Source organism: Paeniglutamicibacter quisquiliarum (assembly GCF_019084045.1).
Taxonomy (GTDB): Bacteria; Actinomycetota; Actinomycetes; order Actinomycetales; family Micrococcaceae; genus Paeniglutamicibacter; species Paeniglutamicibacter quisquiliarum.
This window is the reverse complement of record NZ_JAHRED010000001.1, coordinates 567385-624317: the sequence shown is the minus strand read 5'-3', so window position 1 is coordinate 624317 and position 56933 is coordinate 567385. Positions and strand designations below refer to the sequence as shown.

The window sequence follows — 56933 nt, the reverse complement described above, 5'->3', positions numbered from 1 at the left end:
TGCGGGTCGTTGGACCGCAGCAGGTAGGGGATCACGGAAACCAGCAGGGCCGCGGCGCAGATGATGTAGCCGACGGCGATGTTGCCGGTGATGGCGAAGCCGACCACCGCGCCCAGCAGGATGCCCACGGTCTGGCCCATGGCGGCCAGCCCGCCGATGCCCCCGCGCCGGCGCTCCGGCACGCGGTCCGGGATGGTGGCGGTGACGGCCGAATAGGCGGCGTTGGCGCCGGCCTGCAGGCCGCACCAGCCCAGCAGCATCAGCGCGACGGTCGTGGCCCCGGAGAGCATCAGCAGCGAGGCGGCGCCCAGGATGGCCCCGGCCAGGATCCACGGCGAGCGGCGCCCCATCTTCGAGACAGTGCGGTCGGAGAGCGCCCCGAAGAGCGGGTTGGCCACCAGCGCCACCGACGCGCCGCAGGCGGTGACCAGCGACAGGATGGCTTCCTTCGACCCGGGGTCGATGGACGTTGCCTGCAGCCCGAGCAGCACGTTGATGGGGGCAAAGAAGACAATGTTGATGCCGATGTTGATGGCGACAACCGAGGCGACCCAGCCGCGCTTGACGTCGACGCTCGGCGCGCGCAGGGCCTCGGGAAGCCCGGCCTCGCCGCCGCCGGCCACGGCCGTGGGGTCCTGTGAGTCGGCGGCCATCTAGAGCACGCCCGACAGCATGCCGGCACCGGTGCCGACGACCAGGGAGGCAATAAGCAGCCAGGTGATCAGTTTTACACGTTTGCGAATCGATTCCATGATGCGTTTATCGTAGGCCAGAATTGGCCGCGGTGCCCCCTTGAAGAAGGCGGCTTGCCGCGGTGTGTAGCGGCTTTCACCCTGCGCGCGGCTTAGGCTGGGAGCATGAGCGAAACCGGTTCCAGGGCAGCACTGTGGGCGCCGCGCCACAGCGGCTGGAAGCTGGCGCACCACCTCCTGCCGTCATTTGTGTTGTTTGCCTTCCTGGCCGGCACGGGGGTCTATGCGGCGCTGCATGCCAGCCCGGTGCTGGCCACCGCCCTGGTGGCCAGCGCACTGGCGGTGCTGCTGGGAGTCGCCGCGGCCTTCCGCCGCCCCGCGGCGGATCGTGCCGCGGCCACCGAGGCGGTGCTGACCTCCACGGGGCAGCGCGCCGCGACCCTGTTCCCGATATTCCGGACCTCGGCGCAGTGGGCTGCGGTGGTGATGGGGCTGGCGGTGGTGATCCTGGTGGCCACCGTGGCGCTGGGCGCCAGGCTGCTGATCATGCACAACTACGACCCGATGGTGCTCATCGTCCTGCTGACGATCTTCCTGCTGGGCGTGGGCGTCTACGTGCTCAACCGCGGGATCCGGCTGGCGCGCATTGCCGCGACCGCCCAGGAACCCGGCGTCTACCTCACCCGCAGCCGCATTGTGCTCCACTCCTCGCGCGGCCCGCGGGAGATCTACTGGAACGATGTCGCGGGCATCGAGGCGACCGATCCGGCGCGGCGCCGGCCCCTGGGCAGGCGCGGACCGGCCTGGATCGTGGTGCACCCCCGGACGGCCCCGAACCCCGGGCGGGAAAAGGCCGGGCGGATGGTGATCCTGGTCCACGAGCTCACGGCCAACCCGGATCTGCTGCTGCACACCCTCGAACACTATTGGACCCACGCCGCGGACCGGGCCGAGCTGGGCACCGATGAGGCCCTGGTGCGCGTGGCGAAGTTCCGTCCGGGTTCCTGACCGCGGGATGGCGGCGGCGGGCATTCCGCGGTCGCGGATTCCTCAGGCAGGGGTTCCCGGGTAGAGGAGCACCCGGCCGTTTGCCACCTCGACCCGGTGGGTGCGGGCGTCACTGGTCGCCGGGAGGCACAGCACCTTGCCGTCGCGTAGTCCAAAGCGGGAGGAATGCAGCGGGCACTCGATCTCCTCCCCCTCGATCCACCCCTCGGACAGCGAAGCAACCTCGTGCGGGCATTCGTCGTCAAGCGCGAAGTAGTCCCCGTTCTCGGTGCGAAAGAGGCCGATGTCATCGGGGTGCCCGCTGGTTTCGCTCCCGATAAGCAGCGCGGTGCCCGGTTCGAGCATCTCCGTGTCCCCCAGGTCCACCGCGCGCCGGCCCGTTGCAGCTGCGCCGCCCGTGGAATCCATGCCTTCCCCCGCCCTGTCCGGTTGCGTGCTTCTCCAGTCTGGCCCTGCCCGGGGCGGCGGGGCAAGGGGCAGAGGCCGCTAGCGGGCGAGCTTGCGCAGCGGCACCCCGGGATCGGCGAGCGCCTCGGCCGGGACGATGATGCCCCGGTCGATGATGCGCCGCGCCGCCTTGATGGTCAGCCCGCCGTCGAGGGCCGCGGCCCCCAGCATCGTCCCGTCGGCGGCCACGCGGAAGGCGGCCACCGGCTCGCCGTCGTGGATCCGCAGGATCGTGGTGCCGTCCGCGTTCATGTCCCCCACGCCCTCGACGTGGGTGCCGTGCCGATCCGACCAGAACCAGGAGGCGCCGTGCACCGGCGGCTCCTGGGCGAGTATCGCGGCAGCCGCGGTTGCCCCGGTGTTCATGGCGTGTTCCCAGTGCTCGCCGCGCCGGGCCAGCGTCCCGTCGGGCCTTCGGGTGCGGGCCATGTCCCCCACCGCGTAGACGCCGGGGCGGGAGGTGCGCTGGTTTTCATCCACCAGCACCCCGTTGTCGGTCTGCAGCCCTGCCGCCTCGGCCAGGGCGGTGTTGGGGGTGATGCCGATGCCCACCAGCACCTCGTCGCACTCGATCACCCGGCCATCGGCCAGCTCGATCCGGTGGCCCGTCCCGGTCCGCGTGATGCCCGCGGGCGTGCCGTGGATGACGGTGATGCCGGCGCCGGCGTGCATGGCGTGCAGGCGCCGGGCCAGCTCCGGGCCCACGGCGGGGACCAGCGGCGTCTCGACGGGGTCGATCAGCGTGACCTCGGCACCCAGCGCGAGCGCCGAGGAGGCGACCTCCGCGCCGATGAGACCCGCCCCGACGATGGCCAACCGCGTCCCCGGGGCGATGCTTGCCCGCAGCCGGTCCGCGTCCTGGCGGTCGCGCAGCACCAGCACCGAGTCAAGCTCACCGCCCGGGATCGGCAGCGGGCGTGCGGAGCCGCCGGTGGCCAGCACCAGGCGGTCCGCTTGCAACACTGCGCCGTCCTCCAGCTCCACCCCCAGGGGCTCGAGCGCCAGGGCACGGACCGTGGCCGGGACGAGCCCAATGCGGTGTTCGGCGAACCAGGAAGCGGGGGCCAACTCGATGGCCGCGGCGTCCTTGTCCCCCAGCAGGTAGCCCTTGCTCAGCGGCGGGCGGTCATACGGGATCCCGGCCGGGTCGATGATCTGCAGGCTCCCCGCGTAGCCGCGGGCGCGCAGGTTCTGTGCCACGGTGAACCCGGCCAGGCCGCCTCCAACGATCAGGATGGATTCAATGCTCATGGGTGCTGCCGTTCGGTCGGAGGTCAGTGGCCAGGGAAGCCGCAGGTCTCCCGGAGCGCCGCTTCACCCTCCCATCATCCCGCGCGGGCACCGCGGGACACAAAGCCACACCGCGGCGCGGGGCCAGCGATTCGGCCGCCCGCTAAGACCGGCCAACGGGTACTGGCTCCACGCAATGGGCGGCAATGTCTGGGACCGGTGCAACGGCTGGCTTCCTGCCGAAGTACCAGCGCAATTCTCCGGCGGAGAATCCGCCATCCGACGTGGGCGGGTGATGCGCGGAGTTTCCTCGTAATCTGCCACGATTGGTCCGGCAACCGAAACAGCGTAGCCGCCCGACGCTCCACCACCCCGGAGTCCTCCCGCGGCCCTTGCGGCATTCGCACCGTTTCCCACGCGCTTTCGCCGCGGGGAAGCCCCACCGGCCAGTGGAAAATAGTTGCACCAATGCAAGTCTTGGTGGACGATGGTCAAGTTTTGTGGAGACTACGGTTCCCGCGACCTCCGATTTCGTGCCGCTGGTCGGCACAGGCCATCCCGCGGTCCCCGGGCCCGCGTCTAGGGTGGAGCTAAACCGCCTTAAGGCTCACCGACTGACTCAGGAGTTCCACGATGACCGTCACCCAGATCCCCGACTACACGACCGACGCCTTCTTCGGCCTCGAAGACAAGTGGCTGGAAACGGCCCCGGGCGAAATCACCCACTACCACGAGCTCGGCGAGGGCACCCCGATCCTCTTCCTCCACGGCTCCGGCACCGGCGTCACCGCCGCCGCCAACTGGTGGCTGAACCTCCCCGAACTGGCCGAGTCCGGCCGCTGCATCGCCATCGACTCCGTCGGCTACGGCCAGACCGTCGTGCCCGAGGGCATCGAATACGGCATCAAGGAATGGGTCCGCCACTCCGTCCGTGTCCTGGACGCCCTGGGCATCGACAAGACCTGGATCGTCGGCAACTCGATCGGCGGCTGGGTCGCCATGCAATTTGCCATCGACTTCCCCGAGCGCCTGCTCGGCATCGTCTCCATGGGCACCGGCGGCGCCAAGAAGACCGCGGCGCTCTCCGGCCACGCCAAGCCCGAGCTCTCCGAGGCCGGCATCCGCCGCACCCTGGAGCAGTTCGTCGTGGACAAGTCCCTGGTCACCGACGAACTCGTCTCCCTGCGCTACGCCTCGGCGCTGAACGACACCGCCTCCGACCGCCTCGTCGAGGTCGTCACCGCCCGCGACCGCGACCGCGACGCCCTGCCGCTGGACTTCGAGGTCCTGGGCAAGCTCGAGATCCCGGTGCTCCTGGTCCACGGCATGCAGGACGTCGTCATCCCCGTGAGCCGCACCCACGAACTGCAGGCCGTCATCCCCACCGCCGATGCCCACATCTTCAACCAGTGCGGCCACTGGTCCCAGGTCGAGCGCGCCCACGAGTTCAACCTGGTCATCAAGCAGTACCTCGCACTGCACATGGCCAAGTAGTTTCCCCAGGCAGCCGCCCGCAAGCCCCGCCCGTCCATACCAGGACCGGCGGGGCTTCCGCCTGCCCGGCACCCGCCCGAAACGGGGCCCACATCGCGGCGCCCGTGGGGAAGCAGACCCGCCAGGGTGCGCATCCCCGGTGTTTGACCCACCCGAACTTCCCCGGGACACTTGTAACACGCCCAAACTCGTGGCAATTCATCCGGGCGGAAACGTTGGAGGTTCCCAAACATGTCATTGAGCACAGCACCGCAGCGAGATGAACGCACCGCCGTGGACAAGGCCATGTCACTGCTCAATGCCTTCGGGTCGGATTCGGTGAGCGGTGTTGGTGTCAGCGAGCTAGCCCGGCGTGCAGATCTTTCCAAGTCCACGGCGTTCCGCCTGCTGGGGATGCTTCAGCGCAACGGCGCCGTGGAGCGGGCGGGCAACGCCTACCGCCTGGGCAAGATGATCCTAAGCCTCGGCGATACCCAGGAATCGGCCACGCACGGACGGATGCGCGACGTGCTGACCCCCTATCTCGCCGATCTGTATGAATTGACCAAGCAAACCGTGCACCTGGCGGTGCTGCAGGGCACCGACGTCATTTACCTGAACAAGCTCTACGGGCACCTCCAAGTCCGCAGCCCCTCCCGGATCGGCGGGAAGGCGCCTGCCTACTGCACCGCGGTGGGCAAGGTCCTGCTCGCCTTCGACCCCACGAGCGCCGACGAGGTGCTGCGCGGCGAACTGCCGGCCTGGACACCGCACACCATCACCGACCCGGAGGTGCTCCGCCGGGAACTGTCCACGATCCGCCAGGAGCATGTGGGCTTCGACAGGGAAGAAATACTGACCGGCCTGAACTGCATCGCCGCGCCCGTGATGGGCCCGGCAGGCAAACCGGTGGCGGCGCTGTCAATCTCCGGCCCCACCGGAAAGTTCGTGCCCGATTCCCAATCCGAGGTCTTGCGCAAGGTTTGCTACGCGGCCTCGCGTGCCGTCGCCGCCGTCAGCGCGCGCCAGCGCCAGCAACTGCGCCACGCGCAAACGGCCTAGACGGTCGACTCCGGCTCCTGCCGTTCCCCGCGAACGAATCGCTTCTGCCGCCAGCCTTCGATTGCATGTGTTCTGAATAACGTTCCGCCTGACGGAACGCCGTTTTGGTGCGCCCGATCACAGCGGCCATGGTTGTGTCATCCCCCTCAGCAATTTTTCTTTTTTCGGAGACACGTTGACCCAGACCACGCATCCCGTTCATTCACCGGCCGCAGCAGGCACTTCCGGCAAGGACTCCCGCCGTGCCCTGGTCTCCAGTTTTCTGGGCTCGTCAGTGGAGTACTACGACTTCCTCCTCTACGGCTCGGCCGCCGGACTGGTATTCCCCTACCTGTTCTTCCCCGAGACCATGGACCCCGCCGTGGGAACCGCCCTTTCCTTCGTGATCCTGCTGGCCGGCTACGTCGCCAGGCCAGTGGGCGGCATCATTTTTGGTCATTTTGGTGACCGCTTCGGTCGGAAGAACATCCTTTTCATCACGCTGATGATGATGGGCCTGGTGTCGGTCTGCATCGGGTTGATGCCCACCTACCAGACCATCGGCATGGCCGCCCCGGTCGCCCTGGTGCTGCTGCGCATCATCCAGGGCCTGGCCGTGGGCGGTGAATGGGCCGGCGCCACCCTGATGGCAGCCGAGCACGTCGGGGAAAAGAACCGCGGCATTGCCGCCTCCGTCGCAGTCTCCGGCGGTCCGGCCGGCGCGGTGCTCGCCACCCTCGTGCTTGGACTTTTTGCCGGTTTGCCGCGCGAGGAGTTCCTGGCCTGGGGCTGGAGGATCCCGTTCCTCTTCTCCGTGGTGCTGGTCATCATCGGCCTGTACATGCGCTACCGCGTGACAGAGTCCCCGGACTTCCTCAAGGCCCAGGGCGAGAACGCCGCGCCAACCGGCGCCCCGATCCTCCGCGTGCTGCGCGAGTACCCGCGGGAAACGGTCCTGGGGATTCTCGGCATCGCCGGTCCGCTGTTCATGCAGGCCTTGATGGGTGTCTTCATGGTCCCGCACGTGGTTGCCACCGGTGCCATGACCCAGCAACAGGCCCTGATGATGTTGACCGCCTCGAACTTCCTGCACATCTTCGCCATCCCGTTCTTCGCCTGGCTCTCGGACCGGTTCGGCCGCCGCCCGGTGATGCTCGCCGGGGCCGTGATCTCGGTGGTCTTGGTATTCCCGATGTTTGCCCTGTTCAATTCGGGCAGCTTCTGGCTGATCGCCCTGGGCTTCATGGTCGGCAACCCGATCATCCAGGCCTCGATGTATGGACCGGTCGGCGCGTTCCTGGCGGAGAAGTTCGACACCAACGCCCGCTATACCGGCGTCTCCCTGACCTACCAGGTCGGATCGGTCCTCGGGGCGGGCACCGCGCCTCTGATGGCCCAGTGGCTGATCGCCCTGGACAACGGCGGAGGCACCAACAACATCGCGTGGTACTTCATCTTCCTGATCGTTGTTGCCGCAGTGTGCGTTTACCTGTCCAAGGAGACCCGAAGCAGGGCCGCGAGCGACTAGGCGCTCCAGGCTCCAGGCGGCGGCATCCCGACACGACGATTCGTTCTCGGGGGGCCGCCGCTTCTGCACATGGACTCATTTCCGGCGGATTAGCGCGATACAGGATGCAGCAAGGCGCCGAAAATCGCACTGGCCCGGATCACTGCCGATTGCCAGTCGCGCGCGAATTCCTCCGGGTCCTCGGTGAACGCATAGCGGGTGATGGTCCCGGCCAGCAGCACCAGGGCGTGCTGCGCGCCGGGATCGTTCGGCAGTTCGTGGGCCAGCAGCGCCGCCTGGTGGGGCTTGAGCCGCTCGATCAGCGCGGTGGAAACCAGCTGCTCGGCCGCCTGCACGTGGACGTGGGTGCGCCGGCGCAGCTCGGGAAAGGCGCGCACCATTTCGCGCCGGCGCCTAAATCCCTCCCCCGCCTGCGTGCTGGTGTTCAGCACGGCCGCCAGCAGTTTGGCGGTGCGCGGCAACACCGCCAAACTCGAGGAAACAAAATCCTCCCAGTCGGCCTCCGGGAGCCACGGATCGCGGGTGCCCAGCACCGCATCCTCCTTGGTGGGGAAGTAGTTGAAGAAGCTGCGCCGCGAAACACCGGCCGCCGCGGCCACGGCATCAATGGTCGTCGCCGCCAGGCCCTTTTCCAGCACCAATGCCACCGCCGCCTCGTGGATTTGCGTCCACTGACGGCCGCGCCGGGCGGAGCGGACGCCCTCGTTGATCTGTTCCATGCCTAAATTATGCACTAGTGCACGCTTTTGCTCGATGAACCAGAGCGCAATTTTCGCGGGATTCAATGGCGCTGCCCGCAAGACAACAAATGTTTCGTGCCGCTGAATGGAACATCGGCGTGCCTTCGTGCGGCGCATGGGATGGAATGAATGCAAGCAAGATCTTCTAGCCGCCGATCGAATGGAGCGCCAGGAATGCAACAAGCACTGATCGCCATGTCGCACTCGCCCCTGCTGGGGCACACGAATCCGCCCGAAGACGTCAAGGCAGCGGTCAACGCGGCCTTCGAGCAGGTCCGTGCCTTTGCCAAGGACTTCAACCCGGATCTGGTCGTCAATTTCGGCCCGGACCACTACAACGGCTTCTTCTACGACCTGATGCCGCCGTTCTGCGTGGGCTACGAAGCGCTGGGCACCGGCGACTACGACTCCTGGGCCGGGCCGATCAACGTCCCGACGAACGAGGCCGAGAAGCTGGCCCAGTACATCATCGACCAGGACATCGACACCGCAATCTCCCGCAAGATGGAGGTCGACCACGGGGCCGTGCAGCCCATGGAAATCATCTTCGGCGGGCTGGACACCGTCCCGGTGATCCCGATCTTCGTCAATTCCGTGGCCCGCCCCTTCACCAAGGTCTCCCGCGTGCGCAAGTTCGGGCAGGCCGTGGGCGAATACTTCAAGGACTCCGACAAGAAGGTCCTGTTCATCGGTTCCGGCGGCCTGTCCCACGACCCGCCGGTCCCGCAGATCGCCACCGCCACCGAGGCACAGCGCGCCATGCTGACCAACGGCCGCAACCCCACCCCGGAGGCCCGCGCCGCCCGCCAGGCCAACACCATCAACACGGCCATCAAGTTCGCCGCTGGCGAGGCAGACATCATGGATCTGAACCCCGAATGGGACCGCGCCTTCCTCGAGGTCTGCAAGTCGGGGAACGTCGAGGGCTTCGACGCCTACACCGCCGACGAGATGGACGCGGTCGCCGGGCACTCCTCGCACGAGGTCCGCACCTGGGTCGCCGCCTACTCGGCGCTGCGCGCCTGCGGCGAATACGAGGTCAACTACGAGTTCTACAAGCCGATCAAGGAATACATTGCCGGCTTTGGCGTCACCACCGCGGTACTGAAGAAATGAGCGAAACCACCATGGGCACCGAACGCACCCAACTCCTCGAATCCCTGGCCGCGGACCTGCTGACCGCCACCCAAACGCTTGAACCCATCGCCCCGCTGCGCGACCGCGTGGAAAACATGGACGTCACCGATGCCTACCGCATCCAGGACTCCCAGCTGCGCGCCCACCTCGCCGCCGGCCGCGTGCTGGCAGGGCGCAAGGTCGGGCTGACCTCGCTGGCCATGCAGAAGCAGCTCGGCGTGGACTCCCCGGACTTCGGCTTCTTCTTCACCGACATGGTGCACCACGAGGGCGCGCAGATCGCCGCCAACACCTTCATCTCCCCCAAGGTTGAACCCGAATTCGGCTTCGTCCTGAAGGAAACCCTGACCGGCCCGGGCGTGACCCGCGAGCAGGCGGCCGCCGCGATCGGCGAGGTCTACGCGGCCATCGAGATCATCGATTCGCGCGTCGCCAACTGGGACATCCGATTGGTCGACACCGTCGCGGACAACGCCTCCTGCGGCGCAATCGCCGTGGGCACCACCCCGTTGGATGTGAAGGTCGAGGACCTCGGCTCGATCGAGTGCTCGCTGCTCATCGACGGCGAAGTGCGTTCCACCGGCACCGGCACCGACGTCATGGGCGATCCGGTGGCCCCGCTGGCGTGGCTGGCCAACGTGCTGGGAGAGCAGGGCGTCTCCCTGGAAGCCGGACAGCTCGTCCTACCCGGTTCCTTCACCGGCGCCCTGCCGGTGATCGCCGGACAGTCGGCCACCGCCGATTTCGGGCCCCTGGGCTCGCTGAGCATCAACTTCGTCTAACCCCCACCCTTTTTTCTTCGATACCTTTTCTCAGGAAGTAGCAACCCCATGGCCAAGAAAACAGCCGCCATCGTCGGCTCCGGCAACATCGGCTCCGACTTGATGTTCAAGATCATGCGCCGCTCCACCAACGTCGAGGTCAAGTACATGATCGGCGTCGACCCCAACTCCGACGGGCTGGCCCGCGCCAAGCGCCTGGGCATCACCACCTCCGCCGAGGGCGTGGACTGGCTGCTGGCCCAGGACGAGCTGCCCGACTTCGTCTTCGAATGCACCTCCGCCAAGGCCCACGAGGCCAACGCCCCGAAATACAAGGCCGCCGGCATCCACGCCATCGACCTGACCCCCGCCGCAGTGGGTCCGTACCTCGCCCCGGTGGTGAACCTGGAAACGCTCACCGACACCATGAACGTGAACATGATTACCTGTGCCGGCCAGGCCACCACCCCGATCGTCGCCGCCGTTTCCTCCGTGGTTCCCGTTGAGTACGCCGAGATCGTCGCGTCCATCGCCTCGAAGTCGGCAGGCCCGGGCACCCGCGCCAACGTGGACGAATTCACCGAGACCACCGCCAAGGCCCTGGAGGTCGTGGGAGGTGCCAAGCGCGGCAAGGCCATCATCATCATCAACCCGGTGGAACCACCGATGATGATGCGCAACACCATCTACTGCATGATCCCCGCCGAAGCAGCAGCACCCGGCGCCACGCAGGACGCCATCCGCGCGGCCATCGATGAGGCAGCCGCCTCCATCCGCGACTACGTCCCCGGCTACGAGCTGCGCCTGGAACCGCAATTCGACGAAGCCCGCGAGGACTGGGGCGGCTTTGGCCGCGTCGGCATCTGGGTCCAGGTGGCGGGCGCCGCCGACTACCTGCCCGAATACGCCGGCAACCTGGACATCATCACCGCAGCAGCCACGCGCACCGCGGACCTGCTCTCCGACAAAATCGACGCCGCGCGCACCAACGCGCTGGCCAACTAGTAGGAACGGGGAAGCACATCATGACTGCACCCATGAACACCACCTTCGACATCCGCCTCACCGACACCACGCTGCGCGACGGTTCGCACGCCATGAGCCACCAGTTCACCGAGGAACACGTCCGCTCCGTGGTCCGCGCGCTGGACGACTCCCGCGTCGAGGTCATCGAGGTCACCCACGGCGACGGCCTGGGCGGATCCTCCTTCAACTACGGATTCTCCAAGACCCCGGAACTTGACCTGATCAAGGCAGCGGTTGACGAGGCCAAGCAGGCCAAGATCGCCGTGCTGATGCTCCCGGGCCTGGGCACCATCCACGACCTCAACCAGGCGTACGACGCCGGAGCCTCCGTGGCCCGCATCGCCACCCACTGCACCGAGGCGGATGTCTCCATCCAGCACTTCCAGCACGCCCGCAAGCTCGGCATGGAAACCGTCGGCTTCCTGATGCTCAGCCACCGGGTCACCCCGGCGGAGCTCGCCAAGCAGGCACGCATCATGGCCGACGCCGGCTGCCAGTGCGTCTACGTGGTCGACTCCGCCGGCGCACTGATCCTTGACGATGTCTCGGACCGCGTTGCAGCATTGGTCGCCGAGCTCGGCGACGACGCGCAGGTCGGCTTCCACGGCCACCAGAACATGAGCTTCGGCGTGGCCAACTCGGTGTTCGCCGTACGTGCAGGTGCCAAGCAGATCGACGGCACCCTGATGGCGCTGGGCGCCGGTGCGGGCAACTCCCCCACCGAGGTCCTCGCCGCAGCGTTCGACCGCCTGGACATCAAGACCGGCGTCGACATCCAGGGCGTCATGGCCGCGGCCGAGGACGTCGTCAAGCCGTTCATCACCCGCATGCCGGTCATGGACCGCGCCTCCATCATGCAGGGCTATGCAGGGGTCTACTCCTCCTTCCTGATCCACGCCGAGCGCGCGGCAGAACGCTATGGCGTCCCGGCCTACCGCATCCTCGAGGAAATCGGCAAGGCTGGCTACGTCGGCGGCCAGGAAGACATGATCGTGGACGTCGCCGTGCAGCTGGCCGGCGCCCGCTAAGCACCACCGACACGCACGGGTCCGCCCTGTGGGATGCCATCATTGGTGGCACCCCGCAGGGCGGACCTTTTTGCTGCCCGACTCTCGCCGGGCCTCTGCCCGGCAAGGGGCCGGCCTCCCGCAATGCCGGCAACGAGGTCTTTCCCCGCCGGTTCACCGGCGCAAGGTGCCCGGATCGGGCGTAGGATTCGACCATGTTGGAATGGCGCCGAGATGTTCCCTTCCACCATGGATGTATCACCGCCGAGCCAAGCCCCTCCTAAGTCTCAGGAACACGATCTTGAGAGGACCACCATGACCGAGCCCATGGCTGTCGCCAGCAATCCCTTCCCGCAGATCGACCCGCTGGTCGCAGCGGCCTGGAACCTTCGCGCGGTGGTCCCGCCCGGAGGTGGGGCGAGCGCTTACGTGGCGGATTCCCTGTTGATCTCCGCGGAGCCGGGCGAGCTCGCCGGCCGTCTCGACACCATCAACAAGGTGGCAGGGGAGCTGGGGATCAAGGTGGAGGCCACGCCGCTGGGCATCGCGCCCGGGGATGAGCGGGCCCCGGTGAAGCTCGCGCCGCCGATCGGCCGGCTCGTCCTGCACGGCGAACCGGAGGACGTCGACGCCTGGCAGGTGCTCGGGAGGCTGCGCCGGGCAGGGGCAGAGGCCGGCGTGGCCCTGGACCACGCGATGGTCGCCACCCCGTACTACGCAGGGGTGCCCTACTACGCGGGCGTTCCCTACTACGCAGGCGTCGCCGGTGCCCCGGCCACCAGCTACGGATCGCCCGGCATGGGCGGCCGGACCCCGGTGTCGGTGGTGCTGCCGGACCCGCTCGTGGGCCGCCCGCGCACCAAACGGGCGCCCGTGGTGGTCGTGCCCGACACCGGCCTGGAGCAGCACCCGTGGTTCCAGGACCCGGCGACCGCGACCGCCGAGGTCCACGTCGACGGGCACCTGCTCGGGCGCCACGGGACGGTCCCCGGATCCGCGGTCCCCGAACCGGTGCGCAACCCGCTGGACGGCACGCTGCCGCCCTTCGCCGGCCACGGGACGTTCATCGCCGGGATCATCCGCCAACGCTGCCCCGAGGCCCGCATCCTCGGCATCCCCGTCATGGCAGACGACGGCGTGGTTTCCGAATCGTGCCTGATTGCAACGCTCCAGTCGCTGCGCACGCGCCAGCTCTCCGCCCTTGCAACAGGCGACCAGGAAAGCCCCATCGACGTGCTCAGCCTCTCGCTCGGCTACTACCACGAGACCCCGGCCGACCGGCTCGCCGACGCCCCGCTGCGCGCGCTGCTCGAGGACTTTGGCCGCTTCGGCGTCCTGGTCGTCGCCTCGGCCGGCAACAACTCCACGACCGCCCCGATGTACCCTGCCGGGTTCGCCGCCGGACCTGCGGCCGCCGGGCTGCTGCCGATCGCCGGCGTCGGTGCGCTGAACCCGGACGGCACTGTCGCCTACTTCAGCAATGCCGGGCCGTGGGTGAGCTGCCACCGGCCAGGAGCGGCACTGGTCTCCACGATGCCCACGCACTTGCGCGGGGACAGGCAGATGATCGCCGCGCTGGAGAATTCCGGGCTGCCGCGTGCCACGCTTGACCCCGACGACTTCTCCGGCGGCTTCGGGGTCTGGAGCGGCACGTCCTTCTCGGCCCCGGTCCTCGCGGCCGAACTCGCACGCGCCCTGGCCGGATCCGCCGCACCGGATCTTGCCGAACGCCTCGAGAGCGCCTGGGCGGCGCTGGGGAGCACGCTGGGATGGAAGCGGCCATGACCGGGGCCACGGGCCTCGTCGAGGAGGCCGCAACGCTGTTCGAGGAGTTCCGCAACGGCGGGCGCGGCCGGATTGAACCCCTCGTGAGGCTGCTGAACCCCACCCTGTGGCACCTGGCCCGCGCCTGCCGGCTCGAGCCCACCGATGCCGAGGACGTCGTCCAGACCGCCTGGCTGAGGCTGGTGGACCGGGCGGACACGATCCGGGACCCGCAGACGGTGCTCGCCTGGCTGGGCACCACCGTCAGGCGCGAGGCATGGCGCGTGGCCCGCGAGCGCGGGCGCACCCTGCCGTGGGAGGAGCCGGACCCCGGAACCGGACCCCGCGATCCCGGACCCGGACCGGCCGAGGCCCTGCTGCGCGACGAGGCCCAGCGCACGCTCTGGAACCACGTTTCCCGGCTAAACCCCCGCTGCCAGGCCATCCTGCGCGTCGTCAGCCGCGGCGGACCGCCCGACTACGCCGCCCTCTCCGCGGCGCTGGGCATCCCGGTCGGGTCCATCGGCCCCACCCGCGGCCGCTGCCTGGACGCGCTGCGCACTTTCCTCGCCTCCGACCCCACCTGGAGCACACCATGAACGAGAACCACGAGCAACCCCTGGACGGGCTGGACGCCGCCATCCTGGAGAGTGTCGCCGAGCTCTTTGACGCGATGGACCCGCCGCCGCCCACGCTGGACGACGGCGTCCTGTTCGCGCTCTCCCTCGCCGCCCTGGATGCGGAGCTCGCCACGGCGCTGGAGGAAAACCTGCCGGCGCTGCGCGCCGTGGATGCCAGCCCCACCGACTCGATCACCTTCACCAGCTCGGCCCTGCAGCTGATGGTGCGCAGCACTGAGGACCAGGACGGCGGGCTGCGCGTGGACGGCTGGGTCACCGGCGGCGGCCTCCGTGTCGCCCTCTACGCGGACAGGACCGCCCACTGGGCCACCTCGGATGCGCACGGGCGCCTGCTCTGGCGCTCGATCCCCCACGGCCCGATCCGTTTCCTCCTCCAGCCCGACGACCCGGAGGCCAAGCCCGTCCTGACTCCGGTGGTCGAGTTCTAGGGATGCCCGCACCGGACCATCTCACGGCAGCAGCCGGCGCGTACAGCGACGCCCGGGCGGCCATCGCCGCGTACCGGCTGGCCGAGGCACGCCGGAAGATCGAGACGGCCCGGCACCACCTGGGCCAGCTGCCCCGGGATGAGGGGTTCGAGCTCGGCCTGAGGATCCGGCTCACCGAGTCGTGGTTGACCTGCGATGACCACGGGTTGCCCGCGGCCCTGGCCCAGATCGACGCGGTGCTGCGCGAAGCCGTCGCGGCGGGACGGGATGACATCCGGGCGCTCGCCCACATCCAGGCCGGGGTGCTCGGCGCCCGCGCCGGGAACTTCGACGAGGCGCTGGAACAGCTGCGGCCCGCCGTGAAGTACTCGGCTGCGTTCCCGCTCGATGACCGCGTCCGGCTGCTGCTGAACAAGGGCACGATCGGTTCACGGACCGGATCACTGGACGAGGCCGCCGGGGACCTGCGGGCCGCGGCGCACCTGGGGAGCGGACTGCCCGCGTACCGGTTCATGGCGCTGCACAACCTCGGATTCGTCCAGTACCTGCGCGGGGACCTGCCGGCGGCCCTGCGCCTCATGGCGCAGGCCGACGAGCTCGAGGCCGACGTGGACCGCTCCGTCGCCCGGCACGACCGCGCCCGCGTGCTGCTGGAGGCGGGCCTGATCGAGGAGGCCGCCGAGCTCTTCGACACGGCCGTGAAGGAACTGCGCCTGGCTGGCCTGGCCGAGGAATGGGCCGAGGCCCGGCTGGACCAGGCCCGCTGCGCCGCGCTCACCGGCCACACGCCCGACGCCGTCCGCCTGGCCACGGAGGTCATGGGCGACGCCACGGCACGCGGGGAGCCGGCACGCGCGCACGAGGCCCGGTCGATGCGGCTCGAGGCGCTGCTCCTGGGTCCCGGGATGCCGGATGTCCGGCTCGGAGCGGAGGCCGCGGAGCTCGCCTCCGCGGCGCGTGCGGCACGCAGGCCCTGGCTCGCGGACCGGGCCACCGCCCTGCACCTGATCGCCGCCGCCGGGCACGGAACGGCGGTTCCCGACGTCGAGGCCGTGCGCTGCCTGCGGCGGATGCGCGCGTCCCCCTATCTGTCCACGCGGATGCTGGCCATCCTCGCGCAGCTGTCCACGACCACGGACCAGCAGGGCCGCGGCAGGCTGCTGCGCGCCGCGGCGCGGGACACGGCCGCCGCCCGGTCCGGCATGGCCAGCCTGGACCTGCGCACCGCCGTGGCCATCCATCTGGCCCCCATCGTGCGCTCGGACCTGGAACGGGTGGCCGGGAGCGGGGACGGCTGGGCGGCGCTGCTGGCGACCGAACGCTGGCGGGCGGCGCTCGCCGAGGTGCCCTCGGTCGTCCCGCCGGCCGATGCATGGGCGGCCACACGTTTTTCCACCCTGCGCCGGCACCACGAGGAGCTGCGCACGGCCGACCCCGGGCGCGCGGGTGCGTTGCGGGTGGAGATCGGCGGGATCGAGAGGGAGCTGCGCGAACACCACTGGGCCCGGCGCGAGCGCGGCCCGGTGCGCTTGCCCGGGCGGCTGCTCCGCGCCGATCTCGGGGCGGCAAGCGTGCTGAGCTACTTCTGGTCCGGGGACACGCTGCACCTGGTGCACGTCGAGCCGGGATTTCCCGCGCGGCTGCTGCGCGTGGGAGACAGGGCGGAGGTGTCCGACCTGGTCGCCGGCGCGCTCGCCGACGCGTCGGCAGCCAGCCACGCGCCGCCCGGCCCGCTGGCCGCGGCGGTGCTCTCCTCCCTGGCCGCATCGCTGGAACGGCTCGAGGAGTTGATCCTGCCCGTCGAGCTCGGCACCGGGCCGCTGGTGGTCATCCCCAGCGGCGAACTGGCCAGGCTGCCCTGGGGCATGCTGCCTAGGCTGCGGCACCGCGGACTCGCGCTCAGCCGCTCGGTGGGCGCCTGGGCTGCCGGCGCCGTGCGGCTGGCGGGACCGCCCCGCGTGGCGGTGGCCTCCGGTCCGGGGCTGGCCCTGGCCGAGGCGGAATGCACCGCGGTGGCCGGGTGCTGGGCAGGCGCCCGGCGCGTCCCCGCCGAACCTGCCGCCGTCAAGGAGGCGCTGGCCGCGTACGACGTCGTCCACATCGCCGCCCACGGGCAGCACCGGGAGGACAGCCCGCTCTTCTCCTCCCTGCGGCTGCACGGCGGCTCGCTGTTCGCCCACGAGCTGGAACATGTCCCGATCCGCGCCTCGCTGGTGGTGCTCTCCGCCTGCGGCGCCGGGCGGGGGCGGCTGAGGCCCGGGGACGAGGCGCTGGGCCTGACCTCGAGCCTGCTCGCCATGGGCGTGGGTGCCGTGGTGGCGCCGCTGACCGACGTCCCCGACGCCCTCGCGTCGCGGACCATGGGCGAGATGCACCGGCGGCTCGCGGCCGGACAGGACGGACCGGAGGCACTCGCCGCGGCCGGCGACGGGCTGCTGGAGCGCAGCTTCGCCTGGTTCGGCTCAAACTGGCGGGCGGGTCCGAACCGCTGAGGGGAAACTTTTTTGGCCGGAGGTGTATCACCGGCCACCGCGGGCGCTCCTAGGGTGTGCGGCGCAAAGGGGCGCCGCACCCATCCCCGCTAGAGGAGCAGTCCCATGTCAGAGACCACCGAGGCCACGGCCTACTACTACGCCGACGGCGAGCGCGTCCCGCTGGCCCCATCGACCCACTTCGTCGCCGTCCGGGCGACCCCCGAGGAGGCCGAAGAGCTGTCATCGCGATCCGCGGCGGCCTCACCCGACCCGCAGCACCCGGTCCAAGTGCTCAGGGTCACCGACCAGGACCTCGTGGTCTTCCGGGTCGATGACGCGGCAGCGGCAACCGCCCTGCCCGCCGGGGCACGGGCCGCCGGGGACGCCGGGGGCCCCGACGTCTACGAGCCCACGGCCGGGGAGGGCGAGGACGTGCCGAGCGCACTCATTGACCAGGGCGAGCTCATCGTCAAGTTCGAACCCGGCACCGACGCCGCGGCGCGGCTGCTCAAGAAGCACCACCTCGAGACCGTCCAGGAGGACTACCCGGAGCCGGGAGCGAGCCTTGTCCGCACCGCGCGCGGGCAGGACTCCGCGCTGGCCATCGCCAACGAACTGCACGAGCAGGCAGGCGTCGAGTACGCGGTGCCGAACTTCGTGCGCATCTCCCCGCGCCTCACCAGCACCCTCGAGGAGCTCGTTGAAACGGCAGCGCCGGACGGCACCGGACCGGCGTTCACGCCCAACGACCCGCTGCTGTCCGCGCAGTGGGGAATCGCCAAGATCCGCTGCCCCGAGGCCTGGGACATCTCCCGCGGCAGCTCCGCGATCTCGGTTGCGGTCATCGACGAGGGCGGCAACGCCCACGAGGACTATGTCCTGGCCCCCGGCTTCGACGCCCGCTTCAACGACCCGGACCCGACCCCCAACCCGGCCGACGGCCACGGCGTTGCCTGCGCCGGGATCGTCGCGGCGACGGCCCACAACGGGCGGGGCGTTGCGGGGGTCGCACCGAACAGCCGGGTGCGGCACATCCGCATCGCCTACGGCATCGGCGGCGGCTACTGGTCAACCACCGACGCCATCATCGCCGCAGGCGTGCGCAAGGCCGTCGACCTCGGGGCCGACGTGCTCTCCAATTCGTGGGGCAGCGGCGCCAGCACCGTGGTGGCCAACGCGTTCCGCTACGCCCAGACCAACGGGCGCGGCGGGAGGGGCACCCCGATCGCGGCGGCCACGGGCAACGGCGACAGCCTCGGTGTCGGCTACCCCGCCCGCCTCTCCCCCTCGATCCCGGGATTCCTCGCCGTCGGTGCCAGCAACCAATGGGACCAGCGCAAGAGCAGGACCAGCCTCGACGGCGAGACCTGGTGGGGCTCGAACTACGGCCCGGAGGTCGACGTGGTGGCGCCGGGGGTCAAGATCCCGACCACCGACATGATGGGTTCGGGCGGCTACTCCGGCGGCAACTACGTCAACACGTTCAACGGCACGTCCTCGGCGACTCCGCATGTCGCTGGCCTCATGGCATTGGTCCTTGCCGTCGATCCGGGGCTGCGCTCGTGGGAGGTCGAGGACATCATCAAGCTGACGGCGCGGGATCTGGGTGCCGGGGGCAGGGACCAGCACTTCGGGTTCGGCCGGATCGACGCCCGGGCGGCGCTCGAGGCGGCCTCCCGGATCTGGTACTCGATCCAGGTCTCCCCGGTCTTCCTCGGATCCGGCGGCGACACGTTCATCCGCGCCAATATCCGGATCTACAACTCCGGCATCAACACGGTGCGGCTCAACGGGTTGGTGTTCCGCTCGCATGCACCGGACGGATCCGTGCTTGACCAGTTCACCTTCGCGGGAAACCCGGGTCCGGTGATGCTGGCCCGCAGCGGTCACGACGTGCGCTTCACGAACGTGCTGTTGAGGGCGAATGGGAATCGGTCGCGTTGGTCGTACAACTGGTCGGTGAACTGGGGCTATACGTTCTGGCGGCCGGGCACTCCCGTGCATCCGCTCGGGGCCGAGGAACCGGCCAACGCCGGAGCGCTCGACGAGGCCCGCGGACTCAACGAGACTGCGCAGACGATCGAAGGCGCGGACTCCGGAGGCGACGCCTCACCGGAGGCCGGGCCGGGCACAGGCACCACGCCGATGGATGCCCCCAACGGCGCCGACGGGGACCGGATCACCGTCGATAGGGCAAGCAAGGCGATCACGATCGTCGTGCGCTGACCCGGCACCCCCGGGCCGGACGGGGACCCGCCACACAGTCCTTGGGGGATGTGTGGCGGGTCCCCTCCTCTGTGTCCGGCCCGCCGAGTCCCGCCACGGCTCCGGGGACCTGGCGCAAGCGGCTCCTGATTCCACGGAAGGGAGCGGTCGTTGACGCGAAAAGCAGGTGTCCTCGGCACACGCTTGTGGCGTGTGCCGAGGACACCTGTCCTACTTCGGTGCCGGAAGGGCTATGCGGCGTTTGCCGCTTCGGATCCCGCCGGCAGTGCCGCGGGCTCCGGCCGGTCCCCGTCCAAGTCGAGCTTGTGCGATTCCTTGGTGAGGAAGATGGCCAGCGCGCTGATCACGCAGATCACGGTGACCATGACGGAGACCCACACGGGGTTCCCGTTACCCACGGTCAACAGCGTCGCGGCCAGCAGCGGCGCCAGCCCGGCTCCCAGCGTCGAGGCCAGCTGGTAGCCCAGCGAGGCGCCGGTGTAGCGGGAGGTCGTTCCGAACATCTCGGAAATGAAGGCCGCCAGCGGCCCGTACATCGAGGCCTGGATCAGCGGGTTGCCGATCAGGAAGGCGGCAAGGACCCATCCCATGTCCCCGGTAGCCAGCATCTGGAAGAGCGGGTAGGCCATCAGCGCGGCGGCCAGTGCACCGCTGATCATGACGGGGCGGCGGCCCACCCGATCCGAGAGAGCGGCGAAGAACGGGATGGTGAAGATGTGCAGGAACGAGCCAATGCCGTGGACCATGAGTACGGAGGTGCGGTCGGCGCCGCCGCCCACCGCGAGGGTGATGGCGAAGGTGGCAAGCAGGCCTTGGATGACGAATGCCCCGGCCCCGCCGAAGGCGGCCAACAGGACGTTCTTGGGGTAGTGGCGCAGCACCTCGAAGAGCGGCACCGATGGCTTCTTGGCCCCGGTTGCCGACTTCCGCTCCGCGGCCGCGGCGGCCTGGGCCGCGGCGAAGACCGGGGATTCCTGGATGCGCAGGCGGATGAACATTCCCAGCCCGACCAGGACGGCGCTGAGCAGGAACGGGATGCGCCAACCCCACGCCAGGAAGCTTTCCTCCGGCATGGTGGAGCAGGCGGTCATGATGAGCGTGGCCAACAGCGCGCCGGAGGGGCCGCCCATGTTGGTGACGCTGGCGGAGAATCCGCGGCGGCGCTTGGTGGAGTGCTCCAGGCTCATCAGCGCGGCGCCGCCCCATTCGCCGCCCACGGCAATGCCTTGGATCACGCGCAGGAAGACCAGGATGATCGGCGCGGCGACGCCGATCTGGTTGTAGGTGGGAATCAGGCCAATGAGGGTGGAGGCCACGCCCATGAGCGTCATGGTGATCACCAGCATGGACTTGCGGCCCACCCGGTCCCCAAAGTGGCCGAAGATGACTCCGCCCAGCGGTCGGGCGATGTAGCCCGCGGCCAGGGTTCCGAAGGATGCGATGGTGCCCACCATCGGGTCAAGGTTGGCAAAGAACACCTGGCCGAAGACCAGCGATGCTGCAATGCCATAGAGCAGGAAGTCGTAGAACTCGACGACGCTGCCGAGGTAGCTGGAAAACAGGACGCGGCGCATTTGCCGCGGATCATGGGACGCGGGCTGGGAGACCGACGAATGCTTGGTCATGATTGCTGCTTCTCTCAGGAGGAGGGGTTGAGAACGCCTAGCGGCTCAGGGGTTGTAGTGAGTTTTTTTCCATCACCGGGGGAACTTCGGTGGACGGACGTTGGAACGGGATGATGTCCAGGTCGTCGGGGACGAACAGTTCCCCGGCGAAGGTTTCCCTCGCCCGGTGCCAGACATCCGGGTCCGCGGTGCCTGGCACCAGGTGGTGCAGTGCCAGGCGGGCGGCTCCGGCGCGCGTGGCCAGTTCTCCTGCTTGCCGGGCCGAGGTGTGGGACTTGCGATGGTGTTCCATCCCGGCCTCGGCCGCCTGCTCGGTTTCGTGGGCGTAGCCCCGGCGCACCCAGTCGAAGTCGATGGCCTCGTGCATGAGCAGGTCGGTGCCCCTCGCGAGGCGAACCAGGTTCCGGGTGGGCGCGGTGTCACCGGAAATCGTGACCGAGCCCTCGGCGGTGTCGAAGCGGAATGCGAAGGCGGGAGCCACCGGGGGATGCTCGACGAGGATGGCCGTGACCGTCACGTTTTCGTCTTCGTGGACGAGGAACGGTTCCATGTCGGGAGTCGGGTTGGAGTTCGGGTGGTAGCCGACATCCGCGGGCAGTTCGATGTCCTGCACGGTGTACTTCTCGTGCGGAGGTGGACGCAGCGTGTCGAATATCCGGTCGTTCAGGTCGGTGGCGTAGGCACTGACCAGGTACCTGAACATGCCTTCCACCCCGGGGGTCGGATCGTTCCCGCCCACGGCCTGGGGTTCACGGCCCGAAACATGGGTGGAGACCGGCGGCAACATGCCGCGGTCGCCAGGTCCAAAGACCTTGACCGGTTTCGCGTCCTGCGCAGCCAGGGCCAGCGTCCCGAATACGGTCATGGATGCGAGATCCACGGTGTGGTCGGAGTGCATGTGGGTGATGAAGATGCCCTTGAGCGAACCGAGTTCGATGCCGGCAAGCATGAGTTGTCGGCCCACCCCGTGGCCGCAATCGACCAGGTAAGCGGATCCATTGACCACGACGGCGGTGGCGATGCCTTGGCGCTCACCGGCGCCCGCCCCGGTCCACCAGCGGGGTCCGCCCGCCGTGCCGAGGGCCACCACGTAGGGGCCCGAATGCTTGCTCATGTCTGAAGTCCTTTGGAATAAATCATGCGTGAGGGTGCTCACTTGCTTCCCTCAACTGTGCGCCGCGCCATATCCTTTGTAAAACACATGTTTCGTGCAAACTACCCAAGGAAAACTTGTGAATGATGTGACCCTCAAACAATTGCGGTACTTGGTCTCCGTTGCCGAAACCGGATCGCTCGCAGCCGCGGCCGACGAGCTATTCGTCTCACAAACGGCGGTCTCCCTCGCGTTGACCCAGCTCGAGGCCGCACTCGGCGTCCAGCTGGCCATCCGGCGCAAGTCGAAGGGATCGGTCCTCACCCCCGCCGGAGCGACGGTGGCGGCCCGGGCCCGCGGGATCTTGCGCGAGGCCTCCGAACTGGGCAGTGTTGCCGGTGACCTTCAGGGCGAGCTGAGCGGCACCTTCCGCGTGGGCTGTTACCGCGCCTACTCATCGCGCATCATTCCGGAAATGGTCCAATATTTTGCCGAGAACCACCCAAACGTGGATCTCGCCTTCGAGGAGGGCTCCTCCACGGAACTGCAGGCGCAGATGGTGGACGGGACCCTGGATGCCTGCTTCATTCTCCGCGGACACGTCCTGTCACACAGCTCCTTCGAACCGATCGCCGCCGTCGTTCCCAAGGTCCTGCTCTCCGCGCATCATCCGCTGGCCTCCCAGGGGACGGTGTCCTTCAAGGATCTGGCAGGGTTTCCGGCCGTGCTCTCCGACGTCAAGCCTGCCGGGACATTGGTCGAGGCAATGATCCGTTCCATGGGTTTTCAGCCGGACGTGCGCTGGCGTTCCTCAAGCACCGAAACCATCCGCTCCATGGTCGGCCGGGGCTTGGCCTACTCGGTCCTGTTGAGCATCTGGCCCGGACCGACCAGCCAGGAAGGACTCCCCCTCGTGCTCAAGGACATTGCCGAACCCGTGCCGGAAAATGCCTTCGGCCTGGCCTACCCGGCGGGCCTCGGACCCACCCGGAAAATCAATGAACTGCTGGCCTTCGGCCGGGAGAATTTCAGCGCTTTCTAACCGGGTCGACAATGATCACCAGCCCAAGACCCCGGGCCGCGCCCCGGATGCACTCCCCGAAACCCGCCCCGGTGCCGTCCAGGGGATTGCCTTGGGCCCCGCGCTGCCGTCCGGTCCGGGCCAGTCTCGGGAGGGCACATGAACGATCCTTGGTGCCCGCAGACCCCCGTCCCCGGGACCCGTCATCGGACGGTGCCGAGGCGGTGACTGTGCCATGATCAAGAGCGTGAACGAGCCAACAACCACCGCCTCCCCCTCCACGTCCCGGACCGCAGGGTCCCAGACCTTGGCCCGCGGACTCGAAGTGTTGCGCCTGGTGGCAGGCACCCCTGCGGGGCTGGGCATCAACGAGGTCGCCGAGCATGCCGGCATCCACCGCACCGGAGCCTACCGGCTGCTCAACACGCTCTGCGACGCCCAGCTGCTGCATCGCGGGGCGGACGGGCGCTACCGCGGTGCCGCGGGGCTGCTCGCCCTCTCGGCCTCGGCCTACCATTCGCTGCTTGCCGCCGCCGAGCCGGTGCTGCGCCGCTACGCCGACGAGCTCGGCGCCACCCTGGCCCTGATCGTGCGCGAGGGCGGCGAGGCCATCGCCCTGCGGGTCACAGCACCGACCTCCGGCACCTACCACGTGTCGTTCGCCGAGGCCTCGCGGCATCCGCTGGATCTCGGCGCCGCGGGCCACGCGATCCTGGCCAGCGAGGCGGCACGCACCGGGGAGGACCCCCGCGTCACCACCGCCCGCGCCAAGGGATACGCGCAGACCTTCGGCGAGGTCGAACCGGGCATGCATGGCCTGGCCGTGCCGCTTGACCGCGGCATCTGCGGCGTCCCCGCCTGCCTGAACCTGATCACCGTGCGCCGGGAACAGGCCACCTCCGCCACCACGGTGTTGCAGCAGGCCGCCCGAGCCCTCGAGGCATCGCTTGCCTGATCCCCCATTCCACGTGAACGCAGGATGGAATTCGTGCCAACTGACGGCACACCGACTTTGACGTGAGTCACAAGTGCTGGTGAACTGGGACTCAGCAGTTGTGCATATAACGAATAGTTCGTGCACTATTTACACACGGAAAGTTTGATGTGGCCATGAACAGCATCCCCAGCAGTGAAGTCCTGATCATCGGAGCCGGTCCCGCCGGCCTCATGCTCGCCAATATCCTGGGGATGTACGGCCGCAGCGTCACGGTGCTCGAGGCCCGCGACGAACTCATCGACTACCCGCGCGGCGTGGGCCTCGACGACGAGTCGCTGCGCACCATCCAGACCGTCGGCCTGGTGGACACCGTGCTGCCGCACACCGCACCGCAGCACATCATGCGCCTGGTCAACGGCTCGGGCAAGACCATCATGATCAACAACCCGCAGACCCAGGAATTCGGCTGGGACCGCAAGCACGCCTTCATCCAGCCCGAGGTCGACAAGGCACTCTACGAGGGCCTGGCCCAGTATCCCAACATCAACGTGCACTTCGGCCACCTGGTGGAGGACGTCACCGAGGACGCCAACGGCGTCACCGCCATCGCCCGCGTCACCAACGCCGACGGCACCGAAACCGAGACCCGCTTTTCGGCGCAGTACCTGGTGGGCTGCGAGGGCGGCAAGTCCCCGACCCGCAAGCGCATGGGCGTGAGCTTCGAGGGGGACTCCCCCTCCACCCGCTGGCTGGTCGTCGACGTCGACAACGACCCGCTGGGCACCCCCAACGTCTTTTTGGGAGCGGATCCCAAGCGCCCGTACGTCTCCATCGGCCTGCCCCACGCTGTGCGCCGCTGGGAGTTCATGCTCCACGACCACGAGGACGAATCGGTGGTCACCTCCAAGGAGTGGGTCGCCGAGATGCTCAAGGACCACGTCCCGGACCCGCACAACCTTTCCTACATCCGCCGCCGCGTCTTCACCCACCACGGCCGCGTGGCGGGATCCTTCCGCAAGGGCCGCCAGCTAATCGCCGGGGACGCCGCGCACCTGATGCCGGTGTGGATGGGCCAGGGCTGGAACTCGGGCATGCGGGATGCCACCAACCTGGGCTGGAAGCTGACCAGCGTGCTGACCGGCACCGCCGGCGAGGACATCCTGGACACCTACACCTCCGAGCGCAAGGACCACGCCAAGGCCATGGTCGATTTGTCCATGACGCTGGGCTCGGTCATCAAGCTCACCAACCCGCTGGCGGTCGCCGCCCGCGACGCCGCCTCCTCGGTGCTCAACCTCTTCCCCTCTGCCAAGAGCTACTTCTCCGACATGCGCTTCAAGCCGATGCCGCGCTACACCGCCGGAGTGCTGGCCGACCCGACCACGCAGGCATCCGGCAACGCCGCCGCGAAGCTCACCAGCAAGTTGATCCCGGTGCTCACCGCCAACAACAAGGTCTCTCCGGTGGGCGTGCAGTTCCCGCAGCCACGGGTGAACTCGCAGCTCGGGGAGAACCGGCTGCTCGATGACGTCATCGGCAACTGGTGGACCGTGCTGGTCTGGGGCAACGACCCCAAGGACGTGCTCCCCGCCCACTCCATCAAGGCGCTCGAGGCCCTCGGTGCCAAGCTCGTGGCCATCGTCCCCGAAACCCAGCGCGCCTGGGCCACCGAACACATGGACAAGGACGTCCTGGTGCTCGGCGACCACACCGGCACGGTGAAGAGGTGGTTCAACGAGCGCCCGACGCCGATGATCTTCCTGCGCCCCGACCGCTTCGTCGCAGGGGCCTGCCTGCACCAGCACGGGCCGGCCACGCTGCAGGCGATCCTTGATTCCATGGGCAGCGCCGCCGACCATTCCCCGGCCAAGCCGCAGGACTCGGCCCTGGCAGTGTAGCTGCGGCACCCAAGCAAACACCCACGACAGGCACGGTCCCTGCACCTGGCAATCCGGATGCGGGGACCGTGCCTGCTTTCATCTCACCCGGCCCCGCCCCGCCCTGCGTGCCGAACCTAGCCCGGTGTGCCCGGGCTGGATGCAGCATGGGCAAGAGCCTGCTGCGGAGCTTCGAACACCGGGGCCAGCTTCCGGCCCGCCGCGTGCAGGATCCGCCGGGTTGTTTCTACGTCCGCCGCGACGGCTGCCGCCGGCGGGCCGGGTGCCCAGGTCCACCTGTTCCGCTCCGCCAGTTCGCGCAGGTTGCCCCGGTTCCGTTCATTCAGGGCGGTGGGCTCGGCCGGGAAGCTGCCGAGCGCCAAGACGCCGTCGGCAAAGCCGCGGGAGACGGCGGCTTCCAGGGTCAGCGCCGTGTGGTTCAGCGTGCCCAGGTCCGGACGGGTGACCACCACCAACCGGCCATCGAGCACGCGGGCCATGTCGGCGATGGTTTCCCCGGCAAGCGTCAGGGACACCAGCAGGCCGCCGGCGCCCTCGACGATGACAACCCCGTGCTCCAGTGCAAGTTCCCGCACGCGCAGCACGTGGTCCGCCAGGGTGGGCAGTGCCTCGGCCGCGGCGATCCCGCCGGCGTGCAGGGCAGCGTCCACCGGCGCCATGGGATCGGCCAGCCGGGCGCCTTCTTCCAGGGTCAGTGCCGGCGGATTCCCGAGCCAGTCGCCGATCGAGTGCACGTCCCCGCCCTGCCCGGGTTCCACGCCGGTTTGGGTCGGCTTGTACACGGCAACCCGCGCGCCCGTCCCCAGGGCGCAGGCGGCCAGGGCGCCGGTGACAACGGTCTTGCCGACGTCCGTGTCGGTCCCGGTGACCACCAGGATCATGCCGCTTCCCCCGCCATGGCCAGGGAGGCCCACACCGTCCGGGGTGCCTGGAATGACAAGAGGTGCATCCAGTCAGGTTCCTCGCCGGCCGGCTCGAGGCCCGGCAGGGTGCGGGCCGCAGCGGCAAGGACCACCTCGGTTTCCATCCGCGCCAACCCCGCGCCCAGGCAGCGGTGGATCCCGAAGCCGAAGGCCAGCGAGTCGTCCTCCTCCTCCCCCAGGACCCCGCCGGAGAGCTTGAGCACCAATTGCTCCCCCTTGGCAAAGTGTTCCCCGTCCAGCTCGATGTCCGCGGCGACCTCTCGGCGCCAGGTCGGCACCGAGGAGGCCTGCGCCAGCACCTGGCGCACCAGCTCCGCCGTGGATTCACCGTCGGCGCACTTCTCCCAGCTGCCTTCGCGCAGGGCGGTGCGCAGCGCGGTGGCGATGAGCATGGCGGTGGTTTCCTGCCCGGCAATCATCAGGAAGTAACCCAGCGAGCGGATCCTCGCCGAGTCCACCCCGGAGTGGTGCAACGCGGCATAGAGGTTCGAATCGTCGCGGGCCACGGCCTCGGCCACGCTGCCATCGAGCCAGGCATGGAATTGCGCGGCGCTTGCAGCAAGTTCCACCTGGCGCTGTGCGTCGGGCCAGCCCCAGAAGAGTTCCAGCGAGTCCTGGCTCCAGCGCTTGAGCTCCGCGGCCGGCGGAATCGGGACCCCGGTGAGCCGCTGCATGACCTCAGGCGGGATCACCGCAGCCAGATGGTGTGCCAGATCGATGTGCTCTCCGCTGCGGTATTGCTCCGCAAGCTCCGCGCAGATCCCTTCCACCCGCGCCCGGATGGGCCCGGCCTGCGCTGCCACCTTCGCGGGGCTGAAGAACCTGGCCACCACCCGGCGCACCGCCAGGTGCTCGGATCCACTGGCGCTTGCAAGCACCGGAGGAAGGGAGAACCGCCCGGCGGCCAGGATGCGCAGGGCGGCAGGTTCCAGGTCGACGGCGGTGTCCAGGGCGTTGGCCGGGGTGAAGTCCTCGGGGCGCAGCAGGATCGCGCGCACCAAGCCGGGATCCTCGATGTTGCGGTAGCGGCGGTTGACCGCTTCGGGATAGGCCTCGGGCAGCGGCCCGGACAGCGGCGCCAGCTCGGCGAGCGGTGCGCGCGTGGCGCCAAAGGGACAACTCAAGATTCTTCCTCCAGGATGATCCGGGCAATGGCGTGCAGGGCGGCAAGCAAGTCAGCGGGGTCGTGGTCGGCGTGCGCGGTGATCCGCAACCGCGACACCCCGTCGGGCACGCTCGGCGGCCGGAAACATGCAACGGCAATGCCGCGGGCGCGCAGGGATGCGGCCGCCCGGACTGCCGAGGCCGCGTCCGGCATCATGACCGAATGCACCGCGCCTGCCCCTTGCTCGATGCGCGGGAGCAGCCGCGGTTCGGCGGCCAGGGTGTCGTGGACCAGCGTCGCGTTGCGCCCCAGCCTGGCCAGGCGCTCGGCGTCGGCCAGTCCCAGCGCGGCCAGGGCGGCTCCCGCGGCGGCAGGGGCAAGCGCGGTGTCAAAGAGGAAGGTCCGCGAGGTGTTGACCAGGTGCTCGCGCAGCGCGCCCGCCTGCCCGCCGCCCAGCAGCACCGCGCCGCCCTGGGCACCCAGGGCCTTGGAGAGCGTGGCGGTGGCCACCACGTGGGAGCAGTCCGCCAGCCCCGCGGCACGCAGCGCCGAGCCTTGTGCCGTCGCAGCCAGCGAGTGGGCCTCGTCGATGACCAGCAATGCCCGGTGGCGGGCGCAAAGTTCGGCTGCGGCGGCCAGATCGGCGGCATCGCCAAGCACCGAATAGACCGATTCGAGGACCACCGCCGCGCGCGGGGCCGGGGTGGCCGAATCCCGGTTTTCCTCCAGCAGCCGCTGGAGATCCGCGAGGTCGTTGTGCGCGGCGGTGGCAACCTTGGCCCCGGAGAGGCGGGCGCCGTCGATCAGGCTGGCGTGCGCGTGGGCGTCGAGGATGAAGAGGCTGCCCGGTCCGCCAAGCGCCTGCAGCAGACCCAGGTTCGCGGTGTATCCGCTGGAATAAACCAGGGCAGCGCTTCGACCGGTGTAGCGGCACAGCGCGGCTTCGAGCTCGCGATGCACCTCAAGGGTGCCGGTTGCCACGCGGCTGGCAGCGGCCCCTGCCCCGTACCGGTGCGCGGCGTCAGCGGCCGCCGCCCGCACCTCCGGGTGGCCGCTGAGCCCCAGGTAGTCGTTGGAGGCCAGGTCCATGAGCTTCTCGCGGGAGCTCTCCACGCGGTGCAGTCCGCGGGCGGCGCGCACCCGGGCCCGATCCCCCAGCCACCGTTCCCACGGTGCCGCCGCAGCCGCGCCCGGCGTTGGGGCGGCGAGCCTCTGGCTAGTCTCCATGGACTTCACCCACCGCCGCGACCAGGGCAGCGCCCAGGACCGACAGGTCCCCGGCCGTGGCAATATAGGGCGGCATGACGTAGACCAGGTCGCGGAAGGGCCGCACCCAGGCCCCGCGGCGCACCGCGGCCTGGGTCAGCTCGGCCACGCGCACGGGTTCGGAAAGCTGGATGACGCCGACGCCTCCGAGAACGCGGATCTCCCTCACGCACGACAGGGCACGCGCCGGCGCCAGGGCTTCGCGCAGCCCGGATTCCAGCGCCGAAACCTGGACGCGCCAGGGTGCGGAGGCCGAGCGCGGGTCACCACCACCGGTGAGCAGCTCCAGCGATGCATTGGCCACGGCGCAGGCCAGCGGGTTGCCCATGAAGGTGGGCCCGTGCAGCAAGGCCTCGCCTGCATCGCCCAGCACTTCGGCCACCTCGGCGGTGCACAGCATGGCCGCCAGGGAGAGGTAGCCGCCGGTCAACGCCTTGCCCACGCACATCACGTCGGGTTCGACCTGTGCCCATTCGGTGGCAAAGAGCGCGCCGGTGCGCCCGAATCCGGTGGCGATCTCGTCAACTATCAGCAACAGCCCGTGTTCATCCGCGATCTCGCGGAGGATCGCCAGCGCGCGCGGCGCGTAGACGTACATGCCTCCTGCACCCTGCAGGACGGGTTCGCAGATGATGCCCGCAAGCTCCGGGGCGTGGGCGGCGGCGATGTTTCTGGCCGCTGCTTCCCACGCGGCCAGCTCCGTGGCGTCGGACTCCCACTGCCCCTTCGCGGTGAGCCGGGCCGCCGGCGGGCGCGGCAGGAAAACCTGTTCGCGGCCCGGCGGGGCGAAGGCCGCGTGCATGCCGTCCACCGGATCGCACACGCCCATCGCCGCAAAGGTGTCCCCGTGGTAGCCGCCGCGCAGGGCCAGGAAGCGCTGCCGCGTGCCGTGCCCGCGGGCGTGCTGGTATTGCAGTGCGAGCTTGAGCGCCACCTCCACGGAGATGGAACCGGAGTCGGCCAGGAACACGTGTTGCAGGTCCCCGGGGGCCATGGCCACCAGGCGTTCGGCCAATTCCACCGCCGGCGAGTGAGTCAGCCCGCCGAACATCACGTGGCTAAACGTGTCGATCTGCTCGTGCGCTGCGGCATCCAGCACCGGGTGGCGGTACCCGTGCACCATTGACCACCAGGAGGACATTCCGTCGATGACCCCGTGGGTGCCCGCTTCATTCCTCAGCGATAGCCGGACACCCTGGGCCGCTTCCACCGCATAGTGCGCCCCGGCATCCAGCGTCGCGTAGGGGTGCCAGAGCAGGCCCGAGTCCCGGGCGAGCAGGCCGAGGGGTGCGGAACTCATGCGTTGGGGCTTTCCGGGGTGCCGGCGCCGCGGCGGCGCAGCACCGGTTCGCCCTGCCCGCCGGCCGGCCCGCAGCCCTGGGTGGCGCTGCCGCAGGCACTGCCGCACGCACTGCCGCACCCCGTGGCCCCGGGCTGCGCCGGGGCCTCGTCGGCCCGGTGCCGCAGCCGTGCCGCCAATTCCGCGGGGTCGATGTCCTCTTGGCCCAGCACCACGTACCCGGCATCCGAAATCATCTCCAGGTCCCGCCGCGCGTCCTGGCCCTCACTGGTGAGGTAGTCGCCAAGGAACAGGGAATTGGCCACGGCGAGCGCCGTGGACTGCAGGGAGCGCAGGTGCATTTCCCGGCCGCCGGCCATGCGCAGCTCGGTGGCTGGGCAGGCCAGGCGGACCAGCGCGAGGATGCGCAGGCATGCCATCGGGGTCAGATGCCAGGTTCCGGCCAGCGGGGTCCCGTCGAAGGGCATCAGGAAATTCACGGGGATCGAGTCGGCGGCCAGGTCGCGCAGGGCGAAAACAGCCTCGACGAGCTGTTCGGGGGTTTCCCCCATGCCCACGATGAGTCCGGAGCACGGTGAGAGCCCGGCACCCTTGGCCTTCCCGACGGTGTCAACGCGCTCGGCGAAGGTGTGGGTCGAGCAAATCTCCGGGTAGAGCGACTCGGCGGTGTTCAGGTTGTGGTTGTAGGCATCGGCTCCGGCGGCCTTGAGCCGGTCCGCCTGCCCGTCCTTGAGGATGCCCAGGCAGGCGCAGACCTCGACGTGCGGATGCTCGTCCTTGAGCTGCTCGACCATCGTGGCCACCCGGTCCACGTCCCGGTCCGTGGGACCCTTGCCAGATGCGACCATGCACACGCGCGACGCACCACCGGCGACTCCCAGCCCCGCCTGGCGCACGGCTTCCTCCGGTTTCAGCCACGTGTACTTGAGGATCTCTGCCTTGGATCCCAGCCGCTGGGAGCAGTAGGTGCAGTCCTCGGGGCAGAGCCCCGACTTGAGGTTCACCAGGTAGTTGACCTTGACCGTGTTGCCGAAGTGCTTGCGGCGCAGCGTTCCGGCCGCGGCGACCAGCGCCAGGGTCGCCTCATCCTCGGTGCCGAGAACCGCGAGGGCCTCGGCGGCGGTGAGACGGTGGCCGGAATCGATGCGCGCCGCAAGGTTTGCGGCATCCGGGATCCCGGCGGGTGAAACGTGCCTGCCCGGAGAAGTCGCAACTGTAGGAACGGTGTTGATCGTGGTCATGGGTATCGATGGCCTTCCGAGGTGGAGCGGTGCCAGGCGCCTCACAACGAGAAACTGAACACCGTTCAATAGATTCTGGATTCACCGTACACCCAATCTTGAACACCGTTCAACGCGCTGCCTGAAGGCATGGGCCATAAACGCCCGGCTCGGGTGCGCCCGATGCGGGGAGAAAAGACTGATGCAGGCCGTGTTCCTTCGGAACTGCCTCTTCACTCCCGGCTGCGTGGCGGGCCGACCGGCATACGCCTAATTCGCCCGCCACTCCGCCTCAACCTTTCGCGCCGCGGGCCCATCGAAACTGTGAGCCGATTCCGCGCCCGGCCACCGTGAGGCCGCTTTGCACAGTGCATTCGGCCGGACACATCGAAGCGGGGCGGAATCGGCCCTCGATTCCGCCCCGCTCCCACACCGATTGCCGACTACCCCGGCTGACCCACGCCAATGACGTCCAGATCATGTCCGATGACCAGCCGCCCGTCAAAGCCGTCGCCGCAGGGCACCCAGACTTCGTCCGGACGATTGCCGGGAACCATGTGCGAAAGCACCAAGGTCCCCACTCCTGCCTCCTGGGCGACCCTTCCCACGTCCTCGATCAGGGTGTGGGATCGGATCAAGTGCTGGTACAGGCCTTCCTGCGCGTCGGTTCGTGGCTGCGGGAAGAGGGATTCAGGCCAGGACTTGTCGATGACCTCGTGCACCAGCACGTCTGCACCCTTGGCCAGGGTAATGATGTTCGGTGTCAGTCCCGTGTCGCCGGAGAAGACCACGGAACCGTCTTCGGTGTCGAACCGGTAGGCCAGGGCTGGGAACACCGGCGCGTGGTTGACGAGAATGGCCGAGACCTTGACCCGGTCGTCCTCGAAGAACACGAATGGCTCCATGACCGGGCACGGATCGGTGTTCGGATTCTTCATGTACTTCTTGGGCACTGGAACATCGAAAGCCTCCCAAAGTTCCTCCGGGCGCGGTTTGCGGTTGTCAAAGAGGCGGTCGTTGAAGTCCGTGGCGAAGGCCTGAACTAGCAGGTCGGTCATTTCCTTCGTGCCCGGGGTGGGGTTTTTGGGACTAACCGGCTTCGGCGCTTTCCCATCACCAAAGAGCTCGGGCAACTCGCCGCGGTTGCCGGGCCCCCAGATCGGCACCTTCCCTTGCACATGCTGCAGTCCGTTGAAAATTCCCTCGCTGAGGATGTTGTTCAGGTCCACCACGTGATCGGAGTGTAGGTGGGTCAGGAAGATCCCGGCCAGCACATCCAAGGGGCCGTCCATATCGGACTCGAAATTGGGACCGAGCCTTGCCTTTCTTAGTTGGCCCATGACCCCGTGGCCGGCATCGATCAAGTAGTATCTGTCGCCCACGACGAGTGCTGAGGAAATCCCCTCGCGCGTACCGCCCGGCCAGTACGGAGGTCCGCCGGAGGTCCCCAGCAACACCAGTCGTGTCCGGTGGTTTCCCAGTGGTGCCGGCCCAAAATCTCGGACCTGATCGGGGCGAGGCCCGGCGGCCTGCGCCTTGCCTGAAAACGCGCCCACTCCCAAGGCGGCGGCCCCGAGACCAAAACTTGCCAGCATCGTCCGTCGGGCAACTCCCGCAGCAGCAGCCCGGCCCATAATCTCGCACATGGCGATCCTTCCAATCGATGTCGCCGCCTGTGAAAAGGTTTCACATCACGCGGCTGGGTCATGGAATGCTTGCGCATTCCAATGGTTGCAACCACAGATCTCCGGGCGGGATGAATATCTGGATGATTTCCATCCCGCCCGGAGATCTTCATTCCCCGAGCCGGTCGACCACGTGGTGGTGCCGATCGGCTGCCCCTGCTAGCGTCCGCGCTTCATATATGCGTTGACATCGTCGCTGTTGAAAAGGTCCGGCACGGTCCAGCCGTCCAGGTTGTACTCGCCCATGCACTGTTCGACCATGCCGTTCATCATGCCTGCGGTGCCGGTCTGCTTGGCGTGCATCAACATTTCGACGCGCACGTTCTCGTGGTTGCCCGAATAGTTGCGTTCGTACAACTCATGACGGCCGCCGAACTCGGAGCCGATCGCGTCCCACAGCAGCTTCATCAATTTGACGCGGTCCACGGCCTGCACGCCGTTCGAACCTCGCACGTACTTGTCCAGGTACGGGCGGATTTCCATGTTCTGGAAATCCAAGGCGCCGCTGGGTAGATAGATGAGGCCCGAGGCCACGTCCTGCTCGATGATCTCCTTGATGCGCGAGTAGCCCTGGGCCATGAACATGCGGTAGGCCAGGCCATATTCCATCTTCGGCAGCACCGAGCCGTTCGGTCCCTTGTCCGGGTTGAGCATCATCCCGTCCACTAGGCCCCAGAACAGATTGCGCCAGCCGATGACCTCGCCGGCCCGGGCCTGCACGCCGCGGAAGTCCTGGGTGCCGGTGATTTCCAGGGCCTTGAGCAGCAGCCCGGCAATGAAGTCCAGCTTCACGGCCAGGCGGATGCAGCCCTGGAAGGTGAAGCGCTGGATAAAGCCGGTCTGTGGCATGAAACCGTTGATCTGGTCGGGGTCCCCATAGGCGAAGATGTTCTCCCACGGCACCAGCACCTTGTCGAAGACGAACACCGCGTCGTTCTCGTCCATGCGTGAGGAAAGCGGGTAGTCAAACGGGGTACCGGTCACCGCGGCGTTCTGCGCGTAGGAGGTGCGGGAAATCAGCTTCACTCCCGGGGCGTCCATCGGCACGGTGCAGATCAGCGCGTATTCCTTCTTCTTGATCGGCAATCCGTAGTGGGAGATGAAGTTGAAGTTGGTGATCGCCGAACCGGTGGCCACGACCTTGGCGCCCGAGACGATCACTCCGTTGTCGGTCTCCTTTTCCACCTTCATGAAAACGTCCGACACTTCGTCCGGCGGCAGATGGCGGTCCACAGGCGGGTTGATGATCGCGTGGTTCCAGTACAGGACCTTCTCCTGCGATTCCTTGTACCAGCGCAACGCGTTCTCCTGGTATGGCGAGTAGAACTCCGGCATGGATCCGAGGGTTCCCAGGAATGCAGCCTTGTAGTCCGGTGAGCGGCCCAGCCAGCCGTAGCTCATCCGGGCCCAGGTCTCGATGGCGGTGCGGGATTCTTTCAGGTCCTCAACGGATTTGGGGACCTTGAAGAACGGGTGGGTCATGCCGCCGGAACCGGTGTCGGTCGGGGAAAGCAGCTTGCCTGAGGTGGCCGGGTCGTGGAAACCGTCGTACAGGCGTGCGGCCATCCGAACCGAGTTGCGGAATGCAGGGTGGGTGGTCACGTCCTCGACGCGCTCGCCATGTATGTAGACCTCGCGGCCGTCGCGCAGCGATTCGATGTATTCGTCGCCGGTCATCGGCAGCTTGGGATTGGCAGGCGTGGTCCGTTCGGACATGTCCGCAAGGTTCTTTTCGGCTTCTGGTGCTTGTGTCATGGTGTTCAGCTCCTTTGCTGGGGGTTGAAATGGTGGTGGGACGAAATTTTCAGAAGGCGTTGAAGTCGGTGCTGCCCTCGAACCATCCGGTGGCCATGCTGTCACCGCACGAGGCCCAGGGAGCACCTCCCACGTGGTCGCCGATCTCCCGGAATTTGCCCGCGAAGAAGCACAGGGGGTCCAGTTCGTCATTGCTGTGCAGTGCGATGACCCTGCCGACGACGATAAGGTGGTCTCCGCCGTCATAGATGGCCCAGGGCTCACATTCCAGAGTTGCGCTGTTGCCTTGAAGCACCGGGATGCCCTCGGCATCCGGGCGCCACGCCACCTCGCCTTTCATCGGCTTGCCGGCGAAGTTCAGGCAGGTATCCATTTGTCCGGAGGACATGATGTTGATGGCGAACGGGGAGTCCTCGAGGAGCCCGGAGATCTTGTTGCCGCGGATCAGGGTGACCTGGGCCAGCGGCGGATCCAGGGACACCGCAGTGAATGCGTTGACCGTGGCTCCGTGCGGCACGCCGTCCGGGGTGCGGCAGGTGACCACGGTGACACCGGTGGCAAACTTGCCGAAGGCATTACGCAGCTGGCGCGGATCGATATCCGGCAGCTGGCCGGTCGGGGCTGGTTGCTGGCTCATGGTTCGCTCCCTGGTTCCGTGGTCTCGGTTTGGTGGATGCACACCAGCTTGGACCGAACTTCTCCCGGCCACATGCGTAGAACCACCCCCTCAGCTACCTGCTTTGTGGCCTGCGCCATAAAACGTCCAGCCCCGGGTGAGAGACTTGGATCCGAACTATAGGGTTTCGGGCGTGCACGGCACCGCCCCAGGACCCACCGCGCACGGCAGAAGTCCGCGGCAGCAGACTGGAGAAAAACAACCGATGACTAGGCAACCAATCGATCATCAATTCACCGCGGGCCGACTTTCAATGACTTCCTTCATCGGTCGGCGGCACGAAATGGCGGAGGCCAAGGCCTTGATGTCCACTTCCCGACTGGTCACACTGACGGGCGCGGGAGGCGTGGGCAAGACCCGGATGGCGGGGGAGATTACCCAGCAGGCGCGCCGGGCCTACCGCGACGGGGTCAGGATCGTCGAGTTGGCACCACTGACCAAGACAGCGTCTGTCGCCGCGGTCGTGGCAGCGGCGTTGGAAGTCTCGGACCAGTCGCAGCGCCCTGCCCTTGACCGACTGGCCGATTTCCTGCAGGACAAGGAGCTGTTGCTGGTTCTGGACAACTGCGAGCACCTGCTCGACGAGGTCAGCGTGCTGGTGCACAGGATACTTGGCCAGGCTCCCGACGTGCGCATTCTAGCCACCAGCCGCGAACCGGTGGGCATTACGGGAGAAACCCTTTATGCCATTCCCCCGATGTCGACCCCTCCAATCGATGATCCCGTGCGGGTCGAGCAGCTGGAAAGTTTCGAGGCCGTCGCGTTGTTTGTGGCCCGGGCGCGCAATGTGGTGCCGGGCTTTGCCCTGGACGTGGACAACGCCCCGGTCGTGGCGCAGTTGTGCACCCAATTGGATGGCATGCCCCTGGCCATCGAGCTAGCCACCACCCGCCTGCGCTCCTTGTCGGCAACCCAGCTGCTCGATCGCCTGGATCGACGTTTCCAGTTGCTTAACCGTGGTGACCGCTCAGCCCTGCCTCGGCAGCAGACGCTGCGGGCCCTCATCGACTGGAGCTACGAGTTATGCTCCGATTCCGAGCAGATGCTTTGGCGGAGGCTGTCGGTGTTCCCCGGCAGCTTCGACATGGAGGCGGCAGAAGCGGTCTGCGGGTTTGGCGAACTGCCATCGGACGACATTGTCGACCTCCTGGATTCCCTCGTCGCAAAGTCAATTCTCTCGGTTCGCCGCGACGGCGAAGTGCTGCGCTACCACCAGCTCGTGACCATCCGCGAATACGGCCAGGAGCTGCTGGCCAATCCGGACGAGGTGAAGACCTTGCGCACCAGACACTTGCACCACTATGTGGAACGATGCGACACCATGGTTCGAAACTGGTGCAGTCCGCACCAAAGCCGATTCCTTCAAGCTGCACGAGGCGACAGGGCAAATCTGACCTCGGCCATGGATTGGGCTCTGGAAGCTCCAGGCGAGCACGCAACTGCTGCCCGGCTGGCTTCTCTGCTGCGCTACCAATGGGTCTCCGGGAATTTCATCACCGAAGGCCGTGCGCTGCTCGACAGGGTCTTGTCGAAGCCCTCGGAAGCCGATCCACTCAGCTATGCCTCGGCCATGTGGGTCGCCGCCTGGGTCAGCCTCATCCAGGGAGATCACGACACCGGAGCAGACTACGCCCGCCGGTGCCTCACAAGCGCCCAGAAACTTGAGGATCCCGCGCTAGAGGCACATGCCGAACATTGGCTTGCCCTGCATCGAATGTTCAGCGGCGATTTGGTTGGAGCCATCGAGCTGTACCGGAAGGTCAGCAAGGCACATGACGCCCATGGTGATACAGCGGCCAAGCTGACAGCTCTCTTCCAGCTTGGCATGGCCCAGGCGTTGGACAACCGTCTCGAGGCGGCGCTGGAAACGTGCCGCCAGGTCATCGAAATCGCCACCTCCCACGGTGAGCTATGGAACCGGGCATATGCATACTGGATCCGCGGGATCAGCTACTGGCAGCTTGGCGAGTATGCCTCGGCCGTCACCGCCGTCACCGAGGCGCTACGCATTCAGCAATACACTTTCCAAGACGGCGTATGCGTGGCGCTAAGCCTTGAGACGTTGCACTGGATCACAGTGTCGATGGGCGACTACGATCGGGCCGCAGAACTGGCACATGCCGTAGCCTCGGTCTGGTCCGAATTGGGCATCACGGTCGCGGCCTTTGGTCCGCACATGCACAAAGCTTCGTTGACTAGCAACCGTCGCATGCGCGAGGCCCTTGGCCGTCGCTATGTCTCGAAAACCAAGGACGAACACAGGATGTCCAAGACCCAAGCAATCGACTGTGCCCTGGGCGTGACCACTAGCCCAGCGAAGCACTCCTCCGGGAATAACCCGCTAACCAAGAAAGAGATGCAAGTCGCCGGTCTTGTTGCCCAAGGATTGACCAACCGGCTCATCGCCCAGCAGTTGGTAATTTCCCCGCGCACGGTGGACGGCCACGTCGAGCGCATCCTGGCCAAGCTTAGTTTTAGAACCCGCTCCCAAATCGCGTCGTGGGCAACTGCAATGGGCCGGTCGGACTAGAAGACAAGGCTTCAGCATCAGGCATTGGCTCCCATGTGGCGCGACGGTCCACCCACGGGCGAATCAAACCCGACCTCGGCGTCACTTCGGATGTCAGACCGGTCTCGACGTCGAACAGCAGCGGCATCACCTAGATCCAACGGCCGTTCTCAGGGAACGAATGTCGCGTGATCCTCTGGTGCACCGCTCGATCAGCGGGGTTGCAGCATCAGTCAGACTGCAGGGGTTTCGGGGTAGAGCAACAGCTCCCCGTCCTTGACCTCGATTTTGTGGGTCCGGGCTCCCACGGTGGCCGGCAGGCAGAGGGCCTCCCCGGACTTGAGGCAGAACTTGGCCGCGTGGACCGGGCACTCCACCTCGGTGCCTTCGATCCAGCCGTCGGCCAGTGAGGCGGTCTCATGCGTGCATTCGTCGTTGATGGCGTAGAAGTTGCCGTCCTCGGCATGGAACACGGCTATGTCTTCCTTGGTCCCGTTGTCCTCGGACGGAATGACGATGGCTTCTCCTTCGTCGATGCTGTCGACGGAACCGATGTTGATGGCCTCGCTCATGAGTGTGCCTCCTGGGGTTTCACCGCCGCCGCACCTTTGGCGTCGGAGGTGGAAGTAAAAGAATCGTGTAATCCCATCATCGCGTGCTTTCCGCTTCCGACCCAACCGGTGAACATTCCAAGGTCCAGACACTCCCCCCGTTCCACACCCTGGACCGACGTGATTAATTCTGTAAATATCACCGAATAGCATCCAAATAATATTTACAAAACACAGGATTCATCGATCGATGATGGCTGGAGCATCCGGCGCAAAACGATCCAAAATTGATTTTTGTCCGGTCACCAATATAACGATGTCGCAACTCCGATTCTGAGGCTAAATCACGGGCCAAACGCACCGAGAAAGCGTCCAGGATCAACCGGTAATCACCGAGGAATTGTTGCCTTTCGTCGCCGGGCTGTTAGCGTGGATGGCCTAAGTCTCATCCGTTTGCACGAGGCTCACCAGCCGAATGCAACGGCAAAGTGAAACAAGAATGCACAAATCGTGTTGCCGGATATCCCGCGCAGCACGTGGATGGAATGACGCATGAATTCAATAACAGGACCGCCTTCGCCGGCCCTGCGTGTCACCAATGCCTTCAAGGTATTTGGGCGCAAACCGCAGGAAGCCGTGAGGGCCCTCAAGGACGGGAAATCCCGCAAGGATGTCGCCCCCATGGGCACCGCCGCCGTCATTGATGCCTCGTTTGAGGTCAAGCCGGGCGAGATCTTCGTTGTCATGGGCTTGTCGGGTTCCGGCAAGTCGACATTGATCCGCATGCTCAACGGGTTGCTGCCCATGACCAGCGGATCGGTTCATGTCGGGGACACCGACATCAGCAAGATCTCCGGCAAGCGCCTGCGCCAGGTACGGCAGAAGAGTGTTTCGATGGTCTTCCAGCACTTTGCCCTGCTGCCGCACCGCACCGTGCTGGAAAACGCCGCCTACGCCCTGGAGATCCAGGGCGTAGGCAAGAAGAAGCGCACCGAGCAGGCCACAAAAATGCTCGAAACCGTCGGGTTGACCGGATGGGGTGACAAGTACCCCGGGCAGCTCTCCGGCGGCATGCAGCAGCGAGTCGGGCTGGCCCGGGCATTGTGCTCGGAAACAGACATCTTGCTCATGGACGAGGCCTTCTCTGCACTTGACCCGTTGATCCGCCGCGATATGCAGGAACAGCTCGCCTCCCTGCAAGCGGATCTGGGCAAGACGATCATCTTCATCACCCACGACCTCAACGAGGCCATGTTCCTCGGGGACCGCATTGCGGTGATGCGTGACGGCGAAATCGTTCAGATCGGGACCCCGGATGAAATCCTCACGAATCCGGCCACCGAGTACGTGGCATCATTCGTACGCGACGTGGACCGCACCCGCGTGCTGACCGCAGGCAGCGTCATGGAGAACCCTCGTGCGGTGGTCAGCATCAGCGGAGGCGCGCGAGCCGCCCTGCTGACGATGCGCCAGCAGCAAACCTCCGGGGCCTTCGTCATCGACAGGCACCGCAACTTCCGCGGCATCGTCACCGACCGCGAGGTCATGGCCCTGGTCGACGGCGCAGGGTCCGACCTGACCGAGATCCTGACACGGGCGGACGACGCGGTTTCCACCGAAACCGCGCTCAACGACTTGTTCGGCCGTTCCGTGGAAAGCAACACGCCCTTGCCGGTCGTCGATGAGAAGGGCAGGCTGGTCGGCGCGGTCGCGCGTGCGACGCTGCTGGCCGCGCTGGGCAATGTTCCCTCTTCGACCGACGCGATCCAGATCGTCGTCCCGGGCCAAACCGCCGGAAGCGACGATGGCAGCCAACGACCAGAAATTTTCACCCAGGAGCCATCCGGTGAAGCGGGAGGCACTCTCTAATGGCCAACGACTTATTCAGGATTCCCGTCGGCAAATGGGCCGAAAGCGCCCTTGACTGGGTCATTGACAACCTTGGAGTTTTCTTCGACGGCGTCAAGGCCTTTTTCGCACAGTTTTACGAAGGACTCGACTGGGTCCTGACGGCACCGCCGTTCTGGGCAGTCATCGTCGTGCTCGCGGCTTTGGCGTTCTGGCTCAAGGGCTGGAAGCTGGCACTGGGCAGCATCGTCGGGTTCCTGCTGATCTACGGCATGAACCAATGGGAAAACGCCATGCACTCCCTGGCCTTGGTGCTCGTGGCCTCCGTGGTCGCGGTGATCATCAGCGTCCCGCTGGGCATCGCTGCGGCAAAGTCCGGCGCTGTCTCGGGCGTCGTGAAACCCGTCATGGACTTCCTGCAGACCATGCCCGCATTCGTGTACCTGATCCCGGTGCTGCTTTTGCTGGGCATTGGACCGGTCCCGGGCATCGTGGCGACCATCATCTTTGCCCTGGCACCGGGTGCCCGCTTCACCGAACTGGGCATCCGCTCCGTGGACAGCGAAGTCGTCGAGGCAGGCCAGGCCTTCGGTGCCTCACCGATGCGCATCCTGCGCCAGATCCAGATCCCCCTGGCCATGCCCACCATCATGGCCGGCATCAACCAGATCATCATGCTCTCGCTATCCATGGTTGTCATTGCCGGAATGGTCGGCGCCGGAGGGCTCGGCGGCGCCGTCTACGCGGCGTTGACCGGCCTCAACACCCCATTGGGTGTGGAATCGGGTCTCTCCGTCGTCATCCTCGCGATCTTCCTTGATCGCGTCACCGCTTCGCTGAGCAGGTCCAAGCAACACGTTGCAGCGTAATCACCCCCCATTAGCGGCCCCGCAACACCGGGGCCGTCGAGAAAGGCACGAATCATGAGGAAGAAACTCGCATCTTTGATAGCAGTGGCCGCGGCCTCGACCCTGGCGCTGACCGCGTGCGGTTCCGGCAGCGGCGCGGCCGCCGGCCCGGAAAACGGTGACAAGAAGGACGTCACCATCGGTGTCTTCGCCGGATGGGACGAAGGCCTTGCCGTGTCCCACCTGTGGGAGCGCATCCTGGCCAAGAAGGGCTACGACGTCACGCTGACCAGCGCCGACGTGGCCCCGGTCTTCTCCGGCATTTCCACCGGCGACTTCGACATGGCCATGGACGTCTGGCTTCCGGAAACCCACGCGACCCAGGCCGAAAAGTATGGTGACAAGATCCAGGAGCTGGGCACCTGGTACGAGGACGCCAAGCTCACCGTGGCCGTGAACAAGGACGCGGACATCGAGTCCCTGGATGAGCTCGCCGGCAAGGCCGACATGTTCGGCAATCGAATCGTGGGCATCGACCCGGGAGCCGGGCTGACCAAGGCCACGAAGGAGCGAGTGATCCCGCAGTACGGTCTGGAGAAGATGGACTACGTGACCTCCTCCACCCCCGCCATGCTGACCGAGTTGAAGAAGGCCACGGATGCCGGCGACGACGTCCTGGTGACACTGTGGCGTCCGCACTGGGCCTATGATGCGTTCCCGATCAAGGATCTCAAGGATCCCAAGGGCACGCTGGGCACCGCCGAGCACATCAGCACCTACGGCAGCCTGACCTTCAAGGAAGACTTCCCGACCCTCACCGGTTGGATGAAGGACTTCAAGATCGATGACGAGAAGCTCTTCTCCCTTGAAAACGCGATGTTCAACGGTGCCGACACCCAGGACTACGCCCCGATCGTGGACCAGTGGATCTCCGAAAACCAGGAATGGGTCGATTCCTTGACCGCCGCGAAGTAGTCGCACACCATCATCAAGCGGCCCGGTTCTTCCGGGGTCACCGGCATCTCCTGCGGTGTCCCCGAAGAAACGGGCCGCTTTTGTGGTCTTGGGCCGGCGCGGACCACGCGCGTGCCGTAAAGATGCACCGGCGCACGGCGGGCCTCGACGGGAAGCTCCTGCGGGTCAGCCGAGACGTCGACATCCCGGAATCCAAAACCCCTTTGTCGGTTCGCCGGCGTATTCCTGCGCGCAACGGAACCTCCATGCGCCGGTGGTGGGAATCGACCTGTGGATGGCGGCCAATGAGGAATCCGGTTCCCGGATCATCGCGCTTTGGCGTGAATTCCCGGGCTGGCTAGTCCCAGTGGGCAATAATGCCCAGGACCTTGCTGAGTGCAAAGACGGCCGCCAGGGCCGCCGCCGTCCAATACAGGAAGCGCACGTTTGAGCGCGGCTTTTCCAGTTGCCAGGATCCGGACTTGTCTTCCCGGTAGTACACCAGCGCCTTGCCCTCGGGAGCGCGGGGGTGTTCGAGCACCAGAAGCTCGCTGCGGATGGTGCCGTCCGCGGTGTGGAAAACCAGGCATTCCTGCCCCTCGAGCACGGCGATCTCATAATCGGCGGTCTTCCATTCCGCATCCCGGCGACGTTCGGCCACGGCAAAGGCATAGAATCCGGCCGCGGCAATGAGCGCCACCCACCCTATGAGGTCGAGTGCGGGGCCCAGGCTGGTCAGCAGGTCTTGCACGCTTTTATCTTATGGTCTGCGGCTTTCAGTCACCGCATCCGGGTCCCCGCGTGACCGAGGAGGAATCAGCGGGCGAACGAACCGGGCACCTCGTTCAACGCCTCCGTCGACGAGGGGTGGGTGAAGATCGAATCGCGCAGCGTGGATGAAGTGACTCCCTGGCGCATGGCCAGCGCGACAAGGTTGATGACTTCCTGGGAATCCACGTGCATCAGGGCCGCGCCGAGGATCCGGTCGGAGTCGGCATCGACCACGATTTTGACGATGCCGCGTGCATCTCCCACGATCTTGGGTCGGGGCATCGCGGCAATCTCGGCTACCTTCTTGACGGCGACCTTGATCTCCAGGCCCTGCGCCCGAGCTTGGTCCTCGCTGAGCCCGACGCGGGCCAATGGCGGGGTGGTGAAGATCGTGTGGGGAACCGCAACGCGGTCGGCCGTGGTGCGCTTGCCGGTTCCCAGGATTGCATCGGCGACGACGCGGTTGTCGTCAAGGGACACGTAGGTGAATTGGGGCCCGCCGTTCACATCCCCCAGCGCGTATACGCCCTCGGCCGTCGTGGCCATGCGTCCATCGACCTTGATGGCCCCCGATGCGGTGAGCTCGATGCCTGCGGATTCCAGGTTCAGCCCGCCGGTGGCCGGGGTTCGCCCGAGTGCAATGAGCACCGCGTCGGCCTCGATTGATCGCACTTGGCCGTCTTGATCGTAGTGCACCAGGGCGGAGTCGGTGTCTTGGCCGATGCGCTTCACGCTGGCTCCCACCCGCACCTCCACCCCCACGTCGTTCAGCGCCTCGAGGACCTCGGCGGCAACGTCTTCGTCCTCCTTCTTCAGTGCCCGTGCCCCGCGGTCCAGCACGGTGACCTTCGAGCCGAAGTGCGCGAACATGGAGGCGAACTCGGTCCCGACGTATCCGCCGCCGACCACCACCAGGGTCTTGGGCAGCGGCGCGTGTTGCAGCGTGGTGGAGTCGTGGATGCGCCCGCCGATGCGCGCGCCGTCAAGGTCCGGGATCGTGGGCACGGCGCCGGTGTTGATGATGATCCGCTTGGCCTCAAGTTCGAGGGTTTCTTCCCCGGCCTCGACCCTGATGCGGCGCGGCGAGATGAAGCTGGCCCTGCCCGTGATGGTGATGACCGAATCCAGCCCGTCCAGCATGGAAAAGTTCTTGGCACGCATCGCGGCGGTCAGCTTGTCCCGGCGCAGCACCGCCGCATCGAAGTAGTCGGGGTCGAATCCGTTACCGGGGCGGATGTCCGCGTCATGGATCAGCGCCTTGGTGGGAACACAGCCGATGTTGATGCAGGTGCCGCCATACATATCAGGCGATGCCTCGATGATTGCCACCCGCTGCCCGGCACGGGCCATGGTTCCGGCAAGCGTCTTTCCGCCCTTGCCCCAGCCGATGACTATGAGATCGAGTTCGTGTTCCATCGGGGCATCCTCTGTTCCTGGAAATACGGTGTTGACTACGGTTGAGTCTGGTTCGCTGCGGATTGGAGGTCAAGGAAGCCCGCGCCGAACGGGCCGAAGGCCGCACATCCTTGACCGGATTGAACACCCATTTCGTGCAGCCTTCGGCAACGACTACGACATGGAAACATATGGGCAGCGCCGTCGAAGGGCCAAGGAAACCGGATCCTGACAAAGGCAGGGTGGGCGTGGTCCAGGCGAAGCGGCCGCAGCCAGGACGCACCCGTGCTCGCTGGCTGTCGCCCTCACGCCATTGACGCAAAAATGCGTGGGTTGGACCGCCCAGGGTCTAACCCACGCATTTTTCATGCTGGCTTGGTGACGTTGGCCCCCTCGCCTGCGGAACGGGCGTTTACTGCCCCGCGTTCCCGGGCCCGGCAATGTTGACCATCCAGTCAACCCCGAACTTGTCCGTGAGCATGCCGAACGAGTCTCCCCACGGGGCCTCGGCCAGCTCCTCGCCGATCGTGGCACCCTCGCTGAGCTTCTTCCAATACGCGGTCATTTCGTCCTTGTCGTCGCCGCTGAGCGTGACGGAGATGGCGGTGCCGCCCTTCCACTCCATGGAGGCAGGGGTGTCGGCCGCCATCAGGTTCAGGCCGTTGGGTGCACGCAGGTGACCGTGCATGATCTTGTTGTCATCCTCCGGATTGCCGGTCTTGGCGAAGTCGTAGTCCGCGAAGGGGCGCAAATCCAGTTCACCGCCAAATACCGACTGGTAGAACTCGAGCGCGGGACGCGCCGTATCGCGGAAGCTGATGTAGGGGTTGAGAATCGTGCCCATGGTGTTCTCCATCGTTTGGCGGTGTTCAACAATTAGCAATTGTGCCCGCCGCAACCGGATCCGTGAAGCCTTCGGACCGATAGTTTGCCGTGAATTCGCTGGGCGTCCAACCCGGCGGGAACTGCCGCATCGGGTTCGTGGGCAACAGCCGAGGTCAACACCGCGGACAGGCCCGGGCCGGCGCGGCGCCACGCAGGCAAAACGCCGGCGCGCGGAAATGGCAAACGCGCCGTCGCGAAGGATTCGAATCGGCGGATCGCCACTAAAATGATTCCCATGACTTCACCGTTCTCCGAATCCCGACCCGACCCGGGATCGGCAACTGATCACGAAACCCTTGATCCATTGATCGAGGACGTGGAAAAAGAGTTTTCAATCATGGTCGTCAAGGCGCGCCAGGCCATCCGCAAGCGCGCCGCCGCGATCCATCCTGAACTTCAGCCGCTGGGCTACAAGGTGCTCTCCATCCTGGCGCGCGAGCACGCCCAGCAGCAGATCATCCTTGCCGAGGAACTCCAGGTGGACAAGGCGACCATGAGCCGGATGATCAAATGGCTCGAGGCCAAGGACCTGGTCACCCGCGTTCCGGATCCGCGCGACGGCAGGGCCATGCTGGTCAGCATCACCGAACCCGCGCGTGCGGGCTATCTTGCCTCCAGCGCGGCGTCGCGCCAATTGCTGAGGAACCGGCTCGTTTCCTGGGACCCCGAGGAAATCAAGCGCTTCGCCGACCTGCTCTCCAAGCTCAACGCCAACGACGCCCCGGCACGCGAAAGCTGACTGGCGCGAAACCGTTCCCCGGCCCCGGCCCTCCACCTGGAAGGGTCGGGGCCGACGGCGTCGGCGAGTCTGGGCGCATCCATGTCGCCTGTTCGCCCCCGGGACGACCGCCCGTTCCGAACCCGGCCGATTGCCGGATAGCACGGGCTCCCATGGCGTTTCCCGGCAGTGAAATCGGCCCCGGCACGCGGCGTGGTTTCTTCGCCATGCTGCCTCCAACGCCTTGATCCATTCGCCGCATTGGCCCGAATCGGCAAAAGAACGGGCACTTGTTCGACGAAAGAGCGTTTCATCGTGAAGATTTGTTAAGGCTGCGCTTTGCGCGGGCGCCACGGAATCGGCAACACTCGTAGACAGAATCACGAGCTCCAATCATTCACGGCCCTGGTCGATTGGACCGCAACCCTCTTCGTCATAGCGGGGTGCGCCAGGTGAAGATTCGACGCCACCCAACCGGATCGGCGTAAGTATGGCGTTGTGCAAGGCATGCGCCAACCACGAAAGGATCGAACTTCCATGTCCGAAACCCTGATCGACAGCACCCTTGATGAGATTCGCGCAGAAAAGCTCACCGCGGCAGGCACCGCCTGGGGCGAGCGCATTGCCGCCAACACGGCCAGCGCGGCGCTGACCTTCAAGGCCAGCGGAGTGTCCACCGGTTCGGTGTCCAGCGAAATCACCGCGGGAAAGCACCGCTTCATCGTCGACGAGCCGGAGGCACTGGCCGGGGACGACGTGGCGGCCAGCCCGGTGGAATTTGCCCTCGGCGCCCTCATTTCCTGCCAGGTCGTGGTCTACCGCCTGTACGCACACCAGCTGGGTCTCAAGATCGACTCACTGGAAATCAGCGCGGAGGCCGACCTGGATGTCCGCGGTCTCTTCGGCATCGAGGAAACCATCCGCCCGGGCTTCGGCGAGGTGCGCCTGACGGTCAAGATCGATGGCCCGGAGACGCGCGAGCGCTACGAGGAGCTGCAGGCAACCGTCGATGCACGCTGCCCGGTGCTGGACATCTTCAGCAACCCGACCCCTGTCAGCGTCGAGCTGGTTACCGCCGGCTAGCGCCACCATGAACCGATCGTGGGTCGGTGCCGTTCGAGGGGAACGGCACCGACCCACGATTTTTTTGTTTCCCTTGGGGCGCGGGTTCCCGCTATCCCTTGATCGAGGTGATCTCGTTGGGAACTTCCGGCAGGGTCACGCTCCGTGAGACCTTGCCGGTCTTCAGGTCCACGAAGTGCAACTCCTTGGTGGCCGGTTCGGTGACATAGGCGGTACCCCCGGAGACGTGCACAGTCGGGCGCGGCTGCTGCCAATCGATCAGTTCTTCCCATGCGCCGACCACGGCAATGGCCTTCTTTTCCTTCCCGTTCTTCACGTCGTAGACATGCAGCTTGCCGTCGGTTCCCAGCAGCAGCGCGTCCCCTCCGGCACTGCGGGCCAGGGAGCGGAACGAATAGCTGTAGTTGATGTCGATGAGCTTGAGGGTGTTGGTCGCGGTATCCGTCAACGAAAAGGTTTGCGGGCGTTCGAGCTCGGCGTCCTTGTCCTTCTTATAGTCCCCGAGCACCACGGACGAGACCTCGGATCCTGCCTGGTTTCCGATCCGTCCGTAAGCATCAGGCGCCTCGAGCTTGGCGATCTTCTTGTCCTTGATGACCAGGATGCCGTCCTCGCAGCCGACCACCATGGCCTCGTCCTTGGCGACCGCCTCGCCGTGGACGCCGGGGCACTGCCGGGATTCGGCCACGGTGGTTCGCCGGTGCTCGGCATCCGGCGCGGAGAGCAGCTTCACCGCGTTGACGGCCTCGGCATTGCCGTCGGTGACCAGCAGGGTCCCGTCCGCGAGCCGCACGGCCACCCCGTGGTGCGCTTCGGGCAGTGCCACGTCCTCGGTGCGGGGCAGGGCCCTGTTGTCCAGCTGGGTGGATTCGAAGATGTTGATTTTGCCGGTGGCGTCGTCGAAGAGGGCGGTGTGCCCGGCGTGGACCACTGCGTGCCCGGGCTTGGCGGCCGGGAACACCAGCTCGGTCAGCGAGGGATCTGAGGTGTAGTGATGGGCATGTTCACCATGCTTTTCGGACCAGACACCGGAGTCCAGGACCTGGAATCCCCCGGCGGTGGAGACGAGCACCCGGCGGCCATCGCCCGCTGGGTTGACGCGGTTGAAGCCCGCAAGCTTGTGGTTCGAGAGGACTGCGCCGTCACGCGCGTCCGCCACCAGCAGTCCCCCGTCATAGGTGAGCACGAGCCGCGGAGTGGCGGATCCGGCCTCGGCGATCTTCGCGCTCGGGCTCGCCGCCTGAGCTCCCGAGATCGGTGCGGCCTGGCCTGGCGCGCTGGCGGCGCAGCCCGCCAGCAGGGCTCCGGCGGCCATGAGCGCCAGGGCTCCGGCGCCCATGCGCAACCGGCGGGTGGCGTCGGCTTGGCCATGGCGCTTGGTGAGTGATTTTTCGTGTGACATGGGAATCACCGTAAATTAAATGAGAATCATTCACAACAATGACCAAGGCGCGTAACGCTAGCCTTGCTATTGAGAACATTTCTCATCTAGATTGGATGGTTGGTGTCGCAGTGGAGCAGGTGCCCGGCAACGGCATCCGCAAGATCGGGGCCCGCGGAACGGCCGCCCGCCAACATTTACTCGCCGTAGTCGGTGTCCTTGTACGGGATCCCGGATTTGTCATAGGTGGTCCAGGTTCCCACCTGCCGCCCGCGGTCCAGGCGACCGGAGCGCATGATCGTGCCGTCGATCCTGAACCATTCCCAGTCCCCGTGGATCTCCCCGCCCAGGGTGAACCCGCGCGCCCACAAGCTGCCGTCATTGTGGAGCTTCTCGAAGGGTTCCAGGCCGGAGGCCTTTTCTGCATCGCGACTGGCCATGGACCCATGGTGCCACAGGCATGCCGCGGGCCAGGCTGCCCCGCTTGCGCCCGCGGGATGCCGGTGCCCCAACAACCCTTGGACTCTGCCGTGGCGCTGGGTAGGATCAGCCGCATGTGTCCCCACCGGTTCACAGGGATGGGACCACATCAACTCGTCACCTTTCATGAGGGAGAAGAACCAACGTGTCCGAGAAACATCCCTTGCGGCGCCATGCATTGGCCGCCGCCGCAGCATTCACGCTCCTTGCATCCGCTGCCGTCGCCGCCCCCGCGCAGGCCCGGCCCGCCGACCCGAATTCGCAGGGCCAGGCCAACAAGGAGGAGAACACGCCCACCACGACCATTGGGCTGGTGGGCATCAACGACTTCCACGGCCGCATCGAGGCCAACAGTGCCGAGGCCGGGGCCGCGGTGCTGGCAGGTGCCGTCAAGGACTACAAGAGCAGGAACCGCAACACGCTCTTCGTCTCGGCCGGGGACAACATCGGCGCCTCCACGTTTACCTCGTTCTCACAGCAGGACAACCCCACCATCGACGCGCTGGTCGCCGCCGGCCTGGACGTCTCCGCGGTGGGAAACCACGAATTCGACCAGGGCTTCACCGACCTGGTTGAACGCGTGATCCCGCGCTACGGCGCCGGGGATTCCGCCGCGGGCGCCGACTACGCGCTGGGCGCCAACGTCTATGAAAAAGGGACCAAGAAGCCGGCCCTGAAGGAATACGCGCTGCGGACCCTCAACGGTGTCACCGTGGGCATCATTGGCACCGTCACCGACCAGACGGGCACCCTCGTGACCCCCGCGGGCGTCGCCGGACTCGACTTCGGCAACCAGCTGGAGGCCGCCAACCGGGTGGCCGCGCAATTGAGCGACGGAAAGCGCTCCAACGGCGAGGCCGATGTGCTGGTGCTGTTGACCCACGAGGGGTCGGCGAGTACCGATTGCGCCGCCATCGGCTCCGAGGAAACCTCCTACGGGGAGCTGGTTCGCGGCGCGTCGCCGGAAATCGACGCCATCCTCTCCGGCCACACCCACGGGGGCTACTCCTGTTCCTACCCGGTGGACGGCTGGGCCAAGGGGCTGCAGCGCCCCGTGCTGCAGGCGCACCAATACGGCACCACCCTGGACAACCTGCAGATCACGGTGTCGAAGCAGCAAAAACAGGTCGTGGGACTCGACGCGGGACTGGTCTCGCTGACCACCATCGCCGAGAACGGACAGGTCATCCCGCGCTTCGAGGCGGTGCCAAAGGTCGCCGAGATCGTCGCGGCCGCGACCGCCCAGGCGGAGGTCATCGGCGCCCAGAAGATCGGGGCGATCAGCGCGAGCATCACGCGCGGCGGAACCGCTGGCTCGGACCGGGGCGTCGAATCCTCGTTGGGCAACCTGGTGGCCGACATGCACCTGTGGGCCACTTCCAACGACTCTTTCGGCGGCATTCCCGCCCAGATCGCCTTCATGAATCCCGGCGGGCTGCGCGCCGACCTCATTTATGGGGCCGACGGAACGGTCACTTACAAGGACGCCGCGTCGGTCCAGCCCTTCGGCAACACGCTGTTCACGATGGACCTCACCGGCGCGCAGATCAAGGCGGTGCTCGAGGAACAGTGGCAGCCCGAAGGGTCCAGCCGGCCCAAGCTGCACTTGGGGATTTCCGACGGCTTCGGCTACGCCTATGACCCCAACGCCGCCCGGGGCCAGCACATCCTGTCGATGACCTACCAGGGAGAGCCGGTCGCCAACGACCAGGTTTTCCGCATCGTCACCAACTCGTTCCTGGCCGCGGGCGGAGACAACTTCTCCACTTTTGCCCAGGGAAGCAACATGGCGGATTCCGGCCAAATCGACCTGGTGGCCTGCATCGGCTATTTCCAGGCCCACCCGTTGGTGGATCCGGCCCCCTTGGGCCGGGCCCAAATAGCGCAGTAGTCGGCACGGCGACAGCGATCTTCCGCCCCCAAGGCGGAAGTTCGCTGTCGCAGCTTGCGATCAAGCATCCGCAATCCGCACGTCATGCGAGCCCCTGGAACAACGAGCCACGAGAGAGGACCGAACCCGCTTTCCCTGTCCCCGGGTCGTCCGGGTCCGATCGCGGGGTATCGTTGCCGCGGCCAGACGATGCAGCTTCCCCGCGGGCCAGGATTCATTCTTTGTGACATTTTCACGTCATAATAAGCTGTGTTGTTCTGGGAACCGGGGCCTTCAAGCCGGGGCCAGATCCGACGCCCGGGGGTCCACCAGACCCCGGACCAACGACCGCGGCAGGGTCTTGATCCAGCCAGCTCATCAACCGGGAAGCAATCCGTGCATCAGAAACGCTGTGTCTTGGGACACGCAAGGGTAAGGTCACACATTCAATTCCCTACGGCTCACGACGGCGAATTCGGAGCACGGAACGACCTGGGGTACGGTGAGCCGCCCCTGGAAGCGCCGCGTCGGGTCCACCCTGCACCCGAACGCGGGGGCGCCGCAGCGTCGACCCCGTGCCAGGGACGTTCGGGGCGCCGCCCGGCGAATGTGAGCCAGCTCGCATCAAGGCCCCTTGGTGGTGTTGCATGACACCCATGAGCAGAATTTCTGTAGCACTCGAACCCGAAGCGGCGGAACCGCGGGAAACCGCGAACACGTCCGGCACCGGTCCTGCCAGCCATCACAACGAACTCAAGCGCGGGCTGAGCAGCCGGCACCTGCAGATGATCGCCATCGGTGGCGCGATCGGCACGGGACTCTTCGTCGCCTCGGGCGGCACGATTTCACAGGCCGGCCCCGGCGGCGCACTGGTTGCCTACGCCCTGGTTGGCCTGATGGTGTTCCTGCTGATGCAGTCCCTGGGCGAGATGGCGGCCAAGATCCCCGTCGCCGGTTCCTTCCAAACCTTCGCCACGCGCTTCGTCTCTCCTTCCTTCGGGTTCGCGATCGGCTGGAACTACTGGTTCAACTGGGCCATCACCGTGGCCGCGGAGCTGGTCGCCGCCGGGATCATCATGGACTTCTGGCTGCCGGGCGTCCCCGGCTGGATCTGGGCCGGGATCTTCCTCGTCGTGTTGACGGGGCTCAATGCGCTCTCGGCCAGGTCATTTGGCGAAAGCGAATTCTGGCTTTCGCTGATCAAGGTGTCCGCCGTGGTGCTGTTCCTGATCGCCGGTGTCCTGATGATCGTCGGCATTCTTGGTGACAGCTCCCCCGGGCTCAGCAACTGGCAAAACCGCGAGGACGTCTTCCACGGTGGATGGGTATCGATCATTTCAGTCTTCATGATCGCCGGCTTCTCCTTCCAGGGCACCGAACTGGTCGGCGTGGCCGCCGGTGAGGCAAGGAATCCCCGGCGCGAGGTGCCCCGGGCAATCCGCAACGTCTTTTGGCGGATCATGATTTTCTATATTGGCGCCATTTTCATCATCGGTTGCCTGATCCCCTTCGCCGATCCGAGCCTGCTGGCATCCGGCGAGGCCGACGTCGCAGCCTCCCCGTTCACCATGGTCTTTGAGCGTGCGGGCATCGCCTTTGCAGCGTCGCTCATGAACGCGGTCATCCTCACCGCGATCCTGTCGGCGGGCAACTCCGGGCTGTATGCCTCGACCCGCATGCTTTACTCCATGGCCCATGACGGCAAGGCCCCCAAGGTCTTTGGCCGCACCAACTCGCGCGGCGTGCCCATTCCGGCGCTGCTGGCCACCGCCGCGGTTGGACTCTTTGGGTTCCTGTCCGCGATCGTCGGCCAGGGTGCCGCCTACGCTTGGCTCCTGAATGTTTCGGGCCTGTGCGGATTCATCGTGTGGGCGGGCATCGCAATTTCGCACTACCGGTTCAGGCGCGGCTTCCTGGCCCAGGGCAACAAGGTCAGCGACCTGCCCTACCGGGCGTCGTTCTTCCCCATCGGGCCGCTGCTGGCATTCGCCGTGTTGATCCTGGTGATCGCCGGGCAGAACTACGAGGCGGTGGTGGCGGGGCGCGGCATGGAGGTGCTCTCCTCCTACATCGGCCTGCCGATCTTCCTGGGACTGTGGCTCGTCCACCGTCTTGTCACCAAGTCCAAGGTGGTGCCATTGCTCGAAATGGACCTGGCCGCGCCGCAGGATGTCGAAGACGAGCTAGCCTCCAAGGCGTAACCGGTCCCGTCGGCCGGGGAACCTACTGCACGCGTTGCGGGGTTCCCCGGCGATAGCCGCTGGCCACGACACCGAGCCAGAGCTGGATTCCGGCAACGAGAATCAGCAGCAGCAACGGCAGGGTCCAGTCGCCGCTGAGCGAGTACAACAGGCCCATGCCGAACGGTCCGCTGGTGGCCACCAGATACCCGACCGACTGGGCCAGGGTGCTCATCGCGGTGGTTTCCTCGGAGGTGTCCCCGCTATGGGAGATCACCAGCAGCACCAGCGGGAACACGGAGAACCCGATTCCCATGGCGACCGCGCATAGCCAGGCGAGCGAAAGTGGCAGCCACACGAGGCCAGCCAGTCCTGCGGCGACCATGACCGAACACATGATGAAGGCGCCGCGCAGCTTGCCGTGCTTGTTGACGAGCCAGAGGGAAAGCATGGTTGCGGGGATCGTCATGGCCTGCAGCGCCCCCAGGATGATCCCGGCATCGGCGGGCGACATGGACCGCGAGATCAGGATGCTGGGCAGCCAGCTCATCATGGCGTAGGCCATGAGTGCCTGGACGGTGAAGAGCCCGGTGATGACCATTCCGCGCCGGGTGCGGATGAGCGAGAGCGGGCTGACGCCCGACGGCGACGGCGTGGCGGCGCGGTCCGAGCGGGCCATGACCATGAACGGCAGGAACGCCAGCACGGCGACTACCGCCAGGAAGCTCCAGGTGGCAAGCCCCATGGTCGGCGAGCCGGCGGCCAACGCCAGGGGGACGCTCAGGGCCGAGGCGGCGGTGGCGCCCACCGACATGGTGATCGTGTACAGACCGGTCATCATCGAGGTCTTCTGGGCAAAGTTCTCGCGGATAAACGACGGCATGGCAACATTGCACAGCGCGATGCCGCACATGGCCGCCACCGTTCCGGCCAGCAATGCCCACGTGGTCGGCAATGCTCTGAACGCCAGCCCGGCGGCCAGCACGCCCAGTGCGAGCAGCATTGTTCCGGAGAGGCCAAGGCGCCGGGCCAGCCACGCCGTCGCCATGCCGGCCACGGCAAAAACCAGGGTGGGGATCGAGGGCAGCAGCGCCGTGACGAACGGGCCATAGCCCAGGAATTCCTGCAGGTCCAGGAATAGCGGTGAAGCACTGGTGATGCCCGCACGCAGGTTCAGCCCGACGAGAATCACGGCGAGTAGCGACAGCAACATGAATCCACGGGACGCCGGCCGCGGAACCGTGTGCGGATTGTCGGCTGCCGGGTTTTCCATCTTGGACATGCTCACAGATTACTGGGCAAGCCCTTGCGGGAGACGGCGAACCGGGGGCAAGGTTGCTCACATCGGCCCGGCGCTCCCTACTTTGGGTTTCGACCCGAAGGGAAATCGCGCGGAAACAGGCCCGTGGAGCTGGCCTACCGGGCTTGCGATCCCGCCGGAAGCCACAGCCGCGCCTGTTCCCCGGCCGCTTCGAGGGTGGACAGTGCCTCGCCCAAATTCACGCGCGCCATGAGCAGTGCGCCCATGGTCAGCCCCGCTAGGATACGGGCCCGGGCGAGAACCACCGCGTCGGTTTGCGTTGGGTCGGCTGCGCGCAGGGCGCCGGCAACGCCGTCCCGCAATTCGACCTGGTACCCATCGACCAACAGCCTCAGCGCCTCGTCGTTTCCCGCGATGCCCGCCGCAGTGTTCAGCAATAGGCATCCTCGGTTTGTGGTCTGGTCCGCCGTCTTCACCAAGGCATCGGACAACGAGGTCAGGTAGGTCGAGATGCCCTCGGCAGGGTGTGCCGGGTTGTGCAACAGGGTCAGGCGAGGTCGCAGGATCGTATCCATGTAGTCCTGGATCACTGCATCAAAGAGTCCCCGCTTGGAGCCAAAGCCGTGATAGATGCTTGAACGGCCCAGTCCCGTGGCGGCCTCAAGATCCGCGATCGATGTGGCATCGAATCCTTTGTCCCAAAAGACGCGCCGGGCATCGCCAAGCGCCTTGCCGGTATCGAATTCTTGCGTTCTGGCCATGAGACCCGGATCCCCCTGTTTTGTGTAACGGTCATTCCAGTATATATTGGAACGAGCGTTACACAATCACTCGTTCAATCTAGGGGCGCACCAGATGCTGCTGACAACCATGATTTTCTCCGGACTGGCCGCGGCAATCCATGTGTACATATTTGTGCTGGAGTCGCTGCGCTGGGACCTCCCCTCCACCCGCAAGGCGTTCGGCATCAAGACTGACGCCGAGGCAAGCGCGACCAAGCCGCTGGCCTTCAACCAGGGGTTCTACAACTTGTTCCTGGCCGTTCTCACGGTTCTGGGCATGGTCCTGGCGCTTGCTTCGTCCACGACTGCCGGAGCAACGTTGATCTTTGCAGGCACCGGCTCGATGGCGGCGGCGGGGATGGTCCTGCTCTTGTCCTCGCCCAAGCTTGCCCGCGCGGCCATCCTCCAGCTCACGGCTCCGGCCCTGGCCATCATTTTTGGCCTGTTTGCCTTCACCCGCTAAAGCCCCCCAAATTTCCTCTCTGAAAAGGAGCCTCGACTTCATGTCCACTTTCACCAGCACCCAGATCCACCTCGCCAGCCGCCCCACCGGGTGGCCAACGGACGCGAATTTTTCCACCGTCGCGGTGGAACTGCCCGACCTCGCCGAGGGCGAGATCCGGGTGGCCAACGAGTTCATTTCCGTTGACCCCTATATGCGCGGGCGCATGAACGACACCAAGTCCTACGCTGCGCCGTATGCCCTCGACGAGGTCATGACGGGTGGAGCGGTGGGCCGCGTGGTTGAATCACGCGCCGAGGGATTTAGCGTCGGCGATCCGGTGCTTCACCAACTGGGATGGCGGGACCGCTCCCAGGCCGCGGCAGGCAACTTCCGCGTGGTCCAGGACATTCCAGGCCTGCCGCTGTCGGCCTACCTCGGCATTTTGGGCATGACGGCCTTCACCGCCTATGTCGGGTTGACCGAAATTGCCGGCCTCAAGGGCGGCGACACCGTCTTCATTTCCGGCGCGGCCGGGGCCGTCGGCAGCGCGGCAGGCCAGATTGCCCGCCTCAAGGGCGCCAAGCGTGTCATCGGCTCCGCCGGCAGCGCGGCCAAGGTCGATCTGCTGACCGAAAAGTACGGCTACGACGCCGCCTTCAACTACAAGAACGGGCCGGTCCGCGGGCAGTTGCACGAAGCGGCGCCCGAAGGCATCGACGTGTATTTCGACAACGTGGGTGGTGAACACCTGGAGGCTGCACTGGATGCATTCAACCCCGGTGGCCGGGGCGCCTTGTGCGGGGCCATCTCCGTCTACAACTCGACAGAGGCCCCCGTGGGTCCGC

49 protein-coding genes and 1 riboswitch (2 of these 50 only partly in view) are annotated in these 56933 nt (G+C 66.7%); of the genes, 27 read left to right on the top strand and 22 right to left on the bottom strand.

Annotated elements, in window-relative coordinates; all coding sequences use genetic code 11:
* Positions 1–653, bottom strand: the 5' portion of a protein-coding gene (locus tag KRR55_RS02785) for an MFS transporter (protein WP_217387500.1). The gene continues 634 nt to the left of window position 1, outside the view; 653 of the gene's 1287 nt are visible here — the first part of the coding sequence; its start codon is at positions 651–653; its stop codon lies off the left edge, out of view.
* A gap of 204 nt (positions 654–857) precedes the next feature.
* Between KRR55_RS02785 and KRR55_RS02780 the strand changes: the two genes are divergently transcribed.
* Entirely contained in the window at positions 858–1700 is an 843-nt protein-coding gene (locus tag KRR55_RS02780; RefSeq protein ID WP_217387499.1) for a hypothetical protein, read from the top strand.
* A gap of 42 nt (positions 1701–1742) precedes the next feature.
* On the opposite strand, the gene KRR55_RS02775 is transcribed toward KRR55_RS02780, so the two are convergent.
* Together KRR55_RS02775 and KRR55_RS02770 are read right to left on the bottom strand one after the other, a co-directional pair.
* On the bottom strand, positions 1743–2108 hold the full coding sequence (locus tag KRR55_RS02775) for a Rieske 2Fe-2S domain-containing protein (RefSeq protein ID WP_217387498.1): 366 nt from the start codon (positions 2106–2108) through the stop codon (positions 1743–1745).
* Positions 2109–2186: 78 nt separating this feature from the next.
* Positions 2187–3398, bottom strand: coding sequence for an NAD(P)/FAD-dependent oxidoreductase (locus KRR55_RS02770; protein WP_217387497.1), 1212 nt, complete (start codon positions 3396–3398; stop codon positions 2187–2189).
* A gap of 612 nt (positions 3399–4010) precedes the next feature.
* On the opposite strand from KRR55_RS02770, the gene KRR55_RS02765 reads away from it, so the two are divergent.
* The 3 genes from KRR55_RS02765 to KRR55_RS02755 all read left to right on the top strand — a co-directional run bounded on the left by KRR55_RS02765 (position 4011) and on the right by KRR55_RS02755 (position 7419).
* Positions 4011–4871, top strand: a complete 861-nt coding sequence (locus KRR55_RS02765; RefSeq protein WP_217387496.1) for an alpha/beta fold hydrolase — start codon at positions 4011–4013, stop codon at positions 4869–4871.
* Between the two features lie 231 nt (positions 4872–5102).
* A complete protein-coding gene (locus KRR55_RS02760; protein ID WP_217387495.1) occupies positions 5103–5912 on the top strand; it encodes an IclR family transcriptional regulator in 810 nt (269 codons plus the stop codon).
* A 175-nt stretch (positions 5913–6087) separates the two neighbouring features.
* Positions 6088–7419, top strand: a complete 1332-nt coding sequence (locus KRR55_RS02755; RefSeq protein WP_217387494.1) for an MFS transporter — start codon at positions 6088–6090, stop codon at positions 7417–7419.
* Positions 7420–7508: 89 nt separating this feature from the next.
* On the opposite strand, the gene KRR55_RS02750 is transcribed toward KRR55_RS02755, so the two are convergent.
* Positions 7509–8138, bottom strand: coding sequence for a TetR/AcrR family transcriptional regulator (locus KRR55_RS02750; RefSeq protein WP_217387493.1), 630 nt, complete (start codon positions 8136–8138; stop codon positions 7509–7511).
* A gap of 195 nt (positions 8139–8333) precedes the next feature.
* On the opposite strand from KRR55_RS02750, the gene KRR55_RS02745 reads away from it, so the two are divergent.
* From KRR55_RS02745 to KRR55_RS02705, 9 genes are all read left to right on the top strand, one after another.
* Complete coding sequence (locus tag KRR55_RS02745; RefSeq protein ID WP_217387492.1) at positions 8334–9275, top strand: 3-carboxyethylcatechol 2,3-dioxygenase; 942 nt, start codon at positions 8334–8336, stop codon at positions 9273–9275.
* On the top strand, positions 9272–10078 hold the full coding sequence (locus KRR55_RS02740; RefSeq protein WP_254455755.1) for a 2-keto-4-pentenoate hydratase: 807 nt from the start codon (positions 9272–9274) through the stop codon (positions 10076–10078). Before KRR55_RS02745 ends, KRR55_RS02740 begins: the two co-directional genes overlap by 4 nt.
* 48 nt (positions 10079–10126) lie before the next feature.
* Positions 10127–11062: an acetaldehyde dehydrogenase (acetylating) gene (locus tag KRR55_RS02735; RefSeq protein WP_217387491.1), complete on the top strand. Its 936-nt coding sequence runs from the start codon at positions 10127–10129 to the stop codon at positions 11060–11062.
* Positions 11063–11082: 20 nt separating this feature from the next.
* Positions 11083–12111 (top strand): 4-hydroxy-2-oxovalerate aldolase, encoded by a 1029-nt coding sequence (gene dmpG, locus KRR55_RS02730; protein WP_217387490.1) that lies wholly within the window; start codon positions 11083–11085, stop codon positions 12109–12111.
* A gap of 294 nt (positions 12112–12405) precedes the next feature.
* Complete coding sequence (locus KRR55_RS02725; RefSeq protein WP_217387489.1) at positions 12406–13875, top strand: S8/S53 family peptidase; 1470 nt, start codon at positions 12406–12408, stop codon at positions 13873–13875.
* Entirely contained in the window at positions 13872–14453 is a 582-nt protein-coding gene (locus tag KRR55_RS02720; RefSeq protein WP_217387488.1) for an RNA polymerase sigma factor, read from the top strand. Before KRR55_RS02725 ends, KRR55_RS02720 begins: the two co-directional genes overlap by 4 nt.
* Positions 14450–14923, top strand: coding sequence for a hypothetical protein (locus tag KRR55_RS02715; RefSeq protein WP_217387487.1), 474 nt, complete (start codon positions 14450–14452; stop codon positions 14921–14923). The genes KRR55_RS02720 and KRR55_RS02715 overlap by 4 nt, the downstream gene beginning before the upstream one ends.
* A 2-nt stretch (positions 14924–14925) precedes the next feature.
* Positions 14926–17415 carry a CHAT domain-containing protein gene (locus KRR55_RS02710; RefSeq protein WP_217387486.1) on the top strand — a complete coding sequence of 830 codons (2490 nt, stop codon included), beginning with the start codon at positions 14926–14928 and terminating at the stop codon, positions 17413–17415.
* Positions 17416–17520: 105 nt separating this feature from the next.
* On the top strand, positions 17521–19623 hold the full coding sequence (locus KRR55_RS02705; protein WP_217387485.1) for a S8 family serine peptidase: 2103 nt from the start codon (positions 17521–17523) through the stop codon (positions 19621–19623).
* Positions 19624–19853: 230 nt separating this feature from the next.
* On the opposite strand, the gene KRR55_RS02700 is transcribed toward KRR55_RS02705, so the two are convergent.
* Together KRR55_RS02700 and KRR55_RS02695 are read right to left on the bottom strand one after the other, a co-directional pair.
* Positions 19854–21248 (bottom strand): MFS transporter, encoded by a 1395-nt coding sequence (locus tag KRR55_RS02700; protein WP_217387484.1) that lies wholly within the window; start codon positions 21246–21248, stop codon positions 19854–19856.
* A 37-nt stretch (positions 21249–21285) separates the two neighbouring features.
* Positions 21286–22362: an MBL fold metallo-hydrolase gene (locus KRR55_RS02695; protein ID WP_217387483.1), complete on the bottom strand. Its 1077-nt coding sequence runs from the start codon at positions 22360–22362 to the stop codon at positions 21286–21288.
* Between the two features lie 127 nt (positions 22363–22489).
* On the opposite strand from KRR55_RS02695, the gene KRR55_RS02690 reads away from it, so the two are divergent.
* From KRR55_RS02690 to mhpA, 3 genes are all read left to right on the top strand, one after another.
* Positions 22490–23383, top strand: coding sequence for a LysR family transcriptional regulator (locus tag KRR55_RS02690; RefSeq protein WP_217387482.1), 894 nt, complete (start codon positions 22490–22492; stop codon positions 23381–23383).
* A gap of 226 nt (positions 23384–23609) precedes the next feature.
* Positions 23610–24317, top strand: coding sequence for an IclR family transcriptional regulator (locus KRR55_RS02685; RefSeq protein WP_336245019.1), 708 nt, complete (start codon positions 23610–23612; stop codon positions 24315–24317).
* A gap of 155 nt (positions 24318–24472) precedes the next feature.
* Entirely contained in the window at positions 24473–26197 is a 1725-nt protein-coding gene (mhpA, locus tag KRR55_RS02680; protein WP_217387480.1) for a bifunctional 3-(3-hydroxy-phenyl)propionate/3-hydroxycinnamic acid hydroxylase MhpA, read from the top strand.
* 116 nt (positions 26198–26313) lie between these two features.
* Here the strand turns inward: mhpA and bioD are convergent, their stop codons facing one another.
* The 6 genes from bioD to KRR55_RS02650 all read right to left on the bottom strand — a co-directional run bounded on the left by bioD (position 26314) and on the right by KRR55_RS02650 (position 33657).
* Entirely contained in the window at positions 26314–27078 is a 765-nt protein-coding gene (bioD, locus tag KRR55_RS02675) for a dethiobiotin synthase (RefSeq protein ID WP_217387479.1), read from the bottom strand.
* Positions 27075–28244: a cytochrome P450 gene (locus KRR55_RS02670; RefSeq protein WP_217387478.1), complete on the bottom strand. Its 1170-nt coding sequence runs from the start codon at positions 28242–28244 to the stop codon at positions 27075–27077. Before KRR55_RS02670 ends, bioD begins: the two co-directional genes overlap by 4 nt.
* Positions 28241–29452, bottom strand: coding sequence for an aminotransferase class I/II-fold pyridoxal phosphate-dependent enzyme (locus KRR55_RS02665; protein ID WP_217387477.1), 1212 nt, complete (start codon positions 29450–29452; stop codon positions 28241–28243). The genes KRR55_RS02670 and KRR55_RS02665 overlap by 4 nt, the downstream gene beginning before the upstream one ends.
* Entirely contained in the window at positions 29442–30791 is a 1350-nt protein-coding gene (gene bioA, locus KRR55_RS02660; protein ID WP_217387476.1) for an adenosylmethionine--8-amino-7-oxononanoate transaminase, read from the bottom strand. The genes KRR55_RS02665 and bioA overlap by 11 nt, the downstream gene beginning before the upstream one ends.
* The gene (bioB, locus tag KRR55_RS02655) at positions 30788–32032 is read right to left on the bottom strand and encodes a biotin synthase BioB (RefSeq protein WP_217387475.1); all 1245 of its coding nucleotides are present in this window, start codon (positions 32030–32032) and stop codon (positions 30788–30790) included. Before bioB ends, bioA begins: the two co-directional genes overlap by 4 nt.
* 422 nt (positions 32033–32454) lie before the next feature.
* Positions 32455–33657 (bottom strand): MBL fold metallo-hydrolase, encoded by a 1203-nt coding sequence (locus tag KRR55_RS02650; protein ID WP_217387474.1) that lies wholly within the window; start codon positions 33655–33657, stop codon positions 32455–32457.
* Between KRR55_RS02650 and KRR55_RS02645 the strand changes: the two genes are divergently transcribed.
* Positions 33656–33859 (top strand): hypothetical protein, encoded by a 204-nt coding sequence (locus KRR55_RS02645; protein ID WP_217387473.1) that lies wholly within the window; start codon positions 33656–33658, stop codon positions 33857–33859. The genes KRR55_RS02650 and KRR55_RS02645 overlap by 2 nt on opposite strands.
* Here the strand turns inward: KRR55_RS02645 and KRR55_RS02640 are convergent.
* Together KRR55_RS02640 and KRR55_RS02635 are read right to left on the bottom strand one after the other, a co-directional pair.
* On the bottom strand, positions 33856–35451 hold the full coding sequence (locus KRR55_RS02640) for a 4-hydroxyphenylacetate 3-hydroxylase family protein (protein ID WP_217387472.1): 1596 nt from the start codon (positions 35449–35451) through the stop codon (positions 33856–33858). The two genes, KRR55_RS02645 and KRR55_RS02640, sit on opposite strands and share 4 nt — an antisense overlap.
* 49 nt (positions 35452–35500) lie before the next feature.
* Positions 35501–36088: a flavin reductase family protein gene (locus KRR55_RS02635; protein ID WP_217387471.1), complete on the bottom strand. Its 588-nt coding sequence runs from the start codon at positions 36086–36088 to the stop codon at positions 35501–35503.
* Between the two features lie 292 nt (positions 36089–36380).
* Between KRR55_RS02635 and KRR55_RS02630 the strand changes: the two genes are divergently transcribed.
* On the top strand, positions 36381–38657 hold the full coding sequence (locus KRR55_RS02630) for a LuxR C-terminal-related transcriptional regulator (RefSeq protein WP_217387470.1): 2277 nt from the start codon (positions 36381–36383) through the stop codon (positions 38655–38657).
* A gap of 212 nt (positions 38658–38869) precedes the next feature.
* On the opposite strand, the gene KRR55_RS02625 is transcribed toward KRR55_RS02630, so the two are convergent.
* Positions 38870–39208: a bifunctional 3-phenylpropionate/cinnamic acid dioxygenase ferredoxin subunit gene (locus KRR55_RS02625; protein WP_217387469.1), complete on the bottom strand. Its 339-nt coding sequence runs from the start codon at positions 39206–39208 to the stop codon at positions 38870–38872.
* Between the two features lie 531 nt (positions 39209–39739).
* Between KRR55_RS02625 and KRR55_RS02620 the strand changes: the two genes are divergently transcribed.
* Genes KRR55_RS02620 through KRR55_RS02610 form a run of 3 tightly spaced genes read left to right on the top strand, consistent with a single transcriptional unit; the run spans position 39740 to position 42858 of the window.
* The gene (locus KRR55_RS02620) at positions 39740–41056 is read left to right on the top strand and encodes a quaternary amine ABC transporter ATP-binding protein (protein WP_217387468.1); all 1317 of its coding nucleotides are present in this window, start codon (positions 39740–39742) and stop codon (positions 41054–41056) included.
* Positions 41056–41904, top strand: coding sequence for an ABC transporter permease (locus tag KRR55_RS02615; protein ID WP_217387467.1), 849 nt, complete (start codon positions 41056–41058; stop codon positions 41902–41904). The genes KRR55_RS02620 and KRR55_RS02615 overlap by 1 nt, the downstream gene beginning before the upstream one ends.
* 54 nt (positions 41905–41958) lie before the next feature.
* On the top strand, positions 41959–42858 hold the full coding sequence (locus KRR55_RS02610; RefSeq protein WP_217387466.1) for a glycine betaine ABC transporter substrate-binding protein: 900 nt from the start codon (positions 41959–41961) through the stop codon (positions 42856–42858).
* Between the two features lie 337 nt (positions 42859–43195).
* Here KRR55_RS02610 and KRR55_RS02605 read toward each other — a convergent pair whose 3' ends face one another.
* The 3 genes from KRR55_RS02605 to KRR55_RS02595 all read right to left on the bottom strand — a co-directional run bounded on the left by KRR55_RS02605 (position 43196) and on the right by KRR55_RS02595 (position 45847).
* Entirely contained in the window at positions 43196–43588 is a 393-nt protein-coding gene (locus KRR55_RS02605) for a hypothetical protein (RefSeq protein WP_217387465.1), read from the bottom strand.
* Positions 43589–43653: 65 nt separating this feature from the next.
* Positions 43654–45024, bottom strand: coding sequence for an FAD-dependent oxidoreductase (locus KRR55_RS02600; RefSeq protein ID WP_217387464.1), 1371 nt, complete (start codon positions 45022–45024; stop codon positions 43654–43656).
* 391 nt (positions 45025–45415) lie between these two features.
* The gene (locus tag KRR55_RS02595) at positions 45416–45847 is read right to left on the bottom strand and encodes a VOC family protein (RefSeq protein ID WP_217387463.1); all 432 of its coding nucleotides are present in this window, start codon (positions 45845–45847) and stop codon (positions 45416–45418) included.
* Between the two features lie 276 nt (positions 45848–46123).
* On the opposite strand from KRR55_RS02595, the gene KRR55_RS02590 reads away from it, so the two are divergent.
* Both KRR55_RS02590 and KRR55_RS02585 read left to right on the top strand, forming a co-directional pair.
* Positions 46124–46627 (top strand): MarR family winged helix-turn-helix transcriptional regulator, encoded by a 504-nt coding sequence (locus KRR55_RS02590; RefSeq protein WP_217387462.1) that lies wholly within the window; start codon positions 46124–46126, stop codon positions 46625–46627.
* 357 nt (positions 46628–46984) lie between these two features.
* Positions 46985–47103, top strand: a riboswitch (SAM riboswitch).
* A gap of 40 nt (positions 47104–47143) precedes the next feature.
* Positions 47144–47689, top strand: coding sequence for an OsmC family protein (locus tag KRR55_RS02585; RefSeq protein ID WP_217387461.1), 546 nt, complete (start codon positions 47144–47146; stop codon positions 47687–47689).
* Between the two features lie 91 nt (positions 47690–47780).
* Here KRR55_RS02585 and aztD read toward each other — a convergent pair whose 3' ends face one another.
* Positions 47781–49091 carry a zinc metallochaperone AztD gene (gene aztD, locus KRR55_RS02580; protein ID WP_217387460.1) on the bottom strand — a complete coding sequence of 437 codons (1311 nt, stop codon included), beginning with the start codon at positions 49089–49091 and terminating at the stop codon, positions 47781–47783.
* 176 nt (positions 49092–49267) lie between these two features.
* On the bottom strand, positions 49268–49510 hold the full coding sequence (locus tag KRR55_RS02575; protein ID WP_254455754.1) for a toxin-antitoxin system YwqK family antitoxin: 243 nt from the start codon (positions 49508–49510) through the stop codon (positions 49268–49270).
* 185 nt (positions 49511–49695) lie between these two features.
* On the opposite strand from KRR55_RS02575, the gene KRR55_RS02570 reads away from it, so the two are divergent.
* Both KRR55_RS02570 and KRR55_RS02565 read left to right on the top strand, forming a co-directional pair.
* The gene (locus KRR55_RS02570; protein WP_217387459.1) at positions 49696–51441 is read left to right on the top strand and encodes a bifunctional metallophosphatase/5'-nucleotidase; all 1746 of its coding nucleotides are present in this window, start codon (positions 49696–49698) and stop codon (positions 51439–51441) included.
* A gap of 635 nt (positions 51442–52076) precedes the next feature.
* Complete coding sequence (locus KRR55_RS02565) at positions 52077–53621, top strand: amino acid permease (protein WP_418888820.1); 1545 nt, start codon at positions 52077–52079, stop codon at positions 53619–53621.
* 22 nt (positions 53622–53643) lie between these two features.
* Here the strand turns inward: KRR55_RS02565 and KRR55_RS02560 are convergent, their stop codons facing one another.
* On the bottom strand, positions 53644–54882 hold the full coding sequence (locus tag KRR55_RS02560) for an MFS transporter (protein ID WP_254455752.1): 1239 nt from the start codon (positions 54880–54882) through the stop codon (positions 53644–53646).
* A gap of 134 nt (positions 54883–55016) precedes the next feature.
* Positions 55017–55622 (bottom strand): TetR/AcrR family transcriptional regulator, encoded by a 606-nt coding sequence (locus KRR55_RS02555; RefSeq protein ID WP_217387458.1) that lies wholly within the window; start codon positions 55620–55622, stop codon positions 55017–55019.
* 94 nt (positions 55623–55716) lie between these two features.
* Between KRR55_RS02555 and KRR55_RS02550 the strand changes: the two genes are divergently transcribed.
* Together KRR55_RS02550 and KRR55_RS02545 are read left to right on the top strand one after the other, a co-directional pair.
* Positions 55717–56106: a DUF1304 domain-containing protein gene (locus tag KRR55_RS02550; RefSeq protein ID WP_217387457.1), complete on the top strand. Its 390-nt coding sequence runs from the start codon at positions 55717–55719 to the stop codon at positions 56104–56106.
* Between the two features lie 40 nt (positions 56107–56146).
* A protein-coding gene (locus tag KRR55_RS02545) for an NADP-dependent oxidoreductase (RefSeq protein WP_217387456.1) crosses the window boundary here: on the top strand, positions 56147–56933 show its 5' portion. The gene runs 224 nt beyond the window's last position; 787 of the gene's 1011 nt are visible here — the first part of the coding sequence; its start codon is at positions 56147–56149; the stop codon falls past the right edge of the window.

Excerpts from the sequence above, each read along its gene's own strand:
- KRR55_RS02780 (WP_217387499.1), top strand. The coding sequence starts at position 858 with ATGAGCGAAACCGGTTCCAGGGCAGCACTGTGGGCGCCGCGCCACAGC.
- KRR55_RS02775 (WP_217387498.1), bottom strand. The coding sequence starts at position 2,108 with ATGGATTCCACGGGCGGCGCAGCTGCAACGGGCCGGCGCGCGGTGGAC.
- KRR55_RS02770 (WP_217387497.1), bottom strand. The coding sequence starts at position 3,398 with ATGAGCATTGAATCCATCCTGATCGTTGGAGGCGGCCTGGCCGGGTTC.
- KRR55_RS02765 (WP_217387496.1), top strand. The coding sequence starts at position 4,011 with ATGACCGTCACCCAGATCCCCGACTACACGACCGACGCCTTCTTCGGC.
- KRR55_RS02760 (WP_217387495.1), top strand. The coding sequence starts at position 5,103 with ATGTCATTGAGCACAGCACCGCAGCGAGATGAACGCACCGCCGTGGAC.
- KRR55_RS02750 (WP_217387493.1), bottom strand. The coding sequence starts at position 8,138 with ATGGAACAGATCAACGAGGGCGTCCGCTCCGCCCGGCGCGGCCGTCAG.
- KRR55_RS02745 (WP_217387492.1), top strand. The coding sequence starts at position 8,334 with ATGCAACAAGCACTGATCGCCATGTCGCACTCGCCCCTGCTGGGGCAC.
- KRR55_RS02740 (WP_254455755.1), top strand. The coding sequence starts at position 9,272 with ATGAGCGAAACCACCATGGGCACCGAACGCACCCAACTCCTCGAATCC.
- KRR55_RS02735 (WP_217387491.1), top strand. The coding sequence starts at position 10,127 with ATGGCCAAGAAAACAGCCGCCATCGTCGGCTCCGGCAACATCGGCTCC.
- dmpG (WP_217387490.1), top strand. The coding sequence starts at position 11,083 with ATGACTGCACCCATGAACACCACCTTCGACATCCGCCTCACCGACACC.
- KRR55_RS02725 (WP_217387489.1), top strand. The coding sequence starts at position 12,406 with ATGACCGAGCCCATGGCTGTCGCCAGCAATCCCTTCCCGCAGATCGAC.
- KRR55_RS02720 (WP_217387488.1), top strand. The coding sequence starts at position 13,872 with ATGACCGGGGCCACGGGCCTCGTCGAGGAGGCCGCAACGCTGTTCGAG.
- KRR55_RS02715 (WP_217387487.1), top strand. The coding sequence starts at position 14,450 with ATGAACGAGAACCACGAGCAACCCCTGGACGGGCTGGACGCCGCCATC.
- KRR55_RS02710 (WP_217387486.1), top strand. The coding sequence starts at position 14,926 with ATGCCCGCACCGGACCATCTCACGGCAGCAGCCGGCGCGTACAGCGAC.
- KRR55_RS02705 (WP_217387485.1), top strand. The coding sequence starts at position 17,521 with ATGTCAGAGACCACCGAGGCCACGGCCTACTACTACGCCGACGGCGAG.
- KRR55_RS02700 (WP_217387484.1), bottom strand. The coding sequence starts at position 21,248 with ATGACCAAGCATTCGTCGGTCTCCCAGCCCGCGTCCCATGATCCGCGG.
- KRR55_RS02695 (WP_217387483.1), bottom strand. The coding sequence starts at position 22,362 with ATGAGCAAGCATTCGGGCCCCTACGTGGTGGCCCTCGGCACGGCGGGC.
- mhpA (WP_217387480.1), top strand. The coding sequence starts at position 24,473 with ATGAACAGCATCCCCAGCAGTGAAGTCCTGATCATCGGAGCCGGTCCC.
- bioD (WP_217387479.1), bottom strand. The coding sequence starts at position 27,078 with ATGATCCTGGTGGTCACCGGGACCGACACGGACGTCGGCAAGACCGTT.
- KRR55_RS02665 (WP_217387477.1), bottom strand. The coding sequence starts at position 29,452 with ATGGAGACTAGCCAGAGGCTCGCCGCCCCAACGCCGGGCGCGGCTGCG.
- bioA (WP_217387476.1), bottom strand. The coding sequence starts at position 30,791 with ATGAGTTCCGCACCCCTCGGCCTGCTCGCCCGGGACTCGGGCCTGCTC.
- bioB (WP_217387475.1), bottom strand. The coding sequence starts at position 32,032 with ATGACCACGATCAACACCGTTCCTACAGTTGCGACTTCTCCGGGCAGG.
- KRR55_RS02645 (WP_217387473.1), top strand. The coding sequence starts at position 33,656 with ATGGCGATCCTTCCAATCGATGTCGCCGCCTGTGAAAAGGTTTCACAT.
- KRR55_RS02650 (WP_217387474.1), bottom strand. The coding sequence starts at position 33,657 with ATGTGCGAGATTATGGGCCGGGCTGCTGCTGCGGGAGTTGCCCGACGG.
- KRR55_RS02640 (WP_217387472.1), bottom strand. The coding sequence starts at position 35,451 with ATGACACAAGCACCAGAAGCCGAAAAGAACCTTGCGGACATGTCCGAA.
- KRR55_RS02635 (WP_217387471.1), bottom strand. The coding sequence starts at position 36,088 with ATGAGCCAGCAACCAGCCCCGACCGGCCAGCTGCCGGATATCGATCCG.
- KRR55_RS02630 (WP_217387470.1), top strand. The coding sequence starts at position 36,381 with ATGACTTCCTTCATCGGTCGGCGGCACGAAATGGCGGAGGCCAAGGCC.
- KRR55_RS02625 (WP_217387469.1), bottom strand. The coding sequence starts at position 39,208 with ATGAGCGAGGCCATCAACATCGGTTCCGTCGACAGCATCGACGAAGGA.
- KRR55_RS02620 (WP_217387468.1), top strand. The coding sequence starts at position 39,740 with ATGAATTCAATAACAGGACCGCCTTCGCCGGCCCTGCGTGTCACCAAT.
- KRR55_RS02615 (WP_217387467.1), top strand. The coding sequence starts at position 41,056 with ATGGCCAACGACTTATTCAGGATTCCCGTCGGCAAATGGGCCGAAAGC.
- KRR55_RS02610 (WP_217387466.1), top strand. The coding sequence starts at position 41,959 with ATGAGGAAGAAACTCGCATCTTTGATAGCAGTGGCCGCGGCCTCGACC.
- KRR55_RS02600 (WP_217387464.1), bottom strand. The coding sequence starts at position 45,024 with ATGGAACACGAACTCGATCTCATAGTCATCGGCTGGGGCAAGGGCGGA.
- KRR55_RS02595 (WP_217387463.1), bottom strand. The coding sequence starts at position 45,847 with ATGGGCACGATTCTCAACCCCTACATCAGCTTCCGCGATACGGCGCGT.
- KRR55_RS02590 (WP_217387462.1), top strand. The coding sequence starts at position 46,124 with ATGACTTCACCGTTCTCCGAATCCCGACCCGACCCGGGATCGGCAACT.
- KRR55_RS02585 (WP_217387461.1), top strand. The coding sequence starts at position 47,144 with ATGTCCGAAACCCTGATCGACAGCACCCTTGATGAGATTCGCGCAGAA.
- aztD (WP_217387460.1), bottom strand. The coding sequence starts at position 49,091 with ATGTCACACGAAAAATCACTCACCAAGCGCCATGGCCAAGCCGACGCC.
- KRR55_RS02575 (WP_254455754.1), bottom strand. The coding sequence starts at position 49,510 with ATGGCCAGTCGCGATGCAGAAAAGGCCTCCGGCCTGGAACCCTTCGAG.
- KRR55_RS02565 (WP_418888820.1), top strand. The coding sequence starts at position 52,077 with ATGAGCAGAATTTCTGTAGCACTCGAACCCGAAGCGGCGGAACCGCGG.
- KRR55_RS02560 (WP_254455752.1), bottom strand. The coding sequence starts at position 54,882 with ATGTCCAAGATGGAAAACCCGGCAGCCGACAATCCGCACACGGTTCCG.
- KRR55_RS02555 (WP_217387458.1), bottom strand. The coding sequence starts at position 55,622 with ATGGCCAGAACGCAAGAATTCGATACCGGCAAGGCGCTTGGCGATGCC.
- KRR55_RS02550 (WP_217387457.1), top strand. The coding sequence starts at position 55,717 with ATGCTGCTGACAACCATGATTTTCTCCGGACTGGCCGCGGCAATCCAT.